The organism is Rhizobium sp. IY2 (assembly GCF_047532935.1).
Taxonomy (GTDB): domain Bacteria; phylum Pseudomonadota; class Alphaproteobacteria; order Rhizobiales; family Rhizobiaceae; genus Rhizobium; species Rhizobium anhuiense.
In genome coordinates this window covers 57501-112435 of the sequence record NZ_JBLKNU010000011.1, presented here as the reverse complement: position 1 = coordinate 112435, position 54935 = coordinate 57501, and the positions used below count along the sequence as shown (strand labels likewise).

At 61.5% G+C, this 54935-nt stretch carries 57 protein-coding genes, 2 tRNA genes and 1 riboswitch (2 of these 60 cut by a window edge); of the genes, 28 read left to right on the top strand and 31 right to left on the bottom strand.

What is annotated here, in order from left to right:
* Both ACMUVN_RS27005 and ACMUVN_RS27000 read left to right on the top strand, forming a co-directional pair.
* Nucleotides 1–200 carry the 3' portion of a GlxA family transcriptional regulator gene (locus ACMUVN_RS27005; RefSeq protein ID WP_097543248.1) on the top strand. It extends 766 nt beyond the left edge of the window, so 200 of the gene's 966 nt are visible here — the last part of the coding sequence; the start codon falls outside the window, past its left edge; the stop codon is at nt 198–200.
* Between the two features lie 66 nt (nt 201–266).
* Nucleotides 267–2264, top strand: a complete 1998-nt coding sequence (locus ACMUVN_RS27000) for an ABC transporter ATP-binding protein/permease (protein ID WP_063474750.1) — start codon at nt 267–269, stop codon at nt 2262–2264.
* Between the two features lie 22 nt (nt 2265–2286).
* Here the strand turns inward: ACMUVN_RS27000 and ACMUVN_RS26995 are convergent, their stop codons facing one another.
* Nucleotides 2287–2748, bottom strand: a complete 462-nt coding sequence (locus ACMUVN_RS26995) for a MarR family winged helix-turn-helix transcriptional regulator (protein WP_028757469.1) — start codon at nt 2746–2748, stop codon at nt 2287–2289.
* Between the two features lie 127 nt (nt 2749–2875).
* Here ACMUVN_RS26995 and ACMUVN_RS26990 point away from each other — a divergent pair, with 127 nt between their 5' ends.
* Nucleotides 2876–3253 carry a nuclear transport factor 2 family protein gene (locus tag ACMUVN_RS26990; RefSeq protein ID WP_097622857.1) on the top strand — a complete coding sequence of 126 codons (378 nt, stop codon included), beginning with the start codon at nt 2876–2878 and terminating at the stop codon, nt 3251–3253.
* Nucleotides 3254–3411: 158 nt separating this feature from the next.
* On the opposite strand, the gene ACMUVN_RS26985 is transcribed toward ACMUVN_RS26990, so the two are convergent.
* The 6 genes from ACMUVN_RS26985 to ACMUVN_RS26960 form a co-directional block, all read right to left on the bottom strand.
* A complete protein-coding gene (locus ACMUVN_RS26985; RefSeq protein ID WP_028757467.1) occupies nt 3412–4902 on the bottom strand; it encodes an MDR family MFS transporter in 1491 nt (496 codons plus the stop codon).
* Nucleotides 4903–6034: 1132 nt separating this feature from the next.
* The gene (locus ACMUVN_RS26980; protein ID WP_097622856.1) at nt 6035–6358 is read right to left on the bottom strand and encodes an addiction module antidote protein; all 324 of its coding nucleotides are present in this window, start codon (nt 6356–6358) and stop codon (nt 6035–6037) included.
* 1 nt (nt 6359) lies between these two features.
* Nucleotides 6360–6725, bottom strand: coding sequence for a type II toxin-antitoxin system RelE/ParE family toxin (locus ACMUVN_RS26975; protein WP_097622855.1), 366 nt, complete (start codon nt 6723–6725; stop codon nt 6360–6362).
* Entirely contained in the window at nt 6722–7195 is a 474-nt protein-coding gene (locus ACMUVN_RS26970) for a hypothetical protein (RefSeq protein ID WP_048338252.1), read from the bottom strand. Before ACMUVN_RS26970 ends, ACMUVN_RS26975 begins: the two co-directional genes overlap by 4 nt.
* Before the next feature lie 180 nt (nt 7196–7375).
* Nucleotides 7376–7451: transfer RNA gene (locus ACMUVN_RS26965), tRNA-Thr, on the bottom strand.
* 122 nt (nt 7452–7573) lie between these two features.
* Nucleotides 7574–8533 (bottom strand): NAD(P)H-dependent flavin oxidoreductase, encoded by a 960-nt coding sequence (locus tag ACMUVN_RS26960; RefSeq protein ID WP_414815692.1) that lies wholly within the window; start codon nt 8531–8533, stop codon nt 7574–7576.
* 287 nt (nt 8534–8820) lie between these two features.
* Between ACMUVN_RS26960 and ACMUVN_RS26955 the strand changes: the two genes are divergently transcribed.
* The gene (locus ACMUVN_RS26955; RefSeq protein WP_414815691.1) at nt 8821–10008 is read left to right on the top strand and encodes a regulator; all 1188 of its coding nucleotides are present in this window, start codon (nt 8821–8823) and stop codon (nt 10006–10008) included.
* An 18-nt stretch (nt 10009–10026) separates the two neighbouring features.
* Here ACMUVN_RS26955 and ppk2 read toward each other — a convergent pair whose 3' ends face one another.
* A complete protein-coding gene (gene ppk2, locus ACMUVN_RS26950; protein ID WP_028756992.1) occupies nt 10027–10908 on the bottom strand; it encodes a polyphosphate kinase 2 in 882 nt (293 codons plus the stop codon).
* 242 nt (nt 10909–11150) lie between these two features.
* Between ppk2 and phoR the strand changes: the two genes are divergently transcribed.
* The 7 genes from phoR to phoB all read left to right on the top strand — a co-directional run bounded on the left by phoR (nt 11151) and on the right by phoB (nt 19150).
* On the top strand, nt 11151–12374 hold the full coding sequence (phoR, locus tag ACMUVN_RS26945; RefSeq protein ID WP_097622853.1) for a phosphate regulon sensor histidine kinase PhoR: 1224 nt from the start codon (nt 11151–11153) through the stop codon (nt 12372–12374).
* A 361-nt stretch (nt 12375–12735) separates the two neighbouring features.
* A complete protein-coding gene (locus ACMUVN_RS26940; RefSeq protein ID WP_097544945.1) occupies nt 12736–13770 on the top strand; it encodes a substrate-binding domain-containing protein in 1035 nt (344 codons plus the stop codon).
* A gap of 162 nt (nt 13771–13932) precedes the next feature.
* Nucleotides 13933–15414: a phosphate ABC transporter permease subunit PstC gene (pstC, locus tag ACMUVN_RS26935; protein WP_097544946.1), complete on the top strand. Its 1482-nt coding sequence runs from the start codon at nt 13933–13935 to the stop codon at nt 15412–15414.
* Nucleotides 15411–16730 carry a phosphate ABC transporter permease PstA gene (pstA, locus tag ACMUVN_RS26930; RefSeq protein ID WP_028756988.1) on the top strand — a complete coding sequence of 440 codons (1320 nt, stop codon included), beginning with the start codon at nt 15411–15413 and terminating at the stop codon, nt 16728–16730. The genes pstC and pstA overlap by 4 nt, the downstream gene beginning before the upstream one ends.
* Nucleotides 16731–16745: 15 nt before the next feature.
* Nucleotides 16746–17561, top strand: a complete 816-nt coding sequence (gene pstB / locus ACMUVN_RS26925; protein ID WP_003556197.1) for a phosphate ABC transporter ATP-binding protein PstB — start codon at nt 16746–16748, stop codon at nt 17559–17561.
* Between the two features lie 44 nt (nt 17562–17605).
* Entirely contained in the window at nt 17606–18319 is a 714-nt protein-coding gene (gene phoU / locus ACMUVN_RS26920; protein WP_028756987.1) for a phosphate signaling complex protein PhoU, read from the top strand.
* 147 nt (nt 18320–18466) lie between these two features.
* Complete coding sequence (gene phoB / locus ACMUVN_RS26915; RefSeq protein ID WP_003545181.1) at nt 18467–19150, top strand: phosphate regulon transcriptional regulator PhoB; 684 nt, start codon at nt 18467–18469, stop codon at nt 19148–19150.
* A gap of 260 nt (nt 19151–19410) precedes the next feature.
* Here phoB and ACMUVN_RS26910 read toward each other — a convergent pair whose 3' ends face one another.
* The gene (locus ACMUVN_RS26910) at nt 19411–19944 is read right to left on the bottom strand and encodes a GcrA family cell cycle regulator (RefSeq protein ID WP_028756986.1); all 534 of its coding nucleotides are present in this window, start codon (nt 19942–19944) and stop codon (nt 19411–19413) included.
* Between the two features lie 423 nt (nt 19945–20367).
* On the opposite strand from ACMUVN_RS26910, the gene ACMUVN_RS26905 reads away from it, so the two are divergent.
* The 3 genes from ACMUVN_RS26905 to ACMUVN_RS26895 all read left to right on the top strand — a co-directional run bounded on the left by ACMUVN_RS26905 (nt 20368) and on the right by ACMUVN_RS26895 (nt 23604).
* Complete coding sequence (locus tag ACMUVN_RS26905; protein ID WP_028756985.1) at nt 20368–21567, top strand: aspartate aminotransferase family protein; 1200 nt, start codon at nt 20368–20370, stop codon at nt 21565–21567.
* Nucleotides 21568–21607: 40 nt separating this feature from the next.
* A complete protein-coding gene (gene argF, locus ACMUVN_RS26900) occupies nt 21608–22522 on the top strand; it encodes an ornithine carbamoyltransferase (RefSeq protein ID WP_028756221.1) in 915 nt (304 codons plus the stop codon).
* 89 nt (nt 22523–22611) lie between these two features.
* Complete coding sequence (locus tag ACMUVN_RS26895; RefSeq protein ID WP_028756222.1) at nt 22612–23604, top strand: Hsp33 family molecular chaperone; 993 nt, start codon at nt 22612–22614, stop codon at nt 23602–23604.
* Between the two features lie 155 nt (nt 23605–23759).
* Here ACMUVN_RS26895 and apaG read toward each other — a convergent pair whose 3' ends face one another.
* Together apaG and ACMUVN_RS26885 are read right to left on the bottom strand one after the other, a co-directional pair.
* Nucleotides 23760–24152 (bottom strand): Co2+/Mg2+ efflux protein ApaG, encoded by a 393-nt coding sequence (apaG, locus tag ACMUVN_RS26890; protein ID WP_028756223.1) that lies wholly within the window; start codon nt 24150–24152, stop codon nt 23760–23762.
* A gap of 265 nt (nt 24153–24417) precedes the next feature.
* Nucleotides 24418–25602 (bottom strand): O-succinylhomoserine sulfhydrylase, encoded by a 1185-nt coding sequence (locus ACMUVN_RS26885; RefSeq protein ID WP_028756224.1) that lies wholly within the window; start codon nt 25600–25602, stop codon nt 24418–24420.
* Nucleotides 25603–25644: 42 nt separating this feature from the next.
* A riboswitch (SAM riboswitch) is annotated at nt 25645–25723 on the bottom strand.
* A gap of 73 nt (nt 25724–25796) precedes the next feature.
* On the opposite strand from ACMUVN_RS26885, the gene ACMUVN_RS26880 reads away from it, so the two are divergent.
* Together ACMUVN_RS26880 and ACMUVN_RS26875 are read left to right on the top strand one after the other, a co-directional pair.
* Complete coding sequence (locus ACMUVN_RS26880) at nt 25797–26891, top strand: 2'-deoxycytidine 5'-triphosphate deaminase (protein WP_028756225.1); 1095 nt, start codon at nt 25797–25799, stop codon at nt 26889–26891.
* A 59-nt stretch (nt 26892–26950) separates the two neighbouring features.
* Nucleotides 26951–27024: transfer RNA gene (locus tag ACMUVN_RS26875), tRNA-Gly, on the top strand.
* Nucleotides 27025–27154: 130 nt separating this feature from the next.
* On the opposite strand, the gene ACMUVN_RS26870 is transcribed toward ACMUVN_RS26875, so the two are convergent.
* From ACMUVN_RS26870 to ACMUVN_RS26850, 5 genes are read right to left on the bottom strand one after another with little or no spacing between them, the layout of a single operon-like run.
* Nucleotides 27155–27664 (bottom strand): DUF995 domain-containing protein, encoded by a 510-nt coding sequence (locus tag ACMUVN_RS26870; protein ID WP_028756226.1) that lies wholly within the window; start codon nt 27662–27664, stop codon nt 27155–27157.
* A 17-nt stretch (nt 27665–27681) separates the two neighbouring features.
* Nucleotides 27682–28620 carry a glycoside hydrolase family 26 protein gene (locus ACMUVN_RS26865; protein ID WP_049810897.1) on the bottom strand — a complete coding sequence of 313 codons (939 nt, stop codon included), beginning with the start codon at nt 28618–28620 and terminating at the stop codon, nt 27682–27684.
* A 19-nt stretch (nt 28621–28639) separates the two neighbouring features.
* Nucleotides 28640–30547, bottom strand: a complete 1908-nt coding sequence (locus tag ACMUVN_RS26860) for a glycosyltransferase family 2 protein (RefSeq protein WP_414815690.1) — start codon at nt 30545–30547, stop codon at nt 28640–28642.
* Entirely contained in the window at nt 30544–31530 is a 987-nt protein-coding gene (gene galE / locus ACMUVN_RS26855; RefSeq protein ID WP_414815689.1) for a UDP-glucose 4-epimerase GalE, read from the bottom strand. The genes ACMUVN_RS26860 and galE overlap by 4 nt, the downstream gene beginning before the upstream one ends.
* Nucleotides 31530–32576: a UDP-glucuronic acid decarboxylase family protein gene (locus ACMUVN_RS26850; RefSeq protein ID WP_028756300.1), complete on the bottom strand. Its 1047-nt coding sequence runs from the start codon at nt 32574–32576 to the stop codon at nt 31530–31532. Before ACMUVN_RS26850 ends, galE begins: the two co-directional genes overlap by 1 nt.
* 354 nt (nt 32577–32930) lie before the next feature.
* Between ACMUVN_RS26850 and ACMUVN_RS26845 the strand changes: the two genes are divergently transcribed.
* Nucleotides 32931–34079 (top strand): helix-turn-helix domain-containing protein, encoded by a 1149-nt coding sequence (locus tag ACMUVN_RS26845; protein ID WP_414815732.1) that lies wholly within the window; start codon nt 32931–32933, stop codon nt 34077–34079.
* 137 nt (nt 34080–34216) lie between these two features.
* Here the strand turns inward: ACMUVN_RS26845 and ACMUVN_RS26840 are convergent, their stop codons facing one another.
* Nucleotides 34217–34495, bottom strand: a complete 279-nt coding sequence (locus ACMUVN_RS26840) for a hypothetical protein (protein WP_414815688.1) — start codon at nt 34493–34495, stop codon at nt 34217–34219.
* A 420-nt stretch (nt 34496–34915) separates the two neighbouring features.
* On the opposite strand from ACMUVN_RS26840, the gene ACMUVN_RS26835 reads away from it, so the two are divergent.
* Nucleotides 34916–35296 carry a VOC family protein gene (locus ACMUVN_RS26835; RefSeq protein WP_414815687.1) on the top strand — a complete coding sequence of 127 codons (381 nt, stop codon included), beginning with the start codon at nt 34916–34918 and terminating at the stop codon, nt 35294–35296.
* Between the two features lie 60 nt (nt 35297–35356).
* On the opposite strand, the gene ACMUVN_RS26830 is transcribed toward ACMUVN_RS26835, so the two are convergent.
* Nucleotides 35357–37354, bottom strand: coding sequence for a methyl-accepting chemotaxis protein (locus ACMUVN_RS26830; RefSeq protein ID WP_097594928.1), 1998 nt, complete (start codon nt 37352–37354; stop codon nt 35357–35359).
* 437 nt (nt 37355–37791) lie between these two features.
* Here ACMUVN_RS26830 and ACMUVN_RS26825 point away from each other — a divergent pair, with 437 nt between their 5' ends.
* On the top strand, nt 37792–38667 hold the full coding sequence (locus ACMUVN_RS26825; RefSeq protein WP_414815686.1) for a transporter substrate-binding domain-containing protein: 876 nt from the start codon (nt 37792–37794) through the stop codon (nt 38665–38667).
* A 24-nt stretch (nt 38668–38691) separates the two neighbouring features.
* On the opposite strand, the gene ACMUVN_RS26820 is transcribed toward ACMUVN_RS26825, so the two are convergent.
* The 5 genes from ACMUVN_RS26820 to ACMUVN_RS26800 all read right to left on the bottom strand — a co-directional run bounded on the left by ACMUVN_RS26820 (nt 38692) and on the right by ACMUVN_RS26800 (nt 41711).
* A complete protein-coding gene (locus ACMUVN_RS26820; RefSeq protein ID WP_025570278.1) occupies nt 38692–39105 on the bottom strand; it encodes a tellurite resistance TerB family protein in 414 nt (137 codons plus the stop codon).
* 100 nt (nt 39106–39205) lie between these two features.
* A complete protein-coding gene (locus ACMUVN_RS26815) occupies nt 39206–39913 on the bottom strand; it encodes a thermonuclease family protein (RefSeq protein WP_414815685.1) in 708 nt (235 codons plus the stop codon).
* Between the two features lie 11 nt (nt 39914–39924).
* Nucleotides 39925–40599, bottom strand: a complete 675-nt coding sequence (locus ACMUVN_RS26810) for a S24 family peptidase (protein ID WP_028756107.1) — start codon at nt 40597–40599, stop codon at nt 39925–39927.
* Nucleotides 40600–40933: 334 nt separating this feature from the next.
* Complete coding sequence (locus tag ACMUVN_RS26805; RefSeq protein ID WP_414815684.1) at nt 40934–41524, bottom strand: hypothetical protein; 591 nt, start codon at nt 41522–41524, stop codon at nt 40934–40936.
* A 7-nt stretch (nt 41525–41531) separates the two neighbouring features.
* Nucleotides 41532–41711, bottom strand: a complete 180-nt coding sequence (locus ACMUVN_RS26800; RefSeq protein WP_414815683.1) for a hypothetical protein — start codon at nt 41709–41711, stop codon at nt 41532–41534.
* A gap of 11 nt (nt 41712–41722) precedes the next feature.
* Between ACMUVN_RS26800 and ACMUVN_RS26795 the strand changes: the two genes are divergently transcribed.
* Complete coding sequence (locus ACMUVN_RS26795; protein WP_414815682.1) at nt 41723–42595, top strand: DUF3800 domain-containing protein; 873 nt, start codon at nt 41723–41725, stop codon at nt 42593–42595.
* A gap of 220 nt (nt 42596–42815) precedes the next feature.
* On the opposite strand, the gene ACMUVN_RS26790 is transcribed toward ACMUVN_RS26795, so the two are convergent.
* From ACMUVN_RS26790 to ACMUVN_RS26780, 3 genes are all read right to left on the bottom strand, one after another.
* A complete protein-coding gene (locus ACMUVN_RS26790; protein WP_414815681.1) occupies nt 42816–43061 on the bottom strand; it encodes a transposase in 246 nt (81 codons plus the stop codon).
* A 104-nt stretch (nt 43062–43165) separates the two neighbouring features.
* The gene (locus ACMUVN_RS26785; RefSeq protein ID WP_028756106.1) at nt 43166–43813 is read right to left on the bottom strand and encodes a response regulator; all 648 of its coding nucleotides are present in this window, start codon (nt 43811–43813) and stop codon (nt 43166–43168) included.
* Nucleotides 43814–43904: 91 nt separating this feature from the next.
* The gene (locus ACMUVN_RS26780) at nt 43905–44303 is read right to left on the bottom strand and encodes a hypothetical protein (protein ID WP_414815680.1); all 399 of its coding nucleotides are present in this window, start codon (nt 44301–44303) and stop codon (nt 43905–43907) included.
* 177 nt (nt 44304–44480) lie between these two features.
* Between ACMUVN_RS26780 and ACMUVN_RS26775 the strand changes: the two genes are divergently transcribed.
* Both ACMUVN_RS26775 and ACMUVN_RS26770 read left to right on the top strand, forming a co-directional pair.
* Nucleotides 44481–44834: a DUF952 domain-containing protein gene (locus tag ACMUVN_RS26775; RefSeq protein ID WP_025570287.1), complete on the top strand. Its 354-nt coding sequence runs from the start codon at nt 44481–44483 to the stop codon at nt 44832–44834.
* Entirely contained in the window at nt 44831–45919 is a 1089-nt protein-coding gene (locus tag ACMUVN_RS26770; RefSeq protein WP_028756105.1) for a quinone-dependent dihydroorotate dehydrogenase, read from the top strand. The genes ACMUVN_RS26775 and ACMUVN_RS26770 overlap by 4 nt, the downstream gene beginning before the upstream one ends.
* Here the strand turns inward: ACMUVN_RS26770 and ACMUVN_RS26765 are convergent.
* From ACMUVN_RS26765 to ACMUVN_RS26755, 3 genes are all read right to left on the bottom strand, one after another.
* Nucleotides 45895–47241 (bottom strand): MATE family efflux transporter, encoded by a 1347-nt coding sequence (locus ACMUVN_RS26765; RefSeq protein ID WP_414815679.1) that lies wholly within the window; start codon nt 47239–47241, stop codon nt 45895–45897. The two genes, ACMUVN_RS26770 and ACMUVN_RS26765, sit on opposite strands and share 25 nt — an antisense overlap.
* 87 nt (nt 47242–47328) lie before the next feature.
* Nucleotides 47329–47826 (bottom strand): CAP domain-containing protein, encoded by a 498-nt coding sequence (locus tag ACMUVN_RS26760; protein ID WP_047617023.1) that lies wholly within the window; start codon nt 47824–47826, stop codon nt 47329–47331.
* A 1-nt stretch (nt 47827) separates the two neighbouring features.
* Entirely contained in the window at nt 47828–48094 is a 267-nt protein-coding gene (locus tag ACMUVN_RS26755; protein WP_028756102.1) for a DUF6460 domain-containing protein, read from the bottom strand.
* Nucleotides 48095–48234: 140 nt separating this feature from the next.
* Between ACMUVN_RS26755 and ACMUVN_RS26750 the strand changes: the two genes are divergently transcribed.
* The 3 genes from ACMUVN_RS26750 to ACMUVN_RS26740 all read left to right on the top strand — a co-directional run bounded on the left by ACMUVN_RS26750 (nt 48235) and on the right by ACMUVN_RS26740 (nt 50280).
* On the top strand, nt 48235–49167 hold the full coding sequence (locus ACMUVN_RS26750) for a methyltransferase domain-containing protein (protein ID WP_414815678.1): 933 nt from the start codon (nt 48235–48237) through the stop codon (nt 49165–49167).
* A gap of 212 nt (nt 49168–49379) precedes the next feature.
* Complete coding sequence (locus ACMUVN_RS26745; protein WP_047617264.1) at nt 49380–50015, top strand: YitT family protein; 636 nt, start codon at nt 49380–49382, stop codon at nt 50013–50015.
* A gap of 97 nt (nt 50016–50112) precedes the next feature.
* Nucleotides 50113–50280 (top strand): hypothetical protein, encoded by a 168-nt coding sequence (locus ACMUVN_RS26740; RefSeq protein ID WP_155295742.1) that lies wholly within the window; start codon nt 50113–50115, stop codon nt 50278–50280.
* A gap of 67 nt (nt 50281–50347) precedes the next feature.
* Here the strand turns inward: ACMUVN_RS26740 and ACMUVN_RS26735 are convergent, their stop codons facing one another.
* Both ACMUVN_RS26735 and ACMUVN_RS26730 read right to left on the bottom strand, forming a co-directional pair.
* On the bottom strand, nt 50348–50809 hold the full coding sequence (locus ACMUVN_RS26735; RefSeq protein WP_414815677.1) for a carboxymuconolactone decarboxylase family protein: 462 nt from the start codon (nt 50807–50809) through the stop codon (nt 50348–50350).
* A gap of 23 nt (nt 50810–50832) precedes the next feature.
* A complete protein-coding gene (locus ACMUVN_RS26730) occupies nt 50833–51333 on the bottom strand; it encodes an RrF2 family transcriptional regulator (protein ID WP_025570300.1) in 501 nt (166 codons plus the stop codon).
* A 133-nt stretch (nt 51334–51466) separates the two neighbouring features.
* Here ACMUVN_RS26730 and ACMUVN_RS26725 point away from each other — a divergent pair, with 133 nt between their 5' ends.
* The 3 genes in view from ACMUVN_RS26725 to pdeM are tightly spaced (at most 47 nt apart) and all read left to right on the top strand, a layout consistent with a single transcriptional unit that may run on beyond the window.
* Nucleotides 51467–52099 (top strand): YitT family protein, encoded by a 633-nt coding sequence (locus ACMUVN_RS26725; protein ID WP_025570301.1) that lies wholly within the window; start codon nt 51467–51469, stop codon nt 52097–52099.
* 47 nt (nt 52100–52146) lie between these two features.
* Nucleotides 52147–54657 carry a ligase-associated DNA damage response DEXH box helicase gene (locus ACMUVN_RS26720; protein ID WP_097594992.1) on the top strand — a complete coding sequence of 837 codons (2511 nt, stop codon included), beginning with the start codon at nt 52147–52149 and terminating at the stop codon, nt 54655–54657.
* Between the two features lie 43 nt (nt 54658–54700).
* Nucleotides 54701–54935, top strand: the start of a protein-coding gene (gene pdeM / locus ACMUVN_RS26715) for a ligase-associated DNA damage response endonuclease PdeM (RefSeq protein ID WP_414815731.1). Its footprint extends 491 nt past the window's final position; 235 of the gene's 726 nt are visible here — the first part of the coding sequence; its start codon is at nt 54701–54703; its stop codon lies beyond the right edge, outside the window.

Sequence of the window (54935 nt, the reverse complement as noted above, 5' to 3'; positions counted from 1 at the left end):
GGCAGGTAACAGGGCTGACGCCGGCCCGGGCGATCGAAGACATCAGGATCGAAACCGCCCGACGCTTGCTGGATGAAGGCCAGTCTGTTGCCCGGGTCTCCAGGCGTTGTGGCTTCGGATCGGAGGAAACCATGAGAAGGGCCTTCCTGCGCCACTTCGGTACCAGTCCGAAAGCCTACCGCGAGCGTTTTGCCGGGTAGACGCCGGATGCCATCCTCGGTACCGGCATCATGAAACCTTTTGATTTGTAAGCCGTTATCGCTGACATGACCGACGCTAAATTGAAACCGAAATCGGTCGACGGCACCGAGCCGGACGGTGCCGAGAAGTCGCGCCAGGAGAAGGCATCGACTGTCGAAGTCGCGCTGCCGCCAGATGCCATCCAACCCGATCCGGAGCTAACGCCTGAAGAGACCGAGCAGGCGCGCAAGCGCTATTTGCTGAAACGTTTCTGGATCAGCGCGCGCCGTTACTGGAGCCGCGATGGCGACAAGTTCGCTTGGCCCTTCTCGATCGGGCTATTGGCCCTGATCGGCATGAATGTCGGCTTCCAGTACGGAATCAATCTGTGGAACCGCGGGATATTCGACGCCATAGAGCGGCACGATGCGGGCACCGTCTATTTCCTGAGCGCTGTATTCGTGCCGCTCGTGCTTGGAACTGTGGCTATTGTCACTGTACAAGTCGCCGTTCGCATGATGATCCAGCGTCGGTGGCGTTCCTGGCTGACAAGCGCAGTCATCGCGCGCTGGCTCGCAAACGGCCGTTACTATCAGTTGAATCTCATCGGCGGCGACCACAAGAACCCCGAAGCGCGCATTTCCGAGGATTTGCGGATTGCTACCGAAGCACCCGTCGATTTCATCGCCGGTGTCATTTCCGCATTTCTGGCGGCCTCGACCTTCATCGTCGTGCTCTGGACGATCGGCGGGGCTCTCACTCTGCCGATCGCAGGTTGGACCGTCACCATTCCCGGCTTTCTCGTCATCACTGCGGTCCTTTACGCCGCGATCACCTCCAGCTCGATGGCGGTCATCGGCCGCTATTTCGTCCACGTCTCCGAGGCGAAAAATCAAGCAGAAGCCGAGTTTCGCTACACGCTGACGCATGTGCGGGAAAACGGCGAGAGCATCGCCTTGCTCGGCGGCGAAGAGGAGGAGCGTAATGACCTCGATAAGACCTTCGCCAATGTGCTCAGGCAATGGGCGCTCCTTGCCCGCCAGCACATGCGCACGACGCTTGTGTCGCATGGATCCATGCTGATTGCGCCAGTCGTCCCGGTCCTGCTGTGCGCGCCAAAATTTCTCGAAGGCAGCATGACGCTGGGACAGGTCATGCAGGCTGCCTCTGCCTTCGCCATCGTTCAGGGGGCGTTCGGCTGGCTTGTTGATAACTATCCGCGTCTTGCCGATTGGAACGCCTGTGCACGGCGCATCGCCTCGCTGATGATGTCGCTCGACGGGCTGGAGCGCGCCGAACAGAGCGACTCGCTCGGGCGCATCAAGCATGGTGAAACCGAAGGCGAGGCGATGCTCAGCCTCAACGATCTCTCCGTATCGCTTGACGATGGCACCGCCGTGGTCACGGAAACGCGGGTCGAGATCGAGCCCGGCGAACGGGTGCTTGTGGCCGGCGAATCCGGGTCCGGCAAGAGCACGCTGGTGCGGGCGATCTCAGGTCTCTGGCCGTGGGGAAGCGGCAGCGTCAATTTCCACGCCGACAGACGATTGTTCATGCTGCCGCAACGACCCTATATCCCGTCCGGCACGCTTCGCCGTGCCGTCGCCTATCCCGGCGCCGCCGACAGCTGGACGCTGGATAAGATCAAGGCGGCCCTCGACAAGGTCGGGCTCGATTATCTCAACGACAAGATCGAGGAAGAGGCGCCCTGGGACCAGACGCTGTCGGGCGGCGAAAAGCAGCGTCTCGCCTTTGCGCGCCTGCTGCTCCACCATCCCGATATCATCGTGCTGGATGAAGCAACCTCGGCACTCGATGAGAAGAGCCAGGATAAGATGATGCATATGGTGATCGATGAATTGCCCGACGTGACCATCATCAGCGTCGCGCATCGGGCTGAACTGGAGGCCTTCCATAGCCGCAAGATCACGCTCGAGCGGCGCAAGGGCGGCGCAAAGCTTGTCAGCGATATCGATCTCATCCCGCGCAGGCGAAAACCGAACCTGCTTGTACGGGTTTTGAAGAACCCCTCCGTGCTGAAAGAGGGCACGAGTTCGCATAAGGACAGCACAGTCCCAGAATAGAAATTCTCCGCCTGGCCAAAACTCAGCAATCGCCTGACGCCGACTCTGCGCTCGCCATCTGATCCAGATTGTCGATCAGCCGCTTGAGCAGACCGACAAGTTGTCCTGCTTCCGCGTCGGTGAACCCGGCCAATGCCTCTTCATTCCCCTGGAACAAGGCCGCAATCGCCTCCGGCATGCCGTCCCGCGCGGCCTTGGCCAGCACGATGCGGCTGCTGCGACCATCAGCCGGGTCGCGTGTCCGCTCGATCAAGCCATCCCGCTCCATGCGGGCGAGCATCTGCGCCATCGGCGGTTGCTCGACCCTGGCAAAGCGCGCGAGGTCGCGCTGTGTGCTTGCCTTGCCATCTTGCAGCGCCACCAGCACCGGCAATTGGCCGACACCGAAGCCGAGCGGTTTGAGGCGTGTTTCGCTCAAGCGCGCAAATCCGCGCGCCGCAAGACTGATGAGATGCCCCGGCGTCGAAAGCACGTCTTCATCCATTCCGCTTGACCTCTTGCCTGCGCTTGACCATAAGATATATACGTACATATGTATATTGATGCGCGGCATTCGACAATACCGTTTGATGCCGCCGAGCTGATCTTTCAATCTCCATTGAGGAAACGACATGTCCAACAATGACGTCGAAATGCTCAAGCGCGTCTATGCCGGCTTCAACGCCAGGGACATCGACGCTGTGCTGGCCGTCCTTTCCGACGATGTCGCCTGGGCCAACGGCATGGATGGCGGCCATGTTCATGGCCGTGAGGCCGTGCGCGACTATTGGACACGCCAATGGGCTGTCATCAGCCCACAGGTCGAGCCGGTCGCCTTTGCGGAAACGGACGATGGCACTGTGGCGGTCGAGGTAATCCAGTCGGTCTTTGACCTCGACGGCCGGCCGCTGGAAGGGCAAAGCCACGGCCTGAAGGACAAGACCGTCACGCATATCTTCCGCATCGAAGCTGATAAGATTATTCGCTTCGATATCCGGGATGCCCTGTAAGCCTGCACGAACTATGCCGGGGGTGACCGCTCCGGGCGCGTTGCCGCCGACATGTCCGGAAAATCACCTCTGCATTTCGAGACAATCTCGTCGACAACGAGATTCAGGAGACGTGCCAAGCGGTTTGCCCGGAGCCCTTCCGTGAATAACTGAACCGCCTAATGAGAAGCCGCCTCGCTTGCGACGGCCGCCCCCTCGCGCTTCCGGCCGGGCCCGACCGGGATCAGCCAGGTGGTGAAGAAGGTCAGCACCGCGACGACGACCACGCCCCAGAAGCTCCAGTGTAGCGCCGCATTGAAGACGGCGCGGATGGCCGGATCGGCGGCGAGCGCCGAAAGCCCGGTCGGCTGGTTCAGCGCCTCATGCAGGCCCGCCGCCGCCTCGCCGCTCGCATAGTGATTGATGCCGGCATTGAGGATGGCGCCGAGCACGGTGGCGCCGAGCGTATTGCCGAGGCTGCGGGCAAAGATGATCGAGGCGGTGGCGCTGCCGCGCATCGACCATTCGACGCTGTCCTGCACCAGCACGATGCTGGTGAGGCTGATGAGACCCATGCCGAAGCCCATGAAGAAGGAGCCGGCGCCGGCAATAACAGGCGAACTCTCCGGTGTCAGGAACAGAAGAAAACAGGCGCCGAACGGAAACAGCAGGCTGCCGACACGCAAGGTGCGGCGGATGCCGAAGGCCTTGTAGAAGCGGCTGGAGAGCATCACCGACAGGGGCCAGCCGACAACCAGCATGGTGAGTGTGAAGCCTGCAACGATCGGCGAGCGGCCGAGGACGCCCTGCACATAGATCGGCAGGATGGTCGAAAGCCCGATCAGCGCCATGCCGGCCAGCAGCGTCGCCGCATTGCTGGTTGCGATCAGCCTTCGGCTCCAGAGCGGGATCGAAATGATCGGCTCCGGCGCCCGCTTCTCCTGGGCGAGAAAGAGAAGGCCCGTGACCACGAAGACGGAAAAAAGCGAAATCAGAATCCAGGCGCTGGCATCGGTTTCCGTCAGCATGACGAGCAGTGCGACAATCGATATCGAAAACAGCACCGATCCGAGGTAGTCGATCTTTGCCTGCTTGTGCGCCACGTCCTCCTTCAGGAAGATCATGAAGGCGATGATCGAGATGATGCCGATCGGCAGGTTGATCCAGAAGATCCAGGCCCAGGAGATGTTGTCGACGATAATGCCGCCGGCCAGCGGCCCGACGACGGCCGAGGTCGCCCAGACGGTCGCCATCGCGCCCTGCACGCGGCCGCGTTCCTCGAGCTTGAAGAGATCGCCGATGATCGTCATCGTCACCGGTTGGATGGCGCCGGCGCCGAGCCCCTGCAGCAGCCGGAACAGCACCAGCGACATCATCGACCAGGCAAGCCCGCAGAGCAGCGAGCCGACGAGGAAGATCAGGATGCCGCCGATCAGCACCGGCTTGCGCCCGAAAATGTCGGAAAGCTTGCCGTAGATGACGGTCGTCGTCGACTGCGCCAGCAGGAAGGCCGAAAACACCCAGCTGTAATAGGAAAAACCGCCCAACTGCCCGACGATGCGCGGCATCGCCGTCGCCACGATCGTCGCCTCGATCGCCACCATGAAGGTCGCGAGCATGATGGTGGCGACGATTAGCACGCGGTTCGAGCGTTGCGCTGCATTCGACATGACGATCCTCTTCGGGTGCTCCGCATGGCCGGGAATGTCGGCGGGCTGGCTGGGTGTGGGGCGATGTGCCAAGTGCGGAGTGATGGGTAGTTTTACGTCCGCAAGTGCGAGTCGTAAAGCCGTTCCCGCGGCAGCTGTTATTTTCGTCCGATGCGGGAGCGGCCGAAGCGAAGGCCGGTGCCACTTCGCCTGGAGCCTTCATTCCGTCAGGTAGCCAGGCGGCAATCGGCCCTATCTTCATTGCGGGCAGGCCTCGCCGGCCGTCCCGCTCTCCGCGGAACCGGCGGTGCAACCCGGCGTCGGCTGCAGATTCGGATTGACCCACCGGGATTGATCGTGCTCCGGCTGCCATTGAGCTCGACCCCGATGGTGGCAGTCACTGAAATTCGGATAGATTCACGCAAGGATTGTTTTCTTCACGGTGACTGCTATCGTTGCCTTCGGTTGCTGAGGGTCCTCGTCTTTGTTGTTGCATCGATTATTGTTTGTTTGTTTTGCTCTGCTGTTTGTAACTCCCGTCCCTACCGTCGCAGAAGACCGCCGGTCCTTTGGCATCAACGAGCCGTTGCCCGGCGAGGACCCGACATGCAGCGACGCAAATCGCGCGTTTGAAAACACTTACAACTCCGGCAGATATTCAAGTCGGATCTACCTGGCGGATGGCAGTCTGTTCGCAGAATTTCGATACAACGGAAAAACGCAGTATCAGCGAGAAGAAGAGGGGGGAATATGGTCTTTGTCTACTCGGTTCCCGAGCAAAACGGTAACAGACGTGGGACCAGTCCTCGCCGATTGCAGGCTCATTTCATATGAAGAGAATGACAATGCTAACGTGAGAGTATTCTCCGCCAGGTGGCATCGCGGTCGTTATCACGCCTCGATCAAGATATGGCTGTCGACAACAGATCGCCTGGTACTAAAGACCGAGCGGCGTTTTGACCCTGGCGCTACGCCTTTTCCCACTCAAACGGTCGTGGACGTTTTTGAAACCGATCGAGACAAAGTTTTAGTTCCGAGCGGTTTCCTCGTCGACCATCCGTGGATTCGATGAACTTTGGTAAAGATGGTGAAAGCTGGAAACTTGTTTAAGGCCAAATTATCCGCAGCCTCCGAATTGCTCGGACCGTAGCTGCTAAGCAGATCGGCGCTCGTCCTCGCGCGTATCGGAATCATCCACACGCGTCGCTCTGAGCTTATATCCGAGAGCTGCGGCTACACCGATGAGCGTTGAAAGCTTCGGGTCGCCTTTTTCACTGAGGGATTTGTAGAGAGCCTCGCGGGTAACGCCGGCATCCCGGGCGACTTGTGACATGCCACGCGCTTTCGCAACAACGCCCAATGCGTGTGCAATATAACCTGCATCACCGCTTTCAAACGCATCTTCAATGAGATGGGTCTGCGATTCTTCGGTGTCCAGAAACTCGGTTGCGTCAAAAGGGATGATTTCGATTGCCATCTCAGATCTCCTTGGACATTTCGATTGCTCGCTTGATGTCCCGCTCCTGACTACCCTTGTCGCCCCCGCACAGGAGAATAACGACAATGTTGCCCTGCATTGCAAAATACAAGCGATACCCTGGACCGTAGTCGAGCCTCAATTCTCCGATGCCATCGAAGAATTTGTGGTCTCCCAAATTGCCAGCCTCCGCACGAACGATGCGCGTGACAATTCGGTCTCTTGCATTCCGATCCTTCAGCTTGCGCAGCCATTTCTGGAATTCGACTGTCTGGAGAACCGTGTATTTCTGTGAACTATAATTAACATCCTCCTGGGAGTAGTCAACTTTTTGTTGACCGGAGTGCTGAGACGGCCCTCCCGTCATTCATCATCCATCAAATGAAACTCCCGCGCCGCCTGAGGGCAGAGAAGGCTGAACTGCTCGATCAGCGGCGGCATCCCCGAAGCGCACGATACGTCTGAATTCTCTGGTAGTGGGAAAGTGACACTCTGCGGTTCTCCTGCAGAAGGTTCGAAGGAGAGGGTGCCTTCGCTGCAATTGGCGGTGGAATGGAAAGTGTCTTTCCCACTCTCTTTTGTGTACATCGCCACGCACTGCTTTACGGTCAGCTTGCCGCCATGTGCTCTTGTCTCATGTCCCGGGTCTCGCTTGCAATATTCCTGGAAGTCGGCCCGAGTGAGCTTGCCTTCCATCACTGCTGTGCTTGAATCGATGCCGGTCCTGCTGATCAGCGTTCCGTTCCATCCAGCACATGAGGCGAGAGGGAAGTCTGCTGCCTGCGCAGCGGACAAGCCAAATGTGAAAAGCGCGACGCTTAAAAGCGATGTCCTCATGGATACTCCTAATCGCCAGCCTGCTCTCGTTCGATCGATATCGGTCGCGTATATTTAGATGAATGGCAGCCCAGCCGCCATGAGTGAAGAGGCTCTAATTGCTGAAATTTTGCCTGCCGAGCGGCCAAAAAGGCAGCTAAAGGTAGACGCAGGATTTTGAGAGAGGCTTATAAGGAAAGCTGGTGCCGCTTGCAGGACTCGAACCTGCGACCCCATCATTACGAATGATGTGCTCTACCACCTGAGCTAAAGCGGCATTTCACGGCCGAAGCATGCGGCCCGCGATTTGCATGGCGCTGATACAGCCATTGTCGGAAGATTTCAAGCGCCCTGTCATGGCTTTGGCAAAAAAGAGGGGAGGGGCCGAGAAGGCGCGGTTCAGAGCGCCAGCCGGGCGCGCGCCGCCTTGTATTCGGCCTCCAGCCGGTCGACGAGGTTTGCCACCGGCTCGACGGCCTTGATGGCGCTGATGCCCTGGCCGCTGCCCCAGATGTCCTTCCAGGCCTTGGCGCCGCCGGTCGCCTGCTCGAAATCCATCTTCGAGGGATCGGCCAGCGGCAGGTTGTCGGGGTCCATGCCGGCCGCCACGATCGAGGGCTTGAGATAGTTGCCGTGTATACCGGTGAAATAGTTGGAATAGACGATATCCCCAGCGGCGCCTTCGACGATCGCCTGCTTGTAGGCGTCCACGGCGCGCGCCTCTTGCGTGGCGATGAAGGGCGAGCCGATATAGGCCATGTCGGCGCCCATCGCCTCTGCGGCGAGGATGGCGCCGCCGGTGGAAATCGCGCCGGCGAGCAGCAGCGGCCCGTCGAACCATTCGCGGATTTCCTGGATCAGCGCAAAGGGCGACAGCGTGCCGGCATGGCCCCCGGCGCCGGCCGCAACCGCGATCAAGCCGTCGGCCCCCTTGCGGATCGCCGAATGGGCGTGGCGGTTGTTGATGATGTCGTGCAGCACGATGCCGCCATAGGAATGCACGGCGGCGTTGACCTCAGGCACGGCGCCGAGCGAGGAGATGACGATCGGCACCTTGTATTTGACGCAGAGCGAGAGGTCATGCTCCAGCCGCTTGTTCGACATGTGGACGATCTGGTTGACGGCAAAGGGGGCTGCCGGCCGCTCGGGATGGGCGGCGTCGTGGCGGGCAAGCTCCTCGGTGATCTCGGCCAGCCATTCGTCGAGCTGGCTTTCCGGCCGGGCGTTCAGCGCCGGAAAGGCGCCGACGACGCCCGCCTTGCATTGCGCCAGCGTCAGCGCCGGATGCGAGATGATGAACAGCGGCGAGCCGATGACCGGCAGTCTCAGTTTATCCCTCAGGATCGCGGGCAGGGCCATGGTTCATCACTTCCATTGACGTTTACGAAAACGTCAATCTCATAACAGAGATGAAAAGGCGATAAAAGAGCGGCTGCCATGCCTTCGTCGATTTCACCCCGAATATATAGGTCTGAGAAGGCTGATAGAATAAGGTCCGCACGTGCTGAAAGCTGCCGATTATCCCCGCCGATCAACCGCGGCCAGGCCTGCAAGGCTTGCGGTTTGCCGCACTTGACGCTACCGAATTTTGAGAGAGAACGGCGGGGATTGCAGTCCGATGCCGAGTTCATGGTGAAGGACTGGATGTGAGCGGATTAGAAACGGCCATCAGAACAGCGCTCGAAAACTCCGATCGCGACAATCCGGAGGTTCGAGCGAGGATCTACCAGTCGGCCCGCCAGGCGCTCGAAGCCGGTCTGCGCAAGCAGGATATCACCGACACCGAGGTTGTTGCCCATCATCGCCATCGCCTGGAAAGCACCATCCACGCCATCGAAAGCGAGGAGCGTGACCGCCTTCACCCCCGCCAGAGGCCGCCTGAGGTGCCCGTGCCGCCGGTCGTGGAAATGCCGGCACCTCCAGTCCACCGCGACGAGGTGGATGATATCGACAGTCCCGCCGTGTCGGGCGAGACCCGCGCCCCCGAAGTGAGCTTCGGCCGCCGCGATGAAGCGAGCCTCGACGACGTGCATGCCGGCAGTGGCGATCATCTGGCCGCCGCGCCGGTCGGCGAGGAGCGCCTTGCCCGCGGCCAGCGCGCCACCAACATGGATTTCCGCCCGGAGCGGGCGGCCGGCCGCCGCAAGCCGCGCAAATTCTTTTCGCGGCTGCTCGTCTGGTGCGTGCTGCTGGCCTTTATCGGCATCGGCGCCTGGTGGGCGCACACGTCGGGCCTGCTGTTGACCGCAGCCGAGCGCGACACCAGCGTTGCCAATCCGCCGGCAAGCACCCAGCCCGAGGATTTCACCGGCAATGACGACAGCGCCGGCAATACGGCCTCTCCCACCGACCAGCCGGTGACCATCGATCCGCAGAACAGTTTTTCGGCCGATTGGATCCCGCTGTTCAAGCCCGAGGACGCCGACAAGATCCAGAGCGGTCCAAAAGCGCGCACCGAAAAGATCACCGAGAACGACGGCCCCGCCATCCGCCTGATTTCCGAGAGCGGTGCAGCCGATGGCAATATCTCGATCAGCGTGCCGTCATCGGTGCTGCAGCAGCTTGCCGGCAAATCCTCGACGATCGCGCTGACGCTGCAATCGACCACCGACGAGCCGACCCAGGTCACCGTCGAATGCAATTTCCAGTCGCTCGGCAATTGCGCCCGCCATCGCTTCAACGTCACCCGGGAAAAGTCGGATGCGCTGCTGCAGGTGAAGTTCGACCGCTCGCTGGCGCCGAATGCGCCGGGCACGCTGACGATCAACAGCGATCTCGACGACAAGGCGCGCGGCATCAACCTCTTTGCCATCCGCATCCTGCCGGGGCAGTGAAGCCTATTTCGGAAAGCCTTATTTCAGAAACCCGGACCCCGAGCCGATGATCTCTTCGTCGACCGTGCCGAGCGCCTTTTTATCCTTGCCGTCATAATCCATCGCGTTCAGCATGTGGCGGATCAGTTCGAGGCGGGCGCGCCGCTTGTCGTTGGCGCGGATCACCGTCCAGGGCGCAAAATCCGTATGGGTTTCCTTCAGCATCCGGTTGCGCTTATCGCTGTAATCGCCCCATTTGGTCAGCGCCGCGATGTCCATCGACGACAGTTTCCAGACTTTCAGCGGATCATGGCGGCGGTCGTGGAAGCGCTTGAGCTGCATCTCGCGGCCGATATCGAGATAAAATTTGAAGAAGAAGATGCCCTCATGGGCGATGATCTTTTCGAGCTGCGGCGTCTGCTTGAGAAAATCCTCATATTGCTGCGGCGTGCAGAAACCCATGACTGGCTCGACGCCGGCCCGGTTGTACCAGGAGCGGTCGAACAGCACGAATTCGCCAGCCGTCGGAAACTGTGCGACATAACGCTGGAAATACCATTGCCCCTGCTCGCGCTCGGTGGGCTTGGTCAGCGCCACGACGCGCGCAAGGCGCGGATTCATATGCGCCGAAGAGGCCGAGATCGCACCGCCCTTGCCGGCAGCATCGCGTCCCTCGAACAGCGCCATCACCCGCTTGCCGGTCGCCTGCAGCCAGAACTGCACCTTGACCAGTTCGATCTGCAGCTTTTCCAGCTGCTCCAGATAGTCCTCTTCCTTGAGCTTCTTCTTGTAGGGAAAATCGCCGGATTCCAGTGCGTTTTCCTCCACCCAGTCCGGCAGGACGGGATCGTCGACATCGAAGATGCGTTTCTTTCCGCGGATCTCCAGCTCGACGGCCCTGTTTTCGACGTCCTCGTCCATATGCTCCTCCTTAGCCTGATTGTTCTCTTCCCGCAGGCGAACATAGTTGCCGTTGAAAATCAAATCTTTCGCGGATGGCCGGCACTTTTTCGTCGGTTTCGGTGGCGGCCTTTCGCTTCGGGGCGGCAGCCCGAAAACTTCTGTCATGAATTGCCGCTATCAGGCAGAGTTCCAATATAAAGAAAAACGAATCGACGCCGCGAGGGCACTTGCCAGACGAAACTCCATGGAGAAAAAGCCTGTTGGCGCGCATAAGGCGCGAACGGCCGGTGCTGCTTGCGGCGATCCTCAGCGCGCTGATCGCGCTTGCCGCCGGCATGAACAAGTGGGTGGTGCTTGTCCTTCTGCTGGTGATGATCCTCACCGCGCTTTTCAACGAGGCGCCCATCATCCAGGCCGAACCCGCCCCGCCGGTGGAGATGAAGCCGGAGCTGCCGCCAAGCCGCCTGCCGGAGGTTTCCGCCACGCTCTCCGGCCTCGATTTCCCCGTCATGCTGCTGTCGGACGATGCCTCGGTGCTCTTCCAGAACCGCGCCGCCGAAAAGGCCTTCGGCGAGGTGGCGCTCGGGGCCCATATATCGGCCCGCCTGCGCTCGCCCGGCGTGCTCGACATGGTGCGTGAGACGATCGCCACCAACGCGCCGAACCAGATCGAGCATTCCGAGCGGCTGCCCTCCGAGCGCGTCTATGTCGTCCGCAGCGCGCCCATTGAATTCGCGGCCGGGGACGGGCCGCATGAGCGCTATTTCATCCTCTCCTTCCGCGATATTTCCGAGGTCCGCCGCATCGACCGCATGCGCTCGGATTTCGTCGCCAATGCCAGCCATGAGCTGCGCACGCCGCTTGCCTCGCTGCGCGGCTTCATCGAGACCATCCAGGGGCCGGCGAAGAACGATCTGAAGGCGCAGGCGCGCTTCCTCAACATCATGCTCGACCAGGCGACGCGGATGAGCAGGCTGGTCGACGACCTGCTGTCGCTCTCCCGCCTGGAGCTGAAATCGCACATCGCGCCGGACGAGAAGATCGACCTGGTGCCGCTGCTCGGCCATGTCAGGGATTCCCTGGCGCCACTGGCAAGGGATGTCGGCGTCGACATCAACCTGCATCTGCCCGAGGGCAAGGTCGAGGTGCTGGGAGACCGCGACGAGCTTGTCCAAGTCTTCGAGAACCTGATGGAAAACGCCTGCAAATACGGCCAGGAGGGCGAGATCGTCGACGTCTGGTTGAAGAATGGCACCGGCCAGCCGGTCGAGGTCAGTATCGTCGACAAGGGTCCGGGCATTCCGGCCGAGCATGTGCCGCGCCTGACCGAGCGCTTCTATCGCGTCAGCATCGAGGATAGCCGCTCGAAGAAGGGCACCGGCCTCGGCCTGGCCATCGTCAAACACATCCTCACCCGCCACCGCGCACGGCTGATCGTCAAATCCGAAGTCGGCAAGGGCACCGATTTCACCGTGCGGTTTTGATAAGGCATGTCCCCTCGCCACGTTTACGGGGAGAGGGTTAGGGTGAGGGGCAAATCACACGGAACAACCTTAGTGAAAGGATGTAGTGCGGAAAGCCGCCGTCTCCCCTTCAGGATATGAAGCCGATTTCTACAACGTAAGGTGGATTGGTCGCCGGACTTTGCCGTTCGCCGACACGGTCGATCGGTGTCTTCAAAATTTTCCCTTATAAAACAGCAGCTTAATCTGTCACAAATGTTTCATCGCTTTGACATAAAAGGACGGTGCTTAAACCGCTAAGAGAGTCTCGCCGATGAAAAAAGGCACTGCGAGGGCCTCTCTACAGGCCGCACTCACACAAGCCCAATGCCGGGAGATTTACATGAACACCTTCAAGCTCACCGTTGCCGCGCTCGCTGCAACTGCTGCTTTCGCTGGCGCTGCCGTCGCCCGCGACCAGATTCAGGTTGCTGGTTCGTCCACCGTCCTGCCTTACGCAAAGATCGTTGCCGAGTCCTTCGGCGAAACCTTCACCAACTTCAAGACGCCGGTCGTTGAATCCGGCGGCACGGGCGCTGGCCTGAAGGAATTTTGCAAGGGCGTTGGCGAAGACACCATCGACATTGCAAACGCCTCGCGTCCGATCAACAAGAACGAAGCCGAAGCCTGCAAGGCTGCCGGCGTGACGGATATCCAGGAAGTCAAGATCGGCTACGACGGCATCGTCTTCGCAACCGACGCTTCCAACCCTGACGTCGCCTACGTTCCTGCCGACATCTACAAGGCCCTCGCAGCCCAGGTCGTCGTCGACGGCAAGCTCGTCGCCAACCCCTATAAGAAGTGGTCGGAAGTCAACCCGAAGCTTCCCGCTGTTGATATCGCTGCCTATATCCCGGGCGAAAAGCACGGCACGCGCGAAGTCTTCGAACAGAACGTTCTCGCCGCCGGCTGCAAGGCCTCTGGCGCAATCGACGTCATCGCCAAGGAAATCTCCGATAAGGCTGCCCAGGGCAAGGCCTGCGTCGCAGTCCGCAAGGACGGCGTTGCTGTCGACATCGACGGTGACTATCCGGAAACCCTGGCACGCATCGCCGCCAACAAGACCGGCGTCGGCGTATTCGGCCTTTCCTTCTATGAAAACAACGCCGACAAGCTCAAGGTTGCCAGCGTAAACGGCATCGTTCCCTCGACGGAAACGATCGCTAACGGCACCTACCCGGTTTCCCGCCCGCTGTTCTTCTACGTCAAGAAGGCACATCTCGGCGCCGTTCCGGGCCTGAAGGAATACGTCAACTTCTTCGTATCCGACCAGATGATCGGCCCTGACGGCCCGCTCGTCGAATACGGCCTGGTTGCCGCTCCGGATGCCGAGCGCGAAGCGATCCGCAAGGACGTCGAAGCCGGCAAGTCCATGTAATCACTTTGCCGGCGCGGTGACTTCAAACCCGCGCCGGCATTGCCTTATCCCTCGCGCCGGTATTTCCGGGCCGCAGGGTTGAATTCATTCCGCATGATTGGAAGCTGAAGGCAGGCTGTGAAGCTGCCGGGCTTTGGGGCCACGGGCTTGGGGACGTAACGAATGAGCACATCCATCATACTTTTGTGCCTTGTGGTGATCGGTGCCGCCGCCTATCTGGTCGCGCGAAGCCGGGCCACGGCGCTTGCCGGAGGCAGATCCTCCGCATTGCATTCACGGCCGGCCTATTACGGCGCCTATGCCGCGATCTGGGCTGTTCTTCCCGCCCTCATCGTCCTCTGCGTCTGGCTCTCCGTCAGCCCCGGCATCATCCAGTCCTCGGTTCGCAGCGCCTTCCCTGCTGACGTCAAGGCTCAGGCCTCGGTCGAGCAGGATCTTGGTTATTCGATGGTGGCGACGGTCGCCCGCGGCCTGACGATGCTGACTTCGGATGAAGCCGCGGCAGTCGCCAACGATCCGGCCGCCCTGCAGGCCAAGCTCCTCGAAAAGGGCGTGCCACTCGCCGGCCAGCCGCAGCCCTACATGGTCGATGCCGCCAAGACGCTGAACGCCAAGAGCATGACGAGCCGCCTCGCCATGACCGCGATCGTCTTCATTCTGGCTGTATCAGGCGCCTTCTATGCGCTGCGTTCCATCGCCCCGCGCTTCCGCGCCCGCAACCGGGTCGAGCGCGTCATGCTCTGGGGCCTGCTGCTGGCCTCCTCGATCGCCATCCTGACGACGATCGGCATCGTGCTTTCGATGCTGTCGGAAGCCGCCCGCTTCTTTGCCGTGGTTCCCGCCGCCGACTTCTTCTTCGGTACCGTCTGGGATCCGCGCTTTGCCGGCGCCGGCAGCTCGTCCTTCGGTCAGTTCGGCCTGATCCCGCTGCTGCTCGGCACGGTTTACATCGGCCTGGTCGCTATGCTGGTCGCCGTGCCGGTCGGCCTCTTTGCCGCCATCTACATGGCCGAATACGCCTCGCCGAAGGTGCGCGGGGTCGCCAAGCCGCTTCTCGAAGTGCTCGCCGGCATTCCGACGATCGTCTACGGCTTCTTCGCGCTCGTCACCGTCGGCCCATTCCTGCGCGATTTCTCCGCCCAGATCAGCGGTCTTCTGTCCGGCAGCTATTCGAATTTCATCCAGGCGCAGAGCGTTCTGACGGCCGGCATCGTCATGGGCATCATGCTGATCCCCTACGTCTCCTCGCTGTCGGACGACATCATCACCGCCGTGCCGCGGGCCCTGCGTGACGGTTCGCTCGGTCTCGGCGCCACCCGCTCCGAAACCATCAAGAAAGTCGTCTTGCCCGCAGCCCTTCCCGGCATCGTCGGCGCATTGCTGATGACCGCCTCACGCGCCATCGGCGAAACCATGATCGTCGTGCTGGCCGCCGGTGTTGCCGCCCGCATCCAGATCAACCCCTTCGAGCCGATGACGACGGTGACCGTCAAGATCGTCAACCAGCTGACCGGTGACCTCGAGTTCACCTCGCCGCAGACCCTGGTTGCCTTTGCCCTTGGCATCACGCTGTTCTGCATCACGCTTTGCCTCAACATCTATGCGCTCTACATCGTGCGCAAATACCGGGAGCAGTACGAATGACGGATATTGTTTCTCCCGCCGGCGTCACCGTTTCCAAGGCGCCACCGCGCCGCGATATCGGCATCAAGCGCCGCTATGCCGCCGAGCGCCGGTTCCAGGCCTATGGCATCGCCGCCATCACCTTCGGTCTCGTCTTCCTCTTCATCCTGCTGTGGACGGTGATCGGCAAGGGCTACACCGCCTTCCAGCAGACGGCGATCACCCTGCCGATCGAATTCTCGGAGAAGACGATCGACCCGAACAACAAGCGTGCGACCGACCCTTCGGTGCTGATCGCCGCCAACTATCCGGTTCTCCTGCGCGACGCGATCGTCAAGCAACTGAACATCAATGCCGCAAGCCGCCCTGATGTGCGCGATGCCTCGGCCATGCTGTCGAAGAGCGCCCCGATCCAGCTGCGCGACATGGTCATGTCAGACCCGTCGATCATCGGCAAGACGGTCAATGTCACGGTGCTTGCCGACGCCAATGTCGACAGCGCCAACAAGGGCCAGATCGATCTTTCGGTCGATGAGAAGAACCGCAAGGTCAACGACAAGCAGGTTGGCTGGATGAACGAGCTGAAGGCGAGCGGCGCTCTTCACAAGCAGTTCAACACCGGCCTCTTCGTCAACGGCAACTCCAGCCGTCCGGAGGCCGCAGGCCTTGGCGTCGCCCTCATCGGCTCGCTCTACCTGATGCTGATCGTGCTGGTGCTGTCGCTGCCGATCGGCGTCGCCGCCTCGATCTATCTCGAGGAGTTTGCGCCGAAGAACAAGCTGACGGACCTGATCGAGGTCAACATCAACAACCTCGCCGCGGTTCCCTCGATCGTCTACGGTCTGCTCGGTCTGTCCGTCTTCATCAACTTCATCGGCCTGCCGCGCTCGGCGTCGCTGGTCGGCGGCCTGGTGCTGACGCTGATGACCCTGCCGACGATCATCATCGCCACGCGTGCCGCTCTTCGCGCCGTGCCGCCGTCGATCCGCGCCGCAGCCCTCGGCCTCGGCGCTTCCAAGATGCAGATGGTGTTCCACCACGTTCTGCCGCTCGCCATGCCCGGCATCCTCACCGGCACGATCATCGGCCTGGCGCATGCGCTCGGCGAAACCGCGCCGCTGCTCCTGATCGGCATGGTCGCCTTCGTCGCCAACGCGCCGACGACGCCGCTCGATCCCTCGACGGCTCTGCCCGTACAGGTCTATATGTGGGCCAACGAGGCCGAACGTGCCTTCGTCGAGCGTACTTCGGGTGCCATCATCGTTCTGCTCCTGTTCCTGATCGTCATGAACATGGGCGCCATCCTCTTGCGTCGTCGCTTCGAGCGCCGCTGGTAAACGGAGTTAAACATCATGAACATGTTGACGGAAGCTGCAGTTGAAAAGGCGCTGGATCACAAGATGAGCAACGTCCCGTATAAGATGATCGGAAAGGATGTCTCGGTTTACTACGGCGAAAAGCGCGCGCTTTTCGATGTGAACCTGAACATCCGCGAAAACACCGTAACCGCCCTGATCGGCCCGTCCGGCTGCGGCAAGTCGACCTTCCTGCGGAGCCTCAACCGCATGAACGACACGATCGACGGCTGCCGCGTCACCGGCAAGATCACGCTCGACACCGACGATATCTATGATCCGGATATCGACGTCGTCGAACTTCGCGCCCGCGTCGGCATGGTCTTCCAGAAGCCGAACCCGTTTCCGAAGACGATCTACGAAAACGTCTCCTACGGCCCGCGCATCCATGGCCTGGCCAAGTCGAAGGCCGATCTCGACCAGATCGTCGAGACCAGCCTGCAGCGCGCCGGCCTCTGGAACGAGGTCAAGGACCGCGTGCATGAATCCGGCACCGGCCTGTCCGGCGGTCAGCAGCAGCGCCTCTGCATTGCCCGTGCCGTCGCCGTCAGCCCTGAGGTCATCCTGATGGACGAGCCCTGCTCGGCGCTCGACCCGATCGCCACCGCCAAGGTCGAGGAACTGATCCACGAGCTGCGCGAGAACTACACGATCGTCATCGTTACCCACTCCATGCAGCAGGCCGCGCGCGTCTCGCAGCGCACCGCCATGTTCCACCTCGGCAATCTCGTCGAGGAGAACGACACCGACAAGATGTTCACCAATCCGGACGATCCGCGCACCCAGGATTACATCATGGGTCGCTTCGGCTGATCCTGGCGTCACCAAGCCTTTCCGTTATTCGAGGATAAAGCCCCATGGCATCGACACATATTTATTCTGCCTATGATGATGATCTGAAGTTCCTGTCCAGGCGGATTTCCGAAATGGGCGGCCTGGCCGAGCAGATGGTCGCCGAAGCCGTGCGGGCGCTGGTCAACGGCGATACCGCGCTGGCGCAGAAGGTCATCTCCGACGATGTGATCCTCGATCACGCCGAACGCGAAATCGGCGACAAGGCGATCGTCACCATCGCCCGCCGTCAGCCGATGGCCGCGGACCTGCGCGAAATCATGGGCTCGATCCGCATCGCCGCCGATCTCGAACGCGTCGGCGACCTCGGCAAGAACACCGCCAAACGCGTCATCGCCGTCCAAAGCACCGGCGTTCCCCGCAAGCTCGCCCGCGGCCTCGAGCATCTCTCCGAACTGGCGCTCGTCCAGCTCAAGGAAGTGCTCGATGTCTACACCAATCGCTCCGCCGACAAGGCGAACGCGATCCGCGAACGCGACAACGAGATCGACGCGATGTACACCTCGCTGTTTCGCGAGCTCCTGACCTACATGATGGAAGATCCGCGCAACATCACCAGCTGCACGCATCTTCTCTTCTGCGCCAAGAACATCGAGCGCATCGGCGACCACGCCACCAACATCGCCGAGACGATCTTTTACATGGCGACAGGTGCGCAGCCGGAAGGCGATCGTCCAAAAGACGACAGCGCCAACACCGTCGGCGCGGTAACCGAATAACCGCCCGGGCCGGACGGCCGGGCTAGAAGCTTGCGTGCGCGCCCATCCGGGGCGCGCAAAGAGGTCGCAGCCAATTCTGAATTTGCGCAGGGTGCATTGCTTGAACCATCCCCGGTTCAAGGATCATGCGCGAGGAGACCGACACGCATGATCCCGAGAGTTGCAGTTGTTGAAGACGAGGAAGCCCTGAGCGTGCTTCTTCGCTACAATCTCGAAGCGGAAGGCTTCGAGGTCGATACCATCCTTCGTGGCGACGAAGCCGAAATGCGGCTTCAGGAGCGCACGCCCGATCTGCTCATCCTCGATTGGATGCTGCCTGGCGTCTCCGGCATCGAACTCTGCCGGCGCCTGCGCATGCGGCCGGAAACCGAGCGCCTGCCGATCATCATGCTGACGGCGCGCGGCGAAGAGAGCGAGCGCGTCCGCGGGCTTTCGACGGGGGCCGACGATTATGTCGTCAAGCCCTTCTCGACCCCCGAGCTCGTTGCCCGCGTCAAGGCGATGCTGCGCCGCGCCCGTCCCGAGGTGCTGTCGACGGTGCTGAAATGCGGCGATATCGAACTCGACCGCGAAACCCACCGGGTCCATCGCAAGACCCGCGAAGTCCGCCTCGGCCCCACCGAATTCCGCCTGCTGGAATTCCTGATGTCGTCGCCGGGCCGGGTCTTCTCCCGCTCGCAGCTTCTCGACGGTGTCTGGGGCCACGATATCTATGTCGACGAACGCACGGTCGACGTCCATGTCGGCCGCCTGCGCAAGGCGCTGAATTTCTCCAACATGCAGGACGTCATCCGCACCGTCCGCGGTGCCGGTTATTCGATGGAAGCCTGAGGGCCTCCATTCTGATTGCTGACAACGTCGCTCGAGCTAGCGTCTGCCCCTCACTCTAACCCTCTCCCCGTAAACCGGGGCGAGGGCACGTGCCCTGCGAGAGGTCAGCGGGGAACGGAGAGGTCGCGGCATATCCCCTTCGCCCCGCAAGCGGGGAGAAGGTGCCGGCAGGCGGATGAGGGGTAGCCATCCGCGCGAACCAATAACTACAAAAAAACGGGCCAGTCGGCCCGTTTCTCTTGTCCGGCGATGTTACCCGCTCAGCTGGCCCGCGCTGCTGCCCGGCGGCGTTCGTTGACCGGCTGGTAGGCAAGCTTCTGGTGATAGCTGCAATAGGGCGAATTGTCGGGGGATTCGCAGCCGCAGAAGTGGAAGTCGTCCTTCAGCGGATCGCCGACCGGCCACTTGCAGGTGCGTTCGGTCAGTTCCGTCAGGCCGAGGCGTCGGGAAATCGGAACGACCACGTTGCCTCTCGGCACGTATTCCATTTCCTCGATCGTTTCGATCTCGATCTCTTCCTTCAGCATCGTCGCGCCCTGCTGGCGGGTAACGGTGCGAGTGGCGACCCGTGAGGCGTAGTTCGGCGCGCGCGGCGCAGAAGTATTGCGTTTCGGCGTTCGGGCGGCATTGGCGGTACCGCCGGCCTTGGCACGGCCGGGGAGGCTCAGCCGATGCACCTTGCCGATGACCGCGTTTCTGCTGACGCCACCAAGTTGTGCCGCGATCTGGCTGGCGCTCAGTCCTTCGGCCCAGAGCTTCTTGAGTTTCTCGACCCGCTCGTCTGTCCAGTTCATGCCCTGTCTCCACCTTTTGCGTTGGTGATGGCAGAATCCCTCACCGTTGTCCCGGAAGGCTCCGAAACAAGAAACGCTTGATCAATTTTGGTGACTAGTTCCGCCGCATGCAGTCTAGTAATTGAACTTTAACCTAGTGTGAGGCTGACTCCGTGACAAGAGTCGCATGAATCCGGATGAATCGAATTTCAAGTTTTCCCCAACTTGCTGCCCCGGCGTGGCATTTCTGCAATAATGCCTGTTGAGGACGGATAATGCTGCTGTACAAGCTTGCTGCATGCGCTAAGGGCGCAGTTTTGTTGACATTGCAGCGCGAAAAGGAAATAGTGCCAGTCGCCGCCGCAAGGCGGCATTTTTGATTTTTCGGGCCTGGTTTTCTTAGCCGGAGTCCGGAGCTTGATAACATCGATGGGAGATCGCGCTATGGCTGAAGCCGCGCCGCTTTATGACACCTATTCTCGTGCCCCGTTGCGGTTCGAGCGAGGCGAGGGCGTGTGGCTGATCACCGAAAGCGGCGAGCGATATCTCGATTTCGGCGCCGGCGTCGCCGTCACTTCGGTCGGCCACAGCAATCCGCATGTGGTCGGTGCGCTGAAGGAGCAGGCCGACAAGGTCTGGCATCTCTCCAACATCTATGAGATCCCCGGTCAGGAGCGTCTGGCCAAACGGCTGACCGACGCCACCTTCGCCGACAAGGTGTTCTTCACCAATTCGGGCGCCGAGGCGCTCGAATGCGCGATCAAGACGGCGCGCCGTTATCAGTATTCCAAGGGTCATCCCGAGCGCTTCCATATCATCACCTTCGAGGGCGCCTTTCACGGCCGGACGCTGGCGACGATCGCCGCCGGCGGCCAGGAGAAATATCTTGAGGGCTTCGGCCCCAAGGCGCCCGGTTTCGATCAGGTGGCTTTCGGCGACATCGAAGCGGTGCGCGCCGCGATCACCGATGCCACGGCCGGAATTCTCATCGAGCCGGTGCAGGGCGAGGGCGGCGTGCGTCCGGCCACCCCCGAATTCATGAAGGCGCTGCGCCAGATCTGCGACGAAAATGGCCTGCTGCTGATCCTCGACGAGGTCCAGACCGGTGTCGGGCGCACCGGCAGGCTCTTCGCCCATGAATGGTCGGGCGTCACCCCCGACATCATGGCGGTCGCCAAGGGCATCGGCGGCGGTTTCCCGCTCGGCGCCTGCCTTGCCACATCAGAGGCTGCCTCCGGCATGAAGGCCGGCACGCACGGCTCGACCTATGGCGGCAATCCGCTCGCCATGGCCGTCGGCAGCGCCGTGCTCGACATCATTCTCGCCGATGGCTTCCTCCAGCAGGTGCGCGACGTCGCGCTTGTCTTCCGCCAGGGCCTCGCTTCGCTGAAGGACCGTTATCCCGATGTGATCGAGGATATCAGGGGCGAGGGGCTGTTGCTCGGCGTCAAGGCCGCCATTCCCTCGGCCGAACTGCTGCAGGCGATCCGCGCCGCCCATCTGCTCGGCGTGCCCGCCGGCGACAATGTCATCCGCCTTCTTCCGCCCCTCGTGGTCACCGCCGAGGAAGCCCGCGAGGGCCTTGCCCGCATCGAGCGCGCGGCCGAGAGCATTCGCGCCTCCAAGGTCAAGAAGACGGCTTGAAGGGATTGCCGCCTGCGGGCGCAGCACAGGTAAGAAGACTATGGCTCCTAAACATTTCCTCGATCTTTCGGCGGTCACGTCAGCCGATCTCAGAACCATCATGAACGATGCGCTCGCCCGCAAGCAGGCCTTCAAGGCCGGCACGGGCGACAAGCCGCTCGCCGGCAAGATGCTGGCGATGATCTTCGAGAAGCCGTCGACGCGCACCCGCGTCTCCTTCGATGTCGGCATGCGCCAGCTCGGCGGCGAAACGCTGTTCCTGTCCGGCACCGAGATGCAGCTCGGCCGCGCCGAGACGATCGGCGACACCGCCAAGGTGCTGTCGCGTTATGTCGATGCGATCATGATCCGCACCACCGAGCATTCCAGGCTGCTGGAGCTTGCCGAGCACGCGACCGTGCCCGTGATCAATGCGCTGACGGATGACACCCATCCCTGCCAGATCATGGCCGATATCATGACCTTCGAAGAGCATCGCGGCCCGATCAAGGGCAAGACCATCGCCTGGACCGGCGATGGCAACAATGTGCTGCATTCGCTGGTCGAAGGGGCGGCGCGCTTCGGCTATCGCATGAACATGGCCGTGCCCCTTGGCTCGGAGCCCAAGGATCACTATCTGAACTGGGCCCGCAATGAGGGCGCCGAGATCATGCTCTGCCATGATGCCGACCGTGCGGTCGCCGGCGTCGATTGCGTGGTGACCGATACCTGGGTCTCCATGAATCAGGAACATCGGGCCCGGGGTCACAATGTCTTCCAGCCTTATCAGGTCAACGCGGCTTTGATGGCGAAGGCCGGCAATGATGCATTGTTCATGCATTGCCTGCCTGCTCATCGCGGTGAGGAAGTGACGGACGAAGTGATCGACGGTCCGCAATCCGTAGTCTTCGATGAGGCGGAAAACCGCCTTCATGCGCAGAAGTCGATTCTTGCTTGGTGCCTGGGCGCGATCTGAACCATAATCTGGTGTCGCGAGTCACACACTCGCGACCGCGCGAGCGAAGGCCACGCTGGGCAGTCGCTTGAAAACTAGGAGTGAAAGCCATGGCAGAAGCTGCAGCCGCCCTCGGCCAGTTTGATTTCGCCGGCGATGACCATGTCGTCCCTTTTCAGGTGGAGGGTCTGGATGTGCGCGGCCGCGCCGTCCAGCTCGGCCCGATGCTCGATGCGATCCTCGAGCGCCATCATTACCCCGCTCCCGTCGCCCGGCTGCTTGCCGAAGTCGTCGTGCTGACGGTGCTGCTCGGAACCTCGCTGAAATTCGACGGCAAGTTCACGGTGCAGACCAAGGGCGATGGCCCGGTCGATCTTCTCGTCGCCGATTTCTCGACGCCGGAAAATGTCCGCGCCTATGCCCGTTTCGATCAGGCGCTGCTCAACAGGGCGATTGAAGCAGGCGAAACCGAGCCGGAGCAATTGCTCGGCAAGGGCGTGCTCGCCTTCACCATCGACCAGGGCAAGTTCGGCCAGCCCTATCAGGGCATCGTCGCGCTCGACGGCACCTCGCTGGAGGAGATCGCCGGCGTCTATTTCCGCCAGTCGGAACAGATCCCGACGCGCGTGCGCCTGGCCGCGGCCGAACTCTTCGATCGTGACGAGGCGGGCAAGCCGCGCCATCGCTGGCGGGCAGGCGGCCTTGTCGCCCAGTTCCTGCCGGAGGCGCCGGAGCGCATGCGCCAGCCGGATCTCCACGGCGGCGACGGCGACACCGGCAACCGCCTGCATGGCGAGGACGATGCCTGGGTCGAAGCCCGTTCGCTGGTCGAGACCATCGACGCCGACGAACTGACGGATCCGCTGGTCGGGACCGAACGGCTGCTGTTCCGCCTGTTCCATGAGCGTGGCGTGCGCGTCTACGAACCGCGCGCCGTCTTCGACCGCTGCAGCTGCTCGCGGGAGAAGATCAAGGGCGTGCTGAAGGGCTTTTCGGCCGAGGAGATCGAAGCCAGCCAGGAAAACGGCGAGATCGCCGTGACCTGCGAATTCTGCTCGACCACCTACCGCTTCGAGCCGGCCGAGCTTCAGCCAGCTGAATAGTAGAGTGTTTGCCAAGGCTGTCCCGCTTGCGCGGATAGCTGCCCCTCACCCTAACCTTACCGGGGTCGAACCACTCGTCTCGACCCCGGTTGGTGCCGGCAGGCGGATGAGGGGCAGGCCTCGGCAATCTCCCAAGGGCGGGACATCGTTACACGTCAGTTAAGCACCCGCAGCAGCCCAGGCGAATCCAGCGAGAAGGCGGGGATCTCGACATCGAACATCTCACCTTCGTCCGTTTCCATCTGGTAATGGCCGAACATCAGCCCTGAGGGGGTGTCGAGCGGGCAGCCGGAGGAATATTCGTAGGTGTCGCCGGGGCTGAGCCGTGGCTGTTCGCCGACGACGCCCGGGCCCGTCACTTCGTCCACCAGTCCGTTCTGGTCGGTGATATTCCAGTAACGGTTGACCAGGCGAACGGCTATGCCGGAATTGTTGCTGATGACAATCCGGTAACCCCAAACATAGCGGTCGTCTTCCGGATCGGATTGCTCCTCCAGATAGAATGGTTCGACCACAACTTCGATCTCTCTTGTGAGGGCGCGATACATGCCTTGCACCTTAGTCAAGATATGTTACCCGTATCTTATAAGAGGCCCTGTCCGTCAAGAAACGGAACGTTGATCGTCACTGAAACTATGATGATCGAAGGGTTTTCGATCGTTAAGCCTAATTGTCAGTGTTAATTCCAGATCGGAACGCCGGCACGACCGTAGTTGTTCCCCCGGCCGAACCGTGGTGAGGTCCGGCGAGCCGAACCCCAGTGAGATCAGGCGAGCCGAACCCCGAGTGAGGTCCGGCTCCCATTGTCGTCGATCAGGCCGAAACCTTGGCAAGCGCCCGCGCGAAATCCTCGATCAGATCGTCGGTATCCTCGATGCCGGCCGAAAGCCGCACCGTGCCCGGAGAAATGCCGAGTTCGGCGCGCGCCTCCTCCGTCAGGTTCTTGTGCGTCGTCGTTGCCGGATGGGTGATCAGGCTCTTGCTGTCGCCGAGATTGTTGGAGATCTTGACGATCTCCAACGCGTTCTGCAGGGCAAAGGCCGCTTCCTTGCCGCCCTTGAGCTCGAAGGCGACCAGCGTCGAGCCGCCGGTCATCTGCTTGGCGATGATATCGGCCTGCGGATGGTCCTTGCGGCCGGGATAGATCACCTTGGCGATCTTGCCCTGCTCGGCGAGGAAATCGGCGATCTTTGCCGCATTCTGCGTCTGCTGGCGCACGCGCAGCGGCAGCGTCTCGATGCCCTTCAGCAGCGTCCAGGCGTTGAACGGCGACATGGCCGGGCCGGTATGGCGGAAATAGTCGTGCAGGTTCTCGTCGATCCATTCCTTGTCGGCAAGCACGACGCCGCCGAGGCAGCGGCCCTGGCCGTCAATATGCTTGGTGGCGGAATAGACGACGATATGGGCGCCGAGTTCCAACGGCTTCTGGAACAGCGGCGTGGCGAAGACATTGTCGACGACGACCTTGGCGCCGATCTGGTTGGCGAGCTTGGCGACGCCTGCGATATCGATCACTTCGAGCGTCGGGTTGGTCGGGCTTTCCAGGAAGAACACCTTGGTCTTCGCAGTGATCGCCTTTTCCCAGTTGGCCAGATCCCGGCCGTCGATCAGCGTGCAGTCGATGCCGTATTTCGGCGCCAGCGTCTCGACCACCCAGCGGCAGGAGCCGAACAGGGCGCGCGCGGCGACGATATGATCGCCTGATTTCAGCTGGCAGAGGATCGCCGCGGTGACGGCCGCCATGCCGGAAGCGGTGGCGCGGGCATCCTCCGCGCCTTCGAGCATGCACATGCGCTTTTCGAACATGTCGTTGGTGGGGCTGCCGTAGCGGGCGTAGATGAAGCCCTCCGTCTCGCCCTTGAAGCGGGCTTCGGCCGCTTCCGAGGTCTCATAGACGAAACCCTGCGTGAGATAGATTGCCTCGGACGTTTCGCCATATTGCGAACGCAGCGTGCCGCCGTGAACGAGTTGGGTTGCGGGGCGCCAGGACTTGCTCATGCCATCACCTTCACATAACAAAAAAACCGGTCGCAAAAGCAGACCGGTTTCAACCCGGTCTTTTTAGCCACTTGTTTAACGTGGCTGCAAGCCGACCGGCCAAATCACCACGGGATAATTCTGCAATACTGCTGTTAGCTGCTTGCGTCAATTCCCCGAGTTTGGTTTTGTCGGCGGCAAATGATGGATGAGGCATGATGGCTCGTGAAACGGGAATTCTGGCGGATCGCGCGATATCAGCGCTGTTCGAAACGGAGCGTCTGATCTCCGAACGGGAGCTGGACCGCGACCAGATCCAGCCGGCAAGTCTCGACCTGCGCTTAGGAAGCAAGGCCTTTCGCGTTCGCGCCAGCTTCATGCCCGGCCCCTCGCATCTGGTGTCGGACAAGCTCGACCGGCTGAGCCTGCATGTGATCGACCTTTCCGAGGGCGCGGTGCTCGAGACCGGCTGCGTCTACATCGTGCCGCTGATGGAGAGCCTGGCGCTGCCGGCCGACATGTCGGCCTCGGCCAACCCGAAGAGCTCGACCGGCAGGCTCGATATCTTCACCCGCGTCATCACCGATTACGCCCAGGAATTCGACAAGATCCCGGCCGGTTATTCCGGCCCGCTCTATCTCGAAATCAGCCCGCGCACCTTCCCGATCGTGGTGCGCCGCGGCTCGCGCCTGTCGCAGATCCGCTTCCGCGTTGGCCATTCCCTGCTCGGCGAGCCGGAACTCTTGAAGCTGCATGAAAGCGAGACGCTGGTCGCCAGCAAGCAGCCGAACGTATCGGGCGGCGGCATCGCGCTGTCGATCGATCTGGCCGGCGACAAGGACGGCCTGATCGGCTATCGCGGCAAACATCACACCGCCGTCGTCGATGTCGACAAGAAAGCCCAGCATGACATCTATGATTTCTGGGAACCGCTTTATAGCCGCGGCCGCAACGAGCTGATCCTTGATCCGGACGAGTTCTATATCCTCGTCTCGCGCGAGGCAGTGCACGTGCCGCCGGATTATGCCGCCGAGATGACCCCCTTCGATCCGCTGGTCGGCGAATTCCGCGTCCATTATGCCGGCTTCTTCGACCCGGGTTTCGGCCATGCGCCTGCCGGCGGGCGCGGCAGCCGCGCCGTGCTCGAAGTGCGCAGCCACGAAGTGCCCTTCATCCTCGAAGACGGCCAGATCGTCGGCCGCCTCGTCTACGAGCACATGCAGGAAAAGCCGGCAAGCCTCTACGGCTCCGGCCTCGGCTCCAACTACCAGGCCCAGGGCCTCAAACTCTCGAAACACTTCCGCATCTGAGGCGTTACACCAGGCGCGACTTGACAGCCGCCCCCATCTGTTGGAAATCTCAGCTCATCGCGGGTGTAGCTCAATGGTAGAGCAGCAGCTTCCCAAGCTGAATACGAGGGTTCGATTCCCTTCACCCGCTCCAGCCACCCTCAGGCCGTTCGCCGCCTTTTGAAGGCGCTTCGCGATCTTTTATGAAAAGGGTTGCGCGCAGGCACCGGCTCCTACAAGGAAACAGATGGCGCCTCGGCCGCGCGCAACCCCTAGCTTCGCCTTTATTTGGTCTTACTGACGCTCGTCTCAATTCTCCCCAATTGAGACCTCACGTAGTCGCCGTGGCGAAGCTTTGCGAATTCGTCGGTGGCTTGTGTCCGTCTGCTCTTGAACACGTACCATTGACCGTCCGGTTCGCGTTTCTGATAGATCAGGCCGCCCTTCTTGCGGTGGCTGAAACAGGTGATTGCCGTCGCCGTTCCGGTCTTGGCGTGCCAGTCGGCGTTGAAGCAGAGTTTGCCCGACTCCGTGACGAACCAGCGGCCCATGCCGAAGGATGGCGAGCCATTTTCCCGCGACCAGGCGGTAAAGCGACGCGCCTTCGCGGAGAAGTAGCCGGCGCCGGCTTTCCACATCCAGGAATTCTGGTTGTAGAGCTGATAGATCTCCGCGCTGCTCATCGGCTTTGCCGTCTCGATCCCCGCAGGCTCATTGTTTGCGGCAGCGGACGCGGCCGTGGCGATACCGCTGGTCAGGGCGACGGCCAGGAACATTTTTTGAAGCATGGACATGTTCAGGTTCCTTCTGTTCAATTGATGCTTTCGCGGACGAGCCGCCAGTCGGGGCGGCCATAACCGTCCGGCCACGGATAGACTTCACGGTCGTTGAAGTAGATGACGGCGCTCAGGGCCGGGAACTGCGGATAGCGTTTCGTTACGCTCTCAGCCCAGTTTCGCACGAAGGAATCGTCGCCTTCGTAGCCGAGTTCGGCAACCATGATGGGCTTGCCGTAACCCGCGACACGGGCGTATCCGGGCGCAAGGTGCTCGGCAAACGTCTGGTCACGGCCAGTCTTGTCCCTGTCGTATTGCTCGAGGCCAAAGACCGAGAGGCCGATGATATCGACGACATCACTGCCGGGATAAAAGGCCTGAAGCCCCTCATTGCCCTTCGGTGACCACATGTATTTGGCCGTCTTCAGGTGGACCTTGCAGACCTCCACCATCCGGCGATAGGCCTTGGCATAATCGGCGCCCTGCCAATGCGACCAGGAGAACTGGCTGTCGGTTTCGTCCATTTCCTGTCCCCAGCGAATGATGACCGGACTTTTCAGCGTGGCAGCGGTCGAGCAGACGGCGGCCATGTTCGCATCGCGCGAACCGTCCAGGATGCTGTGCAGCAGTTCCTGCGAGGTTTGGCGCCAATCGCGTGACCAGGTCCAGGGCTCGACCGAGATCAGCAGGGTGCGACCACGCGCTTGCGCATAGTTGTCGGCGAGGACGAGCGTGCCCAGATCGACATCTTCCCAGGGCAGGAAGAGGTGTTCGATCTTCGAATCGGGCGAGGCGCCCAAATCTCCGTGCGGATCATAGGCGCCGAACGTGATCGACTCCTTCGTGACGACCGGCATTTTGGTCGGCGGCGCGATGGACGATGTCGTCATGGCCAGCGGCTGCCCTTCGGCAGAACCGCCCAGAGCGGTCGGCAGCACCGCGACTCCCGACAGCAACAGGCCGGTTAACGACAACAGGGCTATTTTGGATGGGCTATGCATTGTGTAGTTCCTCCACGCTCGGCCGCACGTCCGGGTGAGCGGCATCGGTTCTCAGTTGGATCTCCTCCGGATCGGAAATCCATCGTGGTTTGAAAAAGATCGTGCGCAGCGCGGTCCCGCCCCGGCCTGCACCGGAGACGGCATAGCGCTCTTCGAACAGCTGAAGGCGGCCGCTGCCCCAGGCGAGTGCCTCGGTCGCATCCTTTCCGCGCATGATGGTGGCAGCTCCCGGCAGCGCGACGAGCGCAACAAGCGCGGTCGCCATCGCCGGACGGTAGAAACGCGGGGCCGCCGCAACCGTATTTTCCTTCGAATGGCGCCCGACGATGACCAACAGCAGCGCGCAGTAGATTGCCGCGTTCAGGACGGTGAAGAAGTAACCCCCCTTGGAGGCGCCGGCATCGTCGATTGCCAGGGCGGGCAATACCGCCATGAGCGCCAGCAAAGCGTAGGGCGCCAGGACACGCACCGGCAGCAGATCGACTTCGGACCGCCCTTTCGGCGTGACGCGGAAATCGACGAAGGAGCCTGTCACAAAATCGTGCACCGCAGCCAGCGTGCCGGCGAGCGCCCAGGGCCAGCGCGCGAAGAGAAAGAGCATGCATTCCCAGCTCAGGATCTTGGCGTCGTAGGGGCGGAACGAGTTGCTGGCGCGCCAGCGGTAAGCCATCACCACCAGAGCGATGGAAAGCGGTGCGAAATGTGCCAGGAAATCGGGGTAGGTCACCGTCACGAAGTTCTGGCCGCGCACGAGCGCGATGATCGGCAGCGCAAACATGAGCAACATAAAGAACGCAAAAAGCGGATACCAGAGTTGCGAAAAGAGGAACTGGAACTGGAGCCGCCGCGGCAGCCGGCCGACCAGGCTCGGCGAGTACCGCAACAGCACCATGACCAGGCTGCGCGACCACTGGAATTCCTGCGTCACGAGATCGCTGAAGGTTCTGGGGCCGTCACCATGGGCGATGGCATCCAGCGCATGCACACCCCGCCAGCCGCCGGCATTCATCATCAATGTCGTCGAATGGTCTTCAGCCAACTCCGGACCGAGGCCGCCGATCTGTTTGAGGGCGACGGTACGCACCGCGTAGTGCGAGCCTATGCACAGGGGCGCCAGGCCGCCATTGTAACCGGCTTGGAGCGAGCCATGCATGCTGGCCTCGGCATAGAGCCTTCCACGTGCCGACCAGCTTTCGGAAGCGTTCTTGTCGCAAATGCTGGGGGCCGAGACATAGCCGACTTTTGGATCGGCGAACGGACGCAGCATGTGGAAGAGATAGTCGGGCGCGGGAACATGATCCGCATCGAGTTGCGCCACGAAATCGTAGCGGCTGTAGCCGTAGTGGTCGTAGAAGAAGGCGAGGTTGCCCTCCTTGCACCGCGTGCGTCGGGGCCACGACGTCCGATGATAATCGGATCGCCCCTTGCGGGTCGAGACGAAGACCCCGTGCCTGGAGCACCAGTCGAGAGTCTCGGGGGAAGGGTCTTCGTCGGCAAGCCAGGTGTCGTGTTCCACCTCCTGGGCAAGCATTGCCAGCAGGGTTTCACTGACGACCGAGAAGGGTTCCGCCGGCGCCTTGGTCACGACCATGGCCACTCGACTGCCCGCCGGCAGGCGCAAGGGGCCGTTCGGTCTTGCCGCCCGATAGAACACGACGATGAAATAGGCCGGCAGAGCGGTCACCCAGGCAAGAACGAGGCTCACCGTAATTGTCCCGAAAGCATCGACGTGATGGCGCGGCTCCAGCCACCAGATCCAGAAATAGGCGAAGGCGCAGAGCCATACGGCCGCCGAGAGCAGATATTCGGCCCGCCGATGTCCGCTCAGAACCGGGACAAGAAGCGGCTCGTGGGAGAGTTCCGGAGCATGCGTCGCTTGGGTAATCGCAAGTTCGGTCACGCGCGCGCCTCCAGTCCGAAGAACGGAGCCGCTGTCCGCACGATGGTTTGGAGGTCGGAATAACGAGGCTGGAAGCGGAGCGTCTCGCGGGCCAGGCTGGCGTCGGCGTAGAGGCTGGGCGGATCGCCCAGCCGGCGCGGATGGATGACGACCGGGACTGCGCATCCGGTCGTTTCCTGGATCACGCGCAGGACTTCCCTGATGGAAAAACCCCGCCCGGTGCCGAGGTTGACAGCGAGGTTTGCTCCGCCTTTGGCGAGATGGGTGAAGGCTTGAACATGGGCGCGCGCGAGATCTGCGACGTGAATATAGTCCCTTATGCAGGTCCCGTCGGGGGTGTCGTAATCATCGCCGAATATCTCAAGATGCGGAATCCGGCCGGCCGCGGCCAGCAGCGCCCGCGGAATGAGATGAGTTTCCGGAACGTGCCATTCGCCAAGATCGCCGTCAGGATCGGCGCCACAGGCATTGAAGTAACGCAGGGCAACGTACCGCAGGCCGTAGGCCGCCGCATAATCGGCGAGCATATGCTCGCCAATCAGCTTGGTCTTGCCGTAGGGATTGATCGGAGCCTTCGGCAACGTCTCATCGATCGGCAGCACCGAGGGGACGCCGTAGACGGCGCAACTCGATGAGAAGATGACGTTCCGAAGCCCGGTCTGCCGGCAGGCATCGATAAGCGACAACGCACCGCCGACATTGTTGTTGTAATATTTCGCTGGGTTTTGCACGGACTCGCCCACGTAGGCCGAGGCGGCAAAGTGGATGACCGCATCGGGAGCATATTTCTCGATGACCTCGATCAGGCATGACGAGTCGAGGACGTCACCTTCGACGAAAGGGCCCCAGCGCACGGAGGAACGGTTTCCGGTCGTGAGATTGTCGTAGACGACAGGCTCAATCCCCTCCGAGCGGAGGAGCTTGGCGGTGTGGCTGCCGATATAGCCGGCACCGCCCGTGACAAGGACCCGGGGCGCATCCATCAGACCGCCTCCAGTTCGCGTGCCGGACGGGTGAGAAGGCCATCGAAATAGTCGATCGTCTGACGCAGGCCGCTCGACAGCTCGATCTTCGGCCGCCAGTCGAGTTCCTGCATGGCAAGCGAAATATCGGGGCGACGTTGACGCGGATCGTCAACCGGCAGAGCGCGATGGATGATTTGCGACCGCGAGCCGGTCAATCCGATCACCTGCTCGGCCAGCTCCCGGATCGTGAATTCGCCCGGATTGCCGAGATTGACAGGCCCCGTCAGCGACGACGGTGAGGCCATCATGCGGACCATGCCGCCGATGAGATCATCGACGAAACAGAACGAGCGGGTCTGCGAACCGTCGCCATAGATCGTGATGTCTTGCCCCGTCAGGGCCTGAACGATGAAATTCGAGACGACGCGGCCGTCGTCCGGACGCATCCGCGGGCCGTAGGTGTTGAAGATGCGGATGATCTTGATCTCGACGCCGTGCGTGTTGTGGAAGTCGAAGAACAGCGTCTCGGCGCACCGCTTGCCCTCGTCATAGCAGGAGCGCGGCCCGAACGAATTGACGTTGCCCCAGTAGCTTTCGACTTGCGGGTGGACGTTCGGGTCGCCGTAGACTTCGGAGGTGGATGCCTGAAGGATGCGTGCGCCGGTGCGCGCGGCCAGCTCCAGAAGGTTGAGGGAGCCCAGCACGCAGGTCTTTGTCGTATGGATCGGATCGGCCTGATAATGCGGCGGCGAAGCCGGGCAGGCAAGGTTATAGATCTCGTCGACTTCCAGATCGAGCGGGTGGACGATATCGTGGGCAATGACGTTGAAGCGATCGACCCCCTTCAGATGGGCGATATTGCGCCGCATGCCGGTGGAAAAGTTGTCGAGGCAGATCACCTGGTGTCCGGCGGCCAAAAGCGTCTCGCACAGATGGGATCCGAGGAAACCTGCACCACCGGTGACAAGAATTCTCTTGAGAGTACCAGATGTTCCGGATGGATACTTTGCATCACGAGCCGCAGTTAGAACAGAGCGCGCACGAATCTTACCAAGATAGTTCACGACCACCTCCCGTGTTTTCAGATTTTGCTATGAAATCTTCGATCTTTACTTCGACATACCGCGACACTAAGTCGTTCGATCATGCGAATATTTTATTCATCCGGCTTTTCTTTTGGAAAGAACCGATGTCTATTTAGATACAGCTAAGGGAGGCAATTGTCGTTATCCTCACGTCCTGGAAATTATCGCTCCGTACATTTCAGAGCGAAAAGGAATATGGTAAACAACTTATGGAGGATACTTTTCGAGCACTTCCGCGTTTTCAGACGTAGTTCTGCGGAGATTTCAGCCGCAAAAACAATTGCTTTTCTCAATTTTCATGGCTCGGGTCGGGTTATGCGCTGGAGGAATTGGATGGCTACAGGGTCTGAATCCGACGATGATGCTGCCGCCGAACAGGAACGGCCGGCGCATATGGAGCGGCGGCGATGGCCGCGTGAACCGGCCATGCGCAAGGAACGCCCACTCCATGCCTCCCCTGCACTCGTGCCGCTGCGATTCTCGACGCAGGACCTGCCGCCGGCAGAACAATTCGAGGCCTGGCGGGCACATATGGCGCCGCTCGTGGATGTTCATCTGCCGGAGGGAAAATCACCGGAAGACGGGTTCCTCGCAGAGCAGATCGGCTGGCATCTCGGCGATATCCTCGTCGTCCAGCAGCGTGCGCATGCCCACAGATATATCCGCGATCAGGCCATGCTTCGATCGAGCCCCATCGACCATTGGAACGTCGGCCTGCAGCGCAGCGGCCAGGCCTGGACCGAGGTCAACCGTCGTGTCACCGAGACCGGTGCCGGCGAGATATTTTTCATGTCTCTCGGCAGTCCCTATCGCGGACGGATGACCGATACCGAAGCTTTGCTCGTGTTCCTGCCGTATGAGCTGCTGGCTCGCGATGCGAGCCTTCTCCAAAGCGCCGGCAACACGGTTCTTTCGGGCAGCCACGCCGAGTTACTCACGGGCTATCTCACGGGCCTCGAAACGAACCTCGGCAATCTGACGATAGAGGAAGTGCCCCGGATCATCCAAACCATCGGCGATATGGTCGTTGCGGGCGCCGCATCGTCCACAAGGACTGATACCGGTCAAAACCAGACCAACATGGGACTGATGGAGCGGGCGCACCGCTACATTCACGTCAATCTCCATTCGGAAAACTTGACACCGGACATGATGTGCCGCGCGTTGGGGATTTCGCGTACGCGGCTTTACCAGCTGTTTGAGGCGAACGGAGGCGTGCTCAATTATATTCGCAAGCGGCGATTGCTGCAGGCCTATGCGGATCTCAGCAATCCGGCCGACCACAGGCCGATTTCAGAAATCGCGGAAGCCGCCGGTTTCGAGGTCGCGGCCAATTTTACGCGCGCCTTCATCCACGAATTCAAGCTGAGCCCGCGTGAAATCCGAAGGACGGTGGCAACTCAACAGCGGCCGGCTCCGGCCATCCGCTCCACGCGGCGTTACGGAAAAACGATCGGTGATTGGCTGGCCCTGACGGGTTGATCCGGCTCGGACTGAAATCCGGACTCGAAGTCCGTCAAGCGGCGGTCGACGCGCTTGCCGAAAACACCGCGGACTTGATCCAGACCCATGGCCTCTAAACCGTCTGGGCGATGTATCTAGACCACGCCGACCAAGGCCTAATCCCCGAAAAAGCGGATCGGCTTATATTGCCGGTGCGCGATGATCAGGCTCCGGTCGGGCTGGATGATGTAGGTTTCCTCCACCTGCTGGCCGTATTGGTCGATGAAATCATGCGGAAAGGCGGAACCAACCGGCGATTTGGTGAGCTTGGTGCGCGGTTGGCCGCTATAGGTAATGCTGCCGGGGATGGGTTCGAGGCCTGGTCCGCTGTAGCTGACGGTGTTGCATCCCGCCAGAGCGAGCGTGCCGATAAGGCCGATGATTGCAGGTTTCATGTCCATCCCTCCCAATGCCGTGAATAGCGTCACTCTACCCCTTGCCGGAGAGAGTTCCCGACACGAATGCCCATGCCGCTCTTCAATCCTTTGGGAAGCACCCCGGGGGGACGTCGTGATCGAGCGGCCGGACGTGACATCCACCTATGGATAATAGGGTGAGAATCCCGTTCCTCCAGACGCGCCGAGCCATCCATTGCCGAAACCGGTGCCGTCTGCTAGATCGGCATCGTCGAAAAAGGCAGGATCGGTTGAGGTAAGCCCGGTCCCTTCCTTTCGAGCGTTAAACGCTCTGGGGAAGCTCTGCTCCGTGCCATGGCACGAGAACCCGCGACGTGATCCGCATCAAGATGCGGGATCCCGGCGGCGTGCGGAGACGGCAAAAAGGCAGTCCCGGGATTTTTTCGAACGGAGACTGTCATGCGCTTGAACCATCTCGATTTCCACGTTCCCGATGTCGCTGCCACGGCGGATTTCTTCATCCGCCATTTCGGTCTGAAGCTTAAGGATATGCGCGGTCAGAACGGCCTCGCGATCCTGGAAGACGATACCGGCCTCGAAATCGTCCTCAGCCACGCAATCGCAAAATTCGGCACCGCCGATCAGGTGGAAATGGGGCGCCAGACCTATCACATCGGCTTCATTCTGCCCGAGAGGGCGGATGTCGATGCGGTCCATGCCGGGCTTGCGGCTGCCGGTGCTGATCTGTCCGGCCCGCCGGCCGCCATGCGCGGCGGCTGGCTGTTTTATTGCACGGCGCCCGGAAACATCCTCGTCGAGATCGGCTGGCGGCCGGCTTAGACGATACCTAAAAGGAAAGGGCGGCCGCAGCCGCCCTTGCCAATGCCTGTTTTGACCGGCTCAGAATTCCGTCCAGTCGGCATCTGGGCTTGACGATGGTGTGCTGCTGCCGGCGCCGAAGGCGTTGGCGATTTTCTGGCCGAGCGCGCGGGCCGGCGAGGCGGCCGGACGGGCGGTGCCTTCTTTGGCGACGCGGATCGGGGCTGCCCTGACCGCCGGGCGCGGGGCCACGCGCGGTGCTGCGGCCGGGATCGGCGCGCTGGCGGTGAAGCCGCCTGTGCCGGTCAGCCTGAACTGGCCGAGCAGATTGTTCAGCGCCGCCGCTTCGGTGGCGAGGCTGTGGCTGGCGGCGGTGGATTCCTCGACCATCGCCGCATTCTGCTGGGTGCCCTGATCCATGGTGTTGACGGCGGTGTTGATCTCCTGAAGCCCGATCGATTGTTCGCGGGAGGCTTCGGCGATCGCGTGGACATGCTGGTTGATTTCCTGCACTTCGGCAACGATCGCATCGAGCGCCTTGCCGGTCTCGCCGACCAGCGAGACGCCGGTCTGCACATGTGTGCCGGAATTGGTGATCAGCCCCTTGATCTCCTTGGCGGCATTGGCCGAGCGCTGGGCGAGTTCGCGCACTTCCTGGGCGACGACGGCAAAGCCCTTGCCGGCTTCGCCGGCGCGCGCCGCTTCGACGCCCGCGTTCAGGGCCAGCAGGTTGGTCTGGAAGGCGATGTCGTCGATGACGCCGATAATGTTGGAGATTTCACCCGAGGATTTCTCGATCTGCTGCATGGCGGAAACGGCCTTGCGGACGACCTCGCCGGATTTCTCGGCGCCGAGGCGGGTGCGGGCGACGAGCTGGCTCGCCTCCTCGGCACGCTTGGCGGCGTCGCGCACCGTCGTGGTGATCTCTTCGAGGGCCGCTGCCGTCTCTTCGACCGAGGCCGACTGCTGTTCCGTCCGGTGGGAAAGCTCGTCGGCGGACGAGCGGATCTCGTTGGCGCCGGCGCCGATCGCCCGGGCATTGGCGCCGACCGTATGCATGGTTTCGTTGAGCTTCTCGACCGAATTGTTGAAATCCTCACGCAGCGCATCGAGATGCGCGACGAAAGGCTCGTCGATATGCGAGGCGAGATCGCCGGCGGCAAGGCGGCGCAGGCCGTCGCCGAGTGCGGCAACGGCGCGTTCGAGTTCGGATGCTTCGCGGGCCTTCTGCGCCTCGCGTTCGCGCCGCTCGCTATCGCTGACATTGCGGTCGGTTTCGGCGCGTGCCTCGATCTCGGCCCGTTCGATCGCGTTGTCGCGGAAGATCGAGACGGCCTTTGCCATCTGGCCGACTTCGTCGCGGCGGTCGAGGCCGCTGACTTCGCTTGTCGTATCGCCTTCGGCAAGCCGCGTCATGCGCTGGCGCAGCTGCGTCATCGGGCCGGCGATGCCCATCTGGGCGACGACCACGCTGACGCCGACGGCAATGAGAACGGCGATGCCGATCAGCACGAGGCAGAGGACGATCCGCCCGTTGACGGAAGCCGAGAGCGCATCGCCGCCATCATTGAGCATCGCCATCATCGCATCATTGTTGGCGATCATTTTCGGCGTCAGGGCATCGAGCTTGGCATTGATCAGGGCAACATTCGAAAGCGCGCCGGCGCTGTCCTTGGCCTTGCTCTGTTCGATGATCTTGTTTGCCAGGATTTCGATTTCGTCGATGCCGGCCTGGATCTCATCGATCGCCGCCTTGCGGCTGGGCACCAGCGCCAGCGCCTGCTTCATCCGGTCACGCGCCTGCGGCAGCTTGCTCGGCGTGGCGAGCGCCGTCTGGAATGCCGGCGTATCGGGCTTCATGTCGGCAATCAGGGTTACCTGCAGCACCGAGGCCACCGCCGATGCGCTGGCGCGCGCGCTCAGCATCGAGGCCTGCGCTTCATGATCGATGAAGGCGCTGTAGGCGGCGTCCGCACGGCGGAACTCGGAGATGACGTAGATCAGCCCGGCCATCGTGATCAGCCCGAGCAGCGCCACGACCGAGATGATTTTTGTGCGGATTTTCAGATGCTTCAGCATGGAAATGTCACCCGATTGACGGGGCGTGTCGCGCGCCCGGTGCTTTTGAAATCAATTGCTGCAGAAAGGACTGCTTCAATATTGCGGTTCAAGGATAGGTTTGGACTGACGCGTGCATCATGCGATCGGCTGGCGGGGTCCGATGTCGTCGCAACAAATAAAAGGCGATATTCTTTAATTCCGCGCTAACACGGCGGCGCGGATGCCCGCAATTTTTAGGGGCAAAAGCTGCGCGCCATGGCACCCAGGATCAAGCCTCGGAACCGGCATGCAACAGAGCCTCATTCTGAGGTGCTCCGCCGGCCTCGAAGGGCGAGGCGGGTGTGTCGACGCGACTGTCATTCTGCTCCCCCACTCCCACACATATTCCCCGCCACGCATGACTCTGATACATCTCGCCGCAACGCTTCCCACTGAGCCCCGAGATCAAGATCACGATGACGCAATCCAAGCTGGCATCCCTGACTCTGAAGGTTTTCTTCGCGTTCGGCCTGTTCTTGTCAGCGCTCTTTTCGAGCCTTGCCGCATCCGCCCAGCAGGCGTCGCCCTCGCTGCCGCTGCTTTTCGATGCGCGCGAACGTCTTGCGAGACCGGATCTCTCCTCGCTGGTGCGCCTGCGCTTCCTGACATCGGTCGATTTCCCGCCCTTCAATTTCACCGATCAGAACGGCAAGCTCTCCGGCTTCAATGTCGACCTCGCCCGCGAAATCTGCAGCGAGCTGGAGATCTCGGACAAGTGCCAGATCCAGGCGATCCCCTTCGCCGACCTCAAGGATGCGCTTGCCGCCTCGCAGGGCGATGCCGTCATTGCCGGCCTTGCCGTGACGCCGGAGCTGCGCCGGCAATTCGTCTTCTCCCGACCCTATCTGATGCTGCCGGCGCGCTTCGTGCGCAATCTCGCCGTGCCGCTCGACGGCAAGACGGCTGCCGCCCTTTCCAGCCATCCGGTCGGTGTCGTCCGGGGGACGGTGCATGAGGCGATGCTGGCCGCCTTCTTCCCGGCGATCAAGGCGCAAGCCTTCGACACCAAGGACGCCCTGCTGACGGCGCTCAAGGACCGCAAGGTCGATGCCGCTTTCGCCGATGCGCTGCAGCTTTCCTTCTGGGTCTCTTCGCCGGCTTCGGCCAAATGCTGCGCGCTTTTCGACGGTCCCTATCTCTCCGAACATTTCCTCGGCGAGGGCATGACGATCATGCTGCGGCAGAAGGATGGCGTGCTGACGGCGGCCATCGACCACGCGCTCGCCACGCTGTCGCGCAACGGCCGTCTTCAGGAAATCTATCTGCGGTATTTCCCCTACGGGCTCTATTGACGCCGCGGTCCGAACTGCGGGCGCTCAGCCCTTGCGGAAGCGCGCAATCGCGCTGCGCTCGATCGCCGCGCAGGTGAGCTTGTCGAGACCGAGCCGGTCGCGCAGCAGGCTGAGCAGCCGCAATTCTTCCGCCTTGACCGAAAGATCGGCGGAGGCCACTTCGACGGCCAGCGCATAGGCCGTGTCGTAAAGCTTTACCGGCAGGGTGTCGCGCACGGTTTCGAGCACGACGTCGAGGCCTTCCGGCCCGGCCAGCAGCGCGGCGCAGTCGCGCGCCACCGAAATCAGCTTGTCGTCGTCGAAATCCCGGAAAACCGGCAGGAACCCGATCAACTGGCCGATCCTTGTCATCTCCCTGTCGTTCATCGTGCTGTCGACGGCGGATGCCATGACCATCACGTAGATCAGCGCATCATGGGCGGAAAGCGGCTTGTTCATCTCTGATTCCTTTTTCGATCTGCCCAGATTAGGAATTGGTTGCAGTCATTACAAGAGATCGGCCATATCCGCGGCTGTTCGCGCTTGTCATGGCGGCCGGTCATTTGCGGCGCGGATCGGCGCCATAGACGCCTTTTCCCGCCTGCTTGGCCGTCTCGGCGATCCCCGCAAGCGGCGACCCCGCCGCCGCTTCCGCCCAGCCATTTTCGGCAAGCCATGAGCCGAGATCCTGGGTGCCGAGCCGGCAGGCGGCCGTCACCGTTTCCTTCCATTCCGCTGTCTCGACATCGCAAGTGACGCTGCGGTTGCGCAGCAGCTGACGCAGCGCCGTCTTCGCCATCATGCCGCAGGGCCATTGCCGGCCCGCCGGCCCGCATATTCTGTCGGCCGGCGTCGGCACGATGCCGGTAAGCTGAAGTTTCCGCTCGCCAAAGGAAAGCATGCCGGCATGTTCGACCATCGGCCGCGCCAGCTCCATCGGTTTTTTCGCGGCCGGGCCGGCCGCCTGCCCGGCCGTCGTCTCCGCTTTTTGCGCTATATTGGCGGGTTTGGGTGCGACATCGCCGCCTGGATCCGGAGCGGGCGGAACCGCCGGTTCCGCTGACCGGGCGATCATTTCGGCTTGATCGTCCGAAATCGCAGCGGCTTTGCCGGCTGCGGGGGCAGCCTCCGCCGCAGTCGCCGTTTCCTCTGCGGACGTCGTCTCTTCCCCGACTGCGCTGCCGCGAAGTCTTGCTTCGCCCGCCATCAGCAGGCCGGCCACCACCACCATCCCTGTGAGACCTGTGAAGATGGCGGCAGGGCGCATGGAATATCTTCCTATTGGCTGGCCCAGATGATGCGGGCGATCCAATCGACGTCGGAAAGCTCGAGGGTGCGGTTGGGATGTTCGGGATTGAGTGACATCAGTTCGATCGACCGAGGGCTCTGCCGCAGCAGCACCTTGGCCATCACCTCGCCCTCGTTTGTGCGCACGACGACGCGGTCGTTGCGCCGCACCTGGGCGCCCGGCTCGACGATCAGCACGTCGCCGTCGCGGTAAAGGGGCATCATGCTCTCGCCCTGCACCTCCAGCGCATAGACGCCCGCCTTCTGTGCCGGGGCTGCCGGAAATTCCACCACGTCCCAGCCCTGGCCGGCCGGAAAACCGCCATCGTCGAAAAAGCCGCCGGCGCCGGCCTGCGCGAAGCCGAGCAGTGGAATGGAGCTGCCTTGCGGCGGAAACGCGCCGTCAGACTGTCCGGCCGGCTGTCCCGGCCCGGCGTCCGGCCGCATGAAGGCAAGAAACTCCTCCATGCTCGCCCCTGTCGCGTCGAGCACCTTGGCGATCGATTCCGTCGAAGGCCAGCGCAAGCGCCCGTCGGCGGAAAGCCGTTTCGACTTGTTGAACGAGGTCGGGTCGAGCCCGGCGCGGCGCGCAAGACCGGATGGCGTCAGCTCGCGCCGTTCGGCAAGCCTGTCGATCGCTTCCCAAATCTGGTCGTGTGACAGCATGCGCGCGATTCCGTGCGGCTCATCCTCAAACATGTCGCGCAAAACCGTGCAGCGGTTTTGCGATAACGACATGCGGTGAAACAAAAACTTAAAGCGCGAGAGCGATCGGAAGGATCGCGACGCGCTTTAAGCCGCGGCTCAACCGGGCGGAATGTTAACCGAGCGTGCCGCCCGAGTAAAGATAAAGGAGGAATAAAATCCTGGCCATGTATCTGATACGCCCGCGCGAGAATCGGGTATATGTAAATCTCCGATTGAAAGGAGACGCTCATGGTAAAGAAACCCATAGGTGGCGATGGGAAAGATCATCGCAGCGCCGTGACAGGCCGTTATGTCAAGGAGAGCTATGCTGATAAGCATCCAAGAACAACGGTGAGCGAGAGCCGTCCAAAGCCGCCACCGCCGGGGAAGAAGGGTAAATAGCTGTAAAGAACAGCCACGCTGCTATTCCTACCATCGGTGCCACAGCTGACAGCGAAGCTCCGTAAATAAGAGCTTTGCTGTTCTGCGTTAGAAACGTTCCGTTTTTTTCAATGTTGTCCTGATAGTTTTGGGCTTCGCCCCAAAGGACTTCATTCAACGGCCTATTCAGCACGCTATACCAGCACTCCGGATGTGTCCCCGGATAAAAGAAATCGACGGGACGCGCCGCCCAGAGGCAGATACAGGCTCCAATTGCCATAAGGCCAGAACCAACTAACCCAGCGATGAGAATTGGCAGATCGCCGCTTTTATCCCAATAGGCGATCGCTCCTGCACCAATCGCAGCGGCCACCGACGCAAAGAACGCCGCCATTGTCATAGCACGCTGATCCGCCGCAATCGCCGCTTCGAATTGAGCCTGTAGAAACGTCTCTCCTTGCTGCAATAGACGTTCGGCCATTTCTAGCGATGGCACTGTCATTTCGCTGTTTTGATCTGTCATCGTTGCCTCACAAAAAAGCCCGCTCATTTGGCGGGCTGGCTCCGTCTGGCTTGTTGTCCTTCGGTGGTAGCGCCTTCGCGATCCTGCTTAGCCGCTCATCAAAGCGCTTCTCGTAGTTGTCCGTCTCGAACTGGCGAGTAGCGTTGCGGAACTTGTCCTCTTGCAACTTCTCATTCTTCGCGTTCATAGTTGATCCTTATGGGCGACCCAACAATTCCAGACTACGAGTTCATAGCATATATCGACGAGTCGGGAGACCCAGGCTTGAAACGCGTGCGGCCTGTTGATGAAGCTGGCAGCACCGAGTGGCTAGTCATATCAGCGGTGCTCGTACGACGATATCGTGACGACGAAACAAAAGCTTGGGTCACGAACTTGAACAATGCGGTCGGCCGCACTCACAACCACGTCATCCATTTTAAAGACCTTGACGAAGATCAAAAACTGACGATGTGCCATGAGATTGCAAAGCTGCCCGTTAGAATTTTCTGCGTAGCCTCCAACAAAAAGAACATGCGCGGCTACACTAACGAGAAAGCTGCAAGTGTCAGTACGAAGCAATGGTTCTACAACTGGATAGTCCGCATACTGATCGAGCGTGTCACTGACTTTTGCCTACGGTTCGCCGAAGATGAAGGGTTGCAGCGCCGTCACGTCAAGTTTGTCTTTTCTCAGACAGGCGGCCACTCATATAGTCAGACCGCAGCGTATCACGACCTCATAAAGAGACAGGCGCGAGGGAAAACCATTTATCTCAATAAATGGTCGCCCCGATGGGAAGTGATGAGTTTTCACCTAGTAGAGAACTACCCTCACTACCAAAGGGCGGGATTGCAACTCGCCGACGTGGCGGCCAGCGCATTCTATCAGGCCGTTGACAACCTAGACACCGGCCCATGCCGTTGCGACTATGCCGAGGCACTATCCCCTCGCGTTGCACATGATGCCGGCCACGACAAACGTGACTACGGTTTAGTTCTCCAACCAACGAGGTATTGGGAGGCGAATCTGTCTGCTGACCAAGAGCGGATCTTTCGTTTCTATGGGTACAAGTTCAAAAAAAAGTGGTAGGCCCCGGCTCCTGTTTCGTCCGATGTTGATAGGCTGCGTCTGTGCTGCCATACATCGGATAAGACGCAAAAGCGTCGAGAGTGGTCGGCGTTCCTACCAAGATGGATTGTATCAGATTCTCAATATGAATCAATATCTTAACGACGTTATGGCTAAGGCTTTGATATTGATTCACAATTCGCGTTATTCACAGGCGACCGTCCTCAAACTCAAATGAAAGCTACCGCGAGTGGCCCCGATATGACTGCTTAGAAACAGATTGGTTATAGGTAAGCCACTTGCCCATGATGCCGTGGCGCTCTGTGCCTTCGGTTCTTCTTTGAAGGCATCGTGACCACGCTTTCCAGCTTGTAGATACGGCCCTGTAGCCACAGTGAGGGCAAGCCGGGTCTTGTGGCCACCGAATGCTCTCCACATGGAAGGCAGCCGCCTCGTTGTGAAAATATTCCCTCCACAAAGCCAACATGACAGCATAGAATCCCTAAGCTGTTGGGATTCTCGTATTCGCAAGGTTTGAATTCGCCAAGGAAATACTAGGAATAAAATCCTGTCACGTCAGGCGTGCCACGCTCAGGCGACCATCGCCATGTTGATCTTGCCGAGTTGGATCACCGCCTGCGTCCGGCTGTCGACATCGAGTTTCAGCAGGATCGCCGAGACATGCGCCTTGATCGTCGCCTCGGAGACGCCGAGTTCATAGGCGATCTGCTTATTCAGCAGCCCTTCGCCGAGCATGGTCAGCACCCGGCTCTGCTGCGGCGTCAGCGTATGCAGGCGGTGGATCAGGTCGGCGACATCGGGATCCTGCTCCTGCCCGTCGCGGTAGCTTTCCGGCGTGGCGATGTCGCCGGCAAGCACCGTCTGGATGCTCCGGCGGATATCGTCGATGCCGGAGGATTTCGAAATGAAGCCGGAAGCCCCGAGCTCCAGCGCCCGGCGGATCGTCGTCGCATCGTCGGTGGCCGAGACGATGACGATCGGCAGGCTGGCGAATTCCGAGCGCAATGCCATCAGCCCGGAAAAGCCGCTGACGCCGGGCATGGCGAGGTCGAGCAGCATCAGGTCGGCATCCGCATGGGCGCCGGCGGCCCGGCGTGCGGCCGCGAAATCGCCGGCTTCGACGATCGACTGCCGGCCTTCCATGCCGATCACCGCCTGGCGTAGCGCGTCGCGGAAAAGCGGATGATCGTCGGCAATGATGATGGTCTGTTCCTGCATCGAAAACTCCCTCCCAAGAGCCCGATCATGCCTGCATGCGACGCCGTCCCTCCGCGTTGCATGCTGGCTTGCTGGCATAGGACTATATCAATCAGGTCTTCTGCGGAAGGGGATTGGTGTTTTCCTCAGCCTGGAACTCCTTCACCATCCCCATGAAACTCTTCATCATCCGCTCCATGATGCTGATCGAACGCTCGACCTCGGCGTCGCTCGGCAGCGCGCGCTGGGCGACATTGCCCTGTTCAAGCGCCGTCACCCGCTTTGCCAGCCGGTCGAGTTCGTCCTCATAGGCCGCCCGCTCGTCGGCCGCCATCCGGCAGACGAGGGCGCCGTCCTTGTCCTGGCAGATCGACATGGCCCCGGTCTGCCGGTCGAGCCGGACAAAATGATCGCCGCTCTTCTCCAGCTGGAAGCGGCCGGCATCGGGTTCAGCCGCCGAGGCCGCCAACGGCAGGAGAAAAACGCCAAGTGTCAGAACCAAAACCTTCATCGTCTCATCCTCCGGATTTTGCTACTGGAGCATGATGCCGAAAAGTGTGCGCGGTTTTCGGACGACATCATGCTCTAATTCTGTTCCAGCGGTCCCGTTTTTCGCGCCGGGGCGTGGACATCGCCGCCTCTTTCCGGCAAAGCCTCGTGACCAAGGACCAGCAGTCGCGAGGCCATGATGACCCTGACACCGACCCTTTACAAGATCGTGACGGAAACGCTCTGGCAGCAAGCCAGACAAACCGGCACTTTTCATGGCGCCGGCATCGATCTCACGGATGGCTTCATCCATTTCTCGACGGCAGCCCAGGTGAAGCAGACCGCCGCCCTGCATTTTGCCGGCCAGTCCGGCCTGCTGCTGATTGCGGTCGATGGCAGCGGCTTCGGTGACAAGCTGGTCTTCGAGCCTTCGCGCGGCGGCGATCTCTTCCCGCATCTCTTCGCCGATCTGCCGCTGGCGGCCGTGCTCTGGGAGGCGCCTCTGCCGCTCGACGAAGCCGGCGCCCATATTTTCCCGGAGCTTAGGCCATGATCGATCCTTTCAAGCGTCTCGCCCGCAAGGGTCTCTTCCTGTTCGATCCGGAAACGGCACACGGCATGTCGATCGCCGCGCTGAAATCCGGCCTCGTGCCCGCCTGCCAGCTCAAGCCCGATCCGCGCCTGCGCCAGACCGTCGCCGGCCTTACCTTCGACAACCCGCTCGGCATGGCCGCGGGTTACGACAAGAATGCCGAGGTGCCGGAGGCGCTGCTGAAGCTCGGCTTCGGCTTTACCGAGATCGGCACGGTGACGCCGAAACCGCAATCCGGCAATCCGCGGCCGCGCATCTTCCGCCTGGTGGAGGATGAAGGCGTCATCAACCGTCTCGGTTTCAACAATGAAGGCCATGATGCCGCCTTTGGGCGCCTCGCCGCGCTAACGGGCGGTGGCATGATCGGCGTCAATATCGGCGCCAACAAGGACAGCGAGGACCGCGTCGCCGATTATGTCGCCGGCATCCGCCGCTTCTATTCCGTCGCCCGCTATTTCACCGCCAACATCTCCTCGCCGAACACGCCCGGCCTGCGCGACCTGCAGGGGCGCGAAAGCCTGGCGGTGCTGCTGTCATCCGTGCTTGCGGCACGCGACGAGATGGCGGCGACAACAGGCCGGAAGATCCCGGTCTTTCTGAAGATCGCCCCCGATCTGACCGAGGAAGGCATGGATGATATCGCCGCCGAAGCACTCTCGCATGCGCTGGATGGCCTGATCGTTTCCAACACCACGCTGTCGCGCGACGGGCTGAAGGATCAGCGCCAGGCGAAGGAGGCGGGCGGCCTTTCCGGCGTGCCGCTGTTCGAAAAGTCGACGGCGGTGCTCGCCAGGATGCGCAAGCGCGTCGGCCCTGATCTGCCGATCATCGGCGTCGGCGGCGTCTCCTCGGCCGAAACCGCGCTGGAAAAGATCAGGGCCGGCGCCGATCTCGTCCAGCTCTATTCCTGCATGGTCTATGAAGGCCCGGGCCTCGCCGGCGATATCGTCCGCGGCCTGTCGAAACTCCTGGACCGCGAAAAGGCCGGCTCGATCCGCGACCTGCGCGATACCAGGCGGGATTATTGGGCGGCGCGGAAGGTCTGATCGGCGCGCCGCTTGACCAGCATCGCCAGGAAGACGCCGCGGAAGAGCAGGAAGGCGTTCATCGCCAGCCACAGGCCATGATTGCCGAAGAGCGGCACGAAGACCGCGAGCATCAGCAGATAGCCGGCAAAGGACATCAGCATCCGGTTGCGCATCTCGGCCGACCATGTCGCGCCGATGAAGACCCCGTCCATCAGGAAGGCGAGCGCGCCGGTCAGCCCCGTCACCGCCGCCCAGGGCAGATAGGTTTCGGCCGCCTGCCGGACCTCGGCTGAAGTCGTCAGCACTGAGATCAGCCAGGGTCCGGCGAGGAAGAAGAAGGCGGAGCCGATTGCCGCCAGCCCGAAGGACCACAAGATCGTCAGCCTCAGCCCGCGGTCGAAGGCCGGCCGGTAACGCGCGCCGATCGCCCGGCCGATAATCTGTTCGGCGGCATTGGCAAGCCCGTCGAGATAGTAGCCTGATAGCAGGAAGAAATTCATCACCACGGCGTTGGCGGCAAGCGTCACCGCGCCGAAGCTGGTGCCGATCCGCGTCATGATGGTGAAGGCGCCGATCAGCACGAAGGTGCGGATCAGGATGTCGCGGTTGAGCGCGAAAAGCTCGGCCAGCCGATGCCGCGAAACGATCTCCGCCCATGCCGGCCGCTCTGCCTTGTTAAAGCCGCGCAGCACGATGACAAGCCCGGCAAGCGCGCCGACGGTTTCGCCCGCCATCGTTCCCCAGGCGACCCCCGCCACGCCCCAATCGAGGGTCAGGCCGAGATAGATGGAAAGCAGGATGTTGATGCCGTTGATGATCGCCTGCAGCAGCAGTCCGATATTGCCCTGTCCGCGTCCGAGCACGAAGCCGAGGATGGCGTAATTCGCCAGCGCCGCCGGTGCCGCCAGCATGCGGATGGAGAAATAGGTGCTGGTCGCCTCTGCGATCGCACCCTCCGCGCCCATCAGCGTCAAGCCCGCCGCCATCAGCAGTGGCGAAAGACAGAGCAGCGACAGCCCGCAGCCGAGCGCCGAGATCATCGCCCTGGAGAAAACCGCCTGCTGTTCGTGCTGATCCCGGCGGCCATAGGCCTGCGCCGTCAGCCCTGTGGTCGAAGCGCGCAGGAAGTTGAAGCTGCCGAGGATCAGATCGAAGAGCATCGCGCCGATCGCCAGCCCCGCCAGCGCCTCCGCATTGCCCATGCGGCCGACCACGGCGGTGTTGGTCAGCCCGAGCAGCGGCGTCGTCATGAAGCCGAGCGTCATCGGAAGGGCGATCGACAGCACCAGCCGGTGGGTCACGTCGAAAGCGAGCCTGTTGTCGTCGATCCTGCTATCCATGCCTGCCTCGCCGCGACAGCGCCGCGCGTCCTGGTGAGAGGCGCTAGGGACGCTGTAACATTCTGAATTGCTGCAGGCGGAATCGCCTCAGCTGGAAAGCACCATGGCCCAATAGGGCAGGTTCCGGGAAGAGGGATTATGGGCGACGGCGACACCGAGGCCGTCATAACGCCCAAGCATGTTTTCCAGATGATGCGGCGAGTTGATCCAGGCCGTCACCACGGCATCGACGCTCTGCTGGCCGGAGGCGATATTCTCTGCCGCCGGCAGCCGGACACCACTTGCTTTCACACGTGCGCCAAAACTGTCGGTCATGCCCATGAGGTGCGCCATCTTGCCGGCGCTCGCCATGCGCTTCGCCTGGAAGAGAGCAGCCGTACTCGCTGCCGGGTCGACGGCCAGCGGCGGCAGGCCGTTTTTGGCTCTGAGCTGGTTGACGAGCGGCAGCACCCGCGCCGTCTCGTCCTCGCCGTCGGACGGCGTCCCGGCGATCCGCGGGGTCGTGGTGCAGCCGGCGATGCCGGCGGCGAGCGCAAGTCCGGAAAGGCGCAGCAGCCCGCGCCTGGAAAGATCGATGGATGTCATGTTAGCGGCGGTAGCTGAAAAGACGAAGGATGACGAAGAGCGGGATGACGATCGTCGCGCCGAGGATCAGATAGTCGCCGACGCGCCCGAGTGCCGAAAAGCCCCGGTGCCAGACTTCCAGGATGAAGTCGCGCACGCCGTCGATGATGCTCCACGGCGTCAGGCCGAAGACGGTCATGACGAAACCGACGATCAGCGACACCACGATAAGCTTTATCACTGTGCGGCCGATTGAATCGCCGAGGAACCTGTTCGCCTGATCGGACATAAGCCATCTCCTGTTTGCCCTTGGAATAAGGTCGCGGCCTTCAGCCCGCAAGCCCTTTCCGGAATTGGCCGCTTCGCCTCTGAAATAGGACTTGAGTTTTTTTGTGGCCGCCGCCAAATGCGGGCCAACCAATAGGTCCGTTGATGCACCACCAGCTTTCCTCCGGCGATGTCATCGCCGACCGCCGCGCCGACTATGCCAGGATGCTCGAAGAAGGCGGTGAGCCGGACGCGGCCGCCGAGCTGATGGAACAGGCGCTCGAACTCGTGCCGGCCTGGGCCGCCGGCTGGTATCGCCTCGCCACCTATCTGGAAAAGGCGGGCAGGGCGGATGCCGCGATCGAGGCCTACCGCAGGACGCTTGCCTTCGATCCCGATGATATTTTCGGCGCAACCCTCAAGCTCGCCCTTCTCGGCGACGTAGCCACGCCCGACCGGCCGCCAAGCCGCTATGTCGAGCGCCTTTTCGACGACTATGCCGATCGTTTCGAATCAGCCCTTGTTGAAAAACTCGACTACAGCGTCCCGCAGAAGCTCGCAGCGCTGATCGCCTCCACCGGCAGGCGTTACGAACGCGCCGTCGATCTCGGCTGCGGCACCGGCCTGCTCGGCCCGGAGATCCGTGGCCGTGTCGACCGCCTGGAAGGCTTCGACCTCTCGCAGAACATGCTGGTGAAGGCGGCCGAGAAACAGGTGTATGACAGTCTCGCCCAGGCCGACCTCTCGCTCGCACCCGATCTCTCCGGTCTCTTTGCCGATGCCGCCCGCCATCGCGCCGATCTGGTGACGGCGGCCGATGTGCTGATGTATCTCGGCAATCTCGAAAGCGTCTTTGCCATCATCGGAGAACTCGCGGCATCAGGCGCCGATATCGCCTTTTCCGTCGAGGATGCCGGAGACGGCGAGGGCTTCCATCTCGCCCCGTCGCTGCGTTACGCCCATTCGGAAAGCTATGTCAGGGCGCTTCTTGCCCGTCACGGCTTGCAAATCCTTGCGACCGTCAAGTCGGTCATTCGCAAAGATGGCGGAAAACCGGTATCCGGCATTCTGTTCCTTACGCGCAAACCAGCGTGAGCGAACATTTCTTGCCATTTTTTAATAGGTCAGCATTGCTTACCTATTTTGCTTGATCAAAAGACCGAAAAACCCGATACTGCGCTGCATCATCAGAGATGCCCGGCAATTATCGCCGAGGCGCTCCGGCTTCTTTCATTATGCAAAATTCCGTCGCGCCCGGGTCTCCCCCAGCGCGTTTTTTAACATCGTCTGCCGTGGAGATTGGCGACATGACACAGCTCATCAATGCTCTTGGCGTCTGGAACACCAGCGCGACGCGCCACACCCCGATCGAGGATGTGCAGGGCATATTCTCCGGCAGCCTCGTTGCCGCGCTCGGCCTCTACGTGCTTGCCAGCGCCGGCCTTCTCACCGGCAGCACCGCCGGTGTGGCCTTCCTTCTGCACTATGCCTTCGACGTCAATTTCGGCCTCGCCTTCTTCCTGCTCAACCTGCCGTTCTTCTATCTCTCCTGGAAGCGCCTCGGCATGGCCTTCACCATCAAGACCTTTGTCGCCATCGGCCTGACCTCGGTGATTGCCGATGTGCAGTCGCGCTTCTTTTCGATTTCGAGCATTCATCCGGCCTGGGCCGCCCTGCTCGGCGGCCTGCTGCTCGGCTTCGGCCTGCTGGCGCTTTATCGCCACCGCGCCAGCCTCGGCGGCGTCGGCATTCTCGGCATCTATCTGCAGGAGCGTTTCGGCATCCGCGCCGGCCTCGTCCAGCTCGCCATCGACATGTGCGTGCTCGCCGCCGCCTTCTTCGTCACCACCCCGCCGGTGGTCTTCTATTCGGTGCTCGGCGCCGTCGTCCTCAACCTTTTCGTCGCCATCAATCACCGAGCCGATCGCTACATCGCGCTCTAACCTTACAAAACGGTAAGCCATTCTAAACAAATCGTAACTTGCCTCAGATCGGCCCCGGCGCGACACTCCTCCCGCGCCGGATTTGATGAGGTGAACTATGTCAGATTTGGAAAAGCTTGTGAGACGCCGTATGCAGGAAGAATACGCCAAGGGCACTTCCGCAGAGGAAATTGCGAAAGTCGTCCGAGACCTGTTCAACAGCATCGACCTCTCGGACAATCGGTTTGACGCCGTTGCCGTACGGGCCACCCGGGATCACGAGTGACCCGATATTCGACCGACCCGAGTTTTCGGGTCGGTTGCCAGAGGATGTTTCCCCTCCAGCAAATATCTCACGCAGCCTTCGTTGCCGCATCAATCGGATGCTGCGAGCGGAAGCCGACGGCAAGCCGGTTCCAGATGTTGATCGCGCCGATCGCCACCGTAATCTCAGTCATCTCCTTCTCGGAGAAATGCGCCTTCAGCGTCTCGTAGTCGGCATCCGGGGCGCCAGTTTTGGCGATGTTGGTGACGGAATCCACCCAGCCGAGCAGCGCCCGTTCGCGGGCGTCATAGACCGGGGATTCCCGCCAGACGCACATCAGATTGATCCATTGTTCGGAGAGCCCGTCATGGCGGGCTTCCTTCACATGCATGTCGACGCAATAGGCGCAGCCGTTGATCTGCGAGGCGCGCAGCTTGATCAGGTGGATGAAGCGGCGCTCCAGCCCGGAGGACTGGACATATTGCTCGAGTGCAGCGACCGCCTTGTAGGCATCGGGAGCGGCTTTGGCGAAGTTGAAACGTGGTTGCATGGTCTTTCTCCTGTGTGAGTGGCTCAGCGAGCCGTCTTGCGTTCATGGATTTCGAGGAAAGCGCAGCCTCTGGCTGCGATCGATCCGTCGTCGAGGGCATTCAGTTCGATGCCGAGATCGGCAATGCTGGTCTTGGCAAGTTCGGCCCGATAGACCCGTTCGGCTCTGAGCATCGCCGCACTGATGGTGCAGGGTTGGGCAAAGAAGCGATCGGAGACCGGGTTCGGTCCGCGCTGGCGGATTTCGGCGCAGCGGAAGGCCGGCGCCGGTCCTTCGACGGCAAGCAGGATGTCAAGCAGCGAAATCTCGCTTGCCGCCTTTGCCAGCCTGTATCCGCCTTTCGGCCCCGGCACGGTATCGAGGATGCCAGCGCCCGACAGCGCCTGCAGATGCTTCAACAGATAACTCGTCGAGACGCCGTGGAATTCCGCCAGCGCGGCCGCCGAAAGCACGCCGCCTTCGGAGAGTCCGGAAAGCATCGCCACGCTGTGAATGGCCTGCTCGACCCCGTCGCTCATCTTCATGCAGGATGCCTCCTCAATTCGTGGATAAAAAATATCCACGATTATATCGGATGTCAAGAGGCGCGCTTGCTGCTTGCCACTTGCCTTTATCCTGACCCCGGATAGAAGACGGAAAAGCCGACAGGGGAACAACATGGCATCCAACGCTTTCGCAGGCCTTCTGAATTCCAGCGCCGATCGTCATTCGCTCTTCGACGACGCCCAGGGCATCGTCGCCGGCAGCATGCTCGCCGTGCTCGGCGTAACGCTTCTCTCCGGCGCCGGGCTGCTTGCCGGCGGCACGGCGGGCATGGCCTTCCTCGCCCATTATGCGACCGGCTTCAGCTTCGGCCTCTGCTTCTTTGTCGTGAACCTGCCCTTCTATTATCTTGCTTTCCGCCGTTTGGGTCTCGCTTTCACCATCAAGACCTTTGCCGCCATCGCGCTGACCTCGGTCCTGTCTGAATTCGTCTCGGGCTTCATCACCATTGCCCATGTCGATCCGATAGCCGGCGCGCTGTTCGGCGGCCTCGTCATCGGCGCCGGCATGCTGGCGCTCTTCCGCCACCGCGCCAGCCTCGGCGGCATCGGCATTCTCGCCCTCTATCTCCAGGATCGCTTCGGCTGGCGCGCCGGCTTCGTTCAGCTCGGCTTCGACGGCATCATCCTGGCGCTTTCCTTCTTCGTCGCCACCCCCTTCATCATCGCCTGCTCCGTGCTTGGTGCGATCGTTCTCAACCTCACGATTGCCATCAACCACCGCAAGGACCGCTATATCGCCATGTGAAGGCCTGCGGCTCTTCTTTTTCCCTGGCATTTCACTACCTTCCAGGCGTGGACCAGATCGATTCCGAAGCCCGTGCCCTGCTGCCTGCCGCCTTTACCCGCTGGTTTGCGGAAAAGGGCTGGCGACCGCGCGCCCATCAGCTGGAATTGCTCGCGCGCGCCGAGGCCGGTGAAAGCACGCTGCTGATTGCGCCGACCGGCGCCGGCAAGACGCTCGCCGGTTTTCTGCCCTCGCTCACCGATCTCACCCGCCGCGGCAAGATCCCGCCCGGCTCCGCCTTCACCGGCATCCACACGCTCTATGTCTCGCCGCTGAAGGCGCTCGCCATCGATATCGAGCGCAACCTGATGAAACCGGTCGCGGAGATGGGCCTGCCGGTCACGATAGAAAACCGCACCGGCGACACGCCGAACGCCAAGCGCCAGCGCCAGAAGCTCAACCCGCCGGATATTCTGCTGACCACGCCGGAACAGGTCGCCCTGCTGCTGGCCAACCGCGAGGCCGAACGCTTCTTCAAGGACCTGAAATATATCGTCCTCGACGAGTTGCATTCGCTCGTTACCTCCAAGCGCGGCCATATGCTCTCGCTCGGCCTGGCTCGTCTCCGCCGCCTTGCCCCCGACCTCAAGACCATCGGCCTCTCGGCCACCGTCGCCGAGCCCATGGACCTGCAGAAATGGCTGGTCGGCCAGGAGGAGGGCAGGGAGCATCATGCCGGCCTCGTCGTCGTCGAAGGCGGCGCCAAGCCCGATATCTCGATCCTGTCGACCGAGGAGCGCATTCCCTGGGCCGGCCATTCCGCCCGGTATGCCATTCCCGACGTCTACAACAAGCTCCTCGAACACAAGACGACGCTGCTTTTCGTCAACACCCGCAGCCAGGCCGAAATGCTGTTTCAGGCGCTCTGGACGATCAATGACGACAACCTGCCGATCGCGCTCCATCACGGCTCGCTCGATGTCGGCCAGCGCCGCAAGGTCGAGGCGGCGATGGCCGAAAACCGGCTGCGCGCCGTCGTTGCCACCTCTACCCTCGATCTCGGTATCGATTGGGGCGATGTCGATCTGGTCATCCATGTCGGCGCGCCGAAGGGCGCCTCGCGTCTTGCCCAGCGCATCGGCCGCGCCAATCACCGTATGGACGAGCCCTCGAAGGCGATCCTGGTGCCGGCCAACCGGTTCGAGGTCATGGAGTGCCAGGCCGCCCTCGACGCCAATTATATCGGCGCCCAGGACACCCCGCCCGTCGGCCGCGGCGCGCTCGACGTGCTCGCCCAGCACGTGCTCGGCATGGCCTGCGCCGAACCCTTCGACATGCTGGAACTCTACGACGAGGTCACCAGCGCCTCGCCCTATGCCGATCTCAGCTGGGAGACCTTCGAGCGCATCGTCGATTTCGTCGCGACCGGCGGTTATGCGCTCCGGACCTACGAGCGTTATGCCCGCATCCGCAAGACCAAGGAGGGCCGCTGGCGCGTCTCCAATCCTGCGGTCGCCCAGCAATACCGCCTCAACCTCGGCACCATCGTCGAAAGCCCGATGCTGAATATCCGCATGGTCAAGCGCGGCGAGGGCGGCAGGATCGGCCGTGGCGGCGCCACGCTGGGCAAGGTCGAGGAATATTTCCTCGAGCAGATGTCGCCGGGCGATACGTTCGTCTTCTCCGGCAAGGTGCTGCGCTTCGAGGGCATCCGTGAAAACGAGTGCCTGGCGTCGCAGGCCTTTTCGCTCGATCCGAAGATCCCCTCCTACAATGGCGGCAAGTTTCCGCTGTCGACCTATCTCGCCGAGCAGGTGCGGGCGATGATCGCCGATCCCGACCGATGGCAGCGCCTGCCGGATCAGGTGCGCGACTGGCTGTCCTTACAGAACGACAAGTCGATGCTGCCGAAGCGCGACGAGTTCCTGATCGAAACCTTCCCGCGCGGCAGCCGCGGCTACATGGTCGCCTATCCCTTCGAAGGCCGTCTCGCCCACCAGACGCTCGGCATGCTGCTCACCCGCCGGCTGGAGCGGGCCGGCGCCAAGCCGCTCGGCTTCGTCGCCACCGATTATTCGCTGGCCATCTGGGGGCTCGAGGATATGGGACTGATGATCGGCAATGGCCGGCTCAGCCTCTCCGACCTCTTCGATGAAGATATGCTCGGCGACGATCTCGAAGCCTGGCTCGACGAATCCTTCCTGTTGAAACGCACCTTCCGCAATTGCGCCGTGATTGCGGGCTTGATCGAACGCCGCCATCCGGGCAAGGAAAAGAGCGGCCGCCAGATCACCGTCTCCGCCGATCTGATCTATGACGTGCTGCGCAGCCACGAGCCGGATCACATCCTCTTGCAGGCGACGCGGCAGGATGCGGCGACGGGACTTTTGGATATTGGCCGTCTTGGCGATATGCTGAGGCGAATCAGGGGCCACATCACCCACCGCGCCCTCGACCATATTTCCCCGCTCGCCGTGCCGGTGATGCTGGAAATCGGACGCGAGGCGGTGCCGGGCGAGGCCCATGATGTGCTGCTCGCCGAAGCGGCGGACGATCTGATCGCCGAAGCGCTTGCTTGACGAGGCTTGGGCCTGACGACGGTATTTGGGAATAACAGAAGTGATGAACCGCCTGGCGCTGGCGCGCGACATATCGGGATTGGCCACGGTGCCGGGCGTCGAGACGTCGGTCCATGGCATTGCCGCCGTCTGCGATCCGCTCGGCGCTCTCTATCTGCCGGATGCCGGCCTGCTCGTCGTCTCCGACCTGCATCTGGAAAAGGGTGCGGCCTTTGCCCGCCGCGGCATGATGCTGCCGCCTTATGATACGCTGGCGACGCTGACCGTCCTTGCCGCCG

Bases quoted from the DNA above. Each gene is read 5' to 3' on its own strand.
- ACMUVN_RS26910 (WP_028756986.1), bottom strand. From the start codon at position 19,944: ATGAACTGGACAGACGAGCGGGTCGAGAAACTCAAGAAGCTCTGGGCC.
- ACMUVN_RS26735 (WP_414815677.1), bottom strand. From the start codon at position 50,809: ATGCAACCACGTTTCAACTTCGCCAAAGCCGCTCCCGATGCCTACAAG.
- ACMUVN_RS26835 (WP_414815687.1), top strand. From the start codon at position 34,916: ATGCGCTTGAACCATCTCGATTTCCACGTTCCCGATGTCGCTGCCACG.
- argF (WP_028756221.1), top strand. From the start codon at position 21,608: ATGGCTCCTAAACATTTCCTCGATCTTTCGGCGGTCACGTCAGCCGAT.
- ACMUVN_RS26830 (WP_097594928.1), bottom strand. From the start codon at position 37,354: ATGCTGAAGCATCTGAAAATCCGCACAAAAATCATCTCGGTCGTGGCG.
- ACMUVN_RS26985 (WP_028757467.1), bottom strand. From the start codon at position 4,902: ATGTCGAATGCAGCGCAACGCTCGAACCGCGTGCTAATCGTCGCCACC.
- ACMUVN_RS26800 (WP_414815683.1), bottom strand. From the start codon at position 41,711: ATGAACGCGAAGAATGAGAAGTTGCAAGAGGACAAGTTCCGCAACGCT.
- ACMUVN_RS26820 (WP_025570278.1), bottom strand. From the start codon at position 39,105: ATGAACAAGCCGCTTTCCGCCCATGATGCGCTGATCTACGTGATGGTC.
- ACMUVN_RS26760 (WP_047617023.1), bottom strand. From the start codon at position 47,826: ATGACATCCATCGATCTTTCCAGGCGCGGGCTGCTGCGCCTTTCCGGA.
- ppk2 (WP_028756992.1), bottom strand. From the start codon at position 10,908: ATGGACGAGGACGTCGAAAACAGGGCCGTCGAGCTGGAGATCCGCGGA.
- ACMUVN_RS26775 (WP_025570287.1), top strand. From the start codon at position 44,481: ATGACCCTGACACCGACCCTTTACAAGATCGTGACGGAAACGCTCTGG.
- ACMUVN_RS26785 (WP_028756106.1), bottom strand. From the start codon at position 43,813: ATGCAGGAACAGACCATCATCATTGCCGACGATCATCCGCTTTTCCGC.
- ACMUVN_RS26725 (WP_025570301.1), top strand. From the start codon at position 51,467: ATGGCATCCAACGCTTTCGCAGGCCTTCTGAATTCCAGCGCCGATCGT.
- apaG (WP_028756223.1), bottom strand. From the start codon at position 24,152: ATGTATCGCGCCCTCACAAGAGAGATCGAAGTTGTGGTCGAACCATTC.
- pstC (WP_097544946.1), top strand. From the start codon at position 13,933: ATGAGCACATCCATCATACTTTTGTGCCTTGTGGTGATCGGTGCCGCC.
- phoU (WP_028756987.1), top strand. From the start codon at position 17,606: ATGGCATCGACACATATTTATTCTGCCTATGATGATGATCTGAAGTTC.
- ACMUVN_RS26840 (WP_414815688.1), bottom strand. From the start codon at position 34,495: ATGAAACCTGCAATCATCGGCCTTATCGGCACGCTCGCTCTGGCGGGA.
- phoB (WP_003545181.1), top strand. From the start codon at position 18,467: ATGATCCCGAGAGTTGCAGTTGTTGAAGACGAGGAAGCCCTGAGCGTG.
- ACMUVN_RS26980 (WP_097622856.1), bottom strand. From the start codon at position 6,358: ATGGCAATCGAAATCATCCCTTTTGACGCAACCGAGTTTCTGGACACC.
- ACMUVN_RS26740 (WP_155295742.1), top strand. From the start codon at position 50,113: ATGTCAGATTTGGAAAAGCTTGTGAGACGCCGTATGCAGGAAGAATAC.
- ACMUVN_RS26895 (WP_028756222.1), top strand. From the start codon at position 22,612: ATGGCAGAAGCTGCAGCCGCCCTCGGCCAGTTTGATTTCGCCGGCGAT.
- ACMUVN_RS26755 (WP_028756102.1), bottom strand. From the start codon at position 48,094: ATGTCCGATCAGGCGAACAGGTTCCTCGGCGATTCAATCGGCCGCACA.
- ACMUVN_RS26805 (WP_414815684.1), bottom strand. From the start codon at position 41,524: ATGACAGATCAAAACAGCGAAATGACAGTGCCATCGCTAGAAATGGCC.
- ACMUVN_RS26995 (WP_028757469.1), bottom strand. From the start codon at position 2,748: ATGGATGAAGACGTGCTTTCGACGCCGGGGCATCTCATCAGTCTTGCG.
- ACMUVN_RS26905 (WP_028756985.1), top strand. From the start codon at position 20,368: ATGGCTGAAGCCGCGCCGCTTTATGACACCTATTCTCGTGCCCCGTTG.
- pstA (WP_028756988.1), top strand. From the start codon at position 15,411: ATGACGGATATTGTTTCTCCCGCCGGCGTCACCGTTTCCAAGGCGCCA.
- ACMUVN_RS26870 (WP_028756226.1), bottom strand. From the start codon at position 27,664: ATGTCCATGCTTCAAAAAATGTTCCTGGCCGTCGCCCTGACCAGCGGT.
- galE (WP_414815689.1), bottom strand. From the start codon at position 31,530: ATGGATGCGCCCCGGGTCCTTGTCACGGGCGGTGCCGGCTATATCGGC.
- ACMUVN_RS26780 (WP_414815680.1), bottom strand. From the start codon at position 44,303: ATGAAGGTTTTGGTTCTGACACTTGGCGTTTTTCTCCTGCCGTTGGCG.
- ACMUVN_RS26730 (WP_025570300.1), bottom strand. From the start codon at position 51,333: ATGAAGATGAGCGACGGGGTCGAGCAGGCCATTCACAGCGTGGCGATG.
- ACMUVN_RS26960 (WP_414815692.1), bottom strand. From the start codon at position 8,533: ATGGCCCTGCCCGCGATCCTGAGGGATAAACTGAGACTGCCGGTCATC.
- ACMUVN_RS26810 (WP_028756107.1), bottom strand. From the start codon at position 40,599: ATGCTGTCACACGACCAGATTTGGGAAGCGATCGACAGGCTTGCCGAA.
- ACMUVN_RS26990 (WP_097622857.1), top strand. From the start codon at position 2,876: ATGTCCAACAATGACGTCGAAATGCTCAAGCGCGTCTATGCCGGCTTC.
- pstB (WP_003556197.1), top strand. From the start codon at position 16,746: ATGAACATGTTGACGGAAGCTGCAGTTGAAAAGGCGCTGGATCACAAG.
- ACMUVN_RS26880 (WP_028756225.1), top strand. From the start codon at position 25,797: ATGATGGCTCGTGAAACGGGAATTCTGGCGGATCGCGCGATATCAGCG.
- ACMUVN_RS26885 (WP_028756224.1), bottom strand. From the start codon at position 25,602: ATGAGCAAGTCCTGGCGCCCCGCAACCCAACTCGTTCACGGCGGCACG.
- ACMUVN_RS26745 (WP_047617264.1), top strand. From the start codon at position 49,380: ATGACACAGCTCATCAATGCTCTTGGCGTCTGGAACACCAGCGCGACG.
- ACMUVN_RS26770 (WP_028756105.1), top strand. From the start codon at position 44,831: ATGATCGATCCTTTCAAGCGTCTCGCCCGCAAGGGTCTCTTCCTGTTC.
- ACMUVN_RS26790 (WP_414815681.1), bottom strand. From the start codon at position 43,061: ATGTTGGCTTTGTGGAGGGAATATTTTCACAACGAGGCGGCTGCCTTC.
- ACMUVN_RS27000 (WP_063474750.1), top strand. From the start codon at position 267: ATGACCGACGCTAAATTGAAACCGAAATCGGTCGACGGCACCGAGCCG.
- ACMUVN_RS26845 (WP_414815732.1), top strand. From the start codon at position 32,931: ATGGCTACAGGGTCTGAATCCGACGATGATGCTGCCGCCGAACAGGAA.
- ACMUVN_RS26825 (WP_414815686.1), top strand. From the start codon at position 37,792: ATGACGCAATCCAAGCTGGCATCCCTGACTCTGAAGGTTTTCTTCGCG.
- ACMUVN_RS26975 (WP_097622855.1), bottom strand. From the start codon at position 6,725: ATGACGGGAGGGCCGTCTCAGCACTCCGGTCAACAAAAAGTTGACTAC.
- ACMUVN_RS26765 (WP_414815679.1), bottom strand. From the start codon at position 47,241: ATGGATAGCAGGATCGACGACAACAGGCTCGCTTTCGACGTGACCCAC.
- ACMUVN_RS26940 (WP_097544945.1), top strand. From the start codon at position 12,736: ATGAACACCTTCAAGCTCACCGTTGCCGCGCTCGCTGCAACTGCTGCT.
- ACMUVN_RS26970 (WP_048338252.1), bottom strand. From the start codon at position 7,195: ATGAGGACATCGCTTTTAAGCGTCGCGCTTTTCACATTTGGCTTGTCC.
- ACMUVN_RS26815 (WP_414815685.1), bottom strand. From the start codon at position 39,913: ATGCGCCCTGCCGCCATCTTCACAGGTCTCACAGGGATGGTGGTGGTG.
- ACMUVN_RS26795 (WP_414815682.1), top strand. From the start codon at position 41,723: ATGGGCGACCCAACAATTCCAGACTACGAGTTCATAGCATATATCGAC.